Genomic DNA, 55,911 nt, shown 5'->3' with positions numbered 1-55,911 from the left:
TAGCCTGCCGCCCGGTTCAAAACGCCGCGGCGGATCTGATCCTCTTCGATCGATTCAAATAGCGCCCGGAAATTCCCTTCGCCGAAGCCTTCATCGCCCTTGCGCTGGATGAATTCGAAGAAGATGGGGCCAATGACCGTCTTGGAGAAAATCTGCAGCAACAGACGTCGGGCGCCCGCCGTGAGTCCGTCGATCAGAATGCCGAGCTCCTTGAGCCGCTGCGTCGGCTCTCCGTGCCCCGGCAGCCTTTGCTCGAGGGCTTCGTAATAGGCGTCCGGCGGCGCCGGCATGAAATCGAGCCCGTTGTTGCGCATCGCGACAACGGTCTCATAAATATCCCGGCACGCGCAGGCGATATGCTGAATGCCTTCCCCTTTATATGCGTCCAGAAATTCCTCGATCTGGCTCTTTTCGTCGGAGCTTTCATTGATCGGGATGCGAATCTTGCCGCAGGGGCTCGTCATGGCGCGAGAGCGCAAACCTGTCATCTTGCCTTCTATGTCGAAGTAACGAATTTCACGGAAATTGAAGATCCGCTCATACCATGCCGCGAGCGCGTCCATGCGGCCGCGCCGAACATTGTGCGTCAGATGGTCGATGTTGGTCAGTCCCACGCCTGGGGGATTCGGATCGCGCTCTCCGATCCATCGAAAGTCGATGTCCCAAATCGAACCCTGATCGCCATATCGGTCGACAAGATAGATGAGTGAACCTCCGACGCCCTCGATGGCGGGAATGTTCAGCTCCATCGGGCCAACGCCGCAGGCGACAGGCTTGGCGCCCAGCGAGACGGCGCGGCGCATCGCTTTTGCGGCGTCGATGACGCGGAAGCCGATGCAGCACACCGACGGCCCGTGCGCTTTCTGGAATTCGGCGGCGAAGCTTTGAGGCTCCGCATTCAGCACATAATTCACTTCCCCCTGCCGATACAGCGTCACATCCTTGGAGCGATGACGCGCAACGGCGACGAAGCCCATCTTCTCGAACAGCGAGGCGAGTTGCGCGGGATCGGGGTGAGCGAATTCGACAAATTCGAATCCGTCTGTTCCCATCGGGTTTTCGGCGGGCGTTTCAGCGCCGCCAGGCGTCGGGTCCATGGGTAAGGGCCTATATACAGCTTTGGCTGACCTGCTATTTAAATATTGCGTTCCCGATCCGGTTAAAGGCCCATGATCCTTTACGACTATTACCGCTCGTCGGCCGCCTATCGCGTGCGGATCGCCATCGCGCTCAAAGGGCTCGTCGTGGAACGCCGCCGCGTCCATCTATTGCACGGCGAACAGCGTGATCCCGGCTATCGCGCCAAAAGCCCGCTGGCCATCGTGCCGACCCTTGAACTTGACGACGGTCGACTCATTACCCAGTCGTTGGCGATCATCGGTTATCTTGACGCGCTGAAGCCTGAGCCGCTGCTCTTGCCAAGAGACGCCGTTCTGGCGGCGCAGGCGCGGGCGGCGGCGTTGACGATCGCCTGCGAGATTCATCCGCTCGCCAATTTGCGGGTGATAGAGGCGCTGCAGCGACAGTTCGGCGCCAAGGACGATCAGATCGCCACCTGGCGCAGGCGCTGGATTGCCGAAGGGCTGAGCGCGGTCGAGGCGCTTATCGCGCCGCCTGCCCCTTTCGCCTTTGGCGCCGAGCCGTCGCTTGCCGACATATGCCTCATTCCGCAGGTCTATAACGCGCGACGCTTCGACGTTTCACTCGCGGCCTGCCCGCGCATCCTTGCCGTGGAGGCGGCTTGCGCCGCGCACCCTGCTTTCATCGAAGCGCGTCCAGAGGCGCAGCCGGACGCCGAATGAGATTTTAGGACGCGAGCGTCAGATCGGCGATCACAGCCCCCAGGAAGCGGCCTGCTTCGCCGCCGGTGACGACGCGGTGATCGAAGGTCAGGCTCAGAGGCAAAATCCGATGCACGGCGGGCGCGCCATCGACAGCGACAACCTCGTCTCTGATCCGGCCGGCGCCCAGGATCGCGACCGTGGGCGGCAGCACGATCGGAGCGGCGTAGCGCCCGGCGATCATGCCGAAATTCGAAAGCGTGATGGTCGCGCCGCGCAGTTCCTCGGGCGGGATTCGCCGCGCCGCCGCGTCCTGCCGCATACGGTCGAGGCCCTTGCGCAAGTCCTGCGCGTGGCGATTGCCCACGTCCCGCAAGACAGGCACGAACAGGCCCTCTTCCGACAGATCCACGGCGACGCCAAGGTCGATCTTCTTCATCACGCGGCGCGCAAAAGCGTGAGGCTCGAACCAGGCGTTGAGCGCGGGCTCCGCCTTGCAGGCCTGGGCAAGCGCGCGGATCAGGCGGACAGTCGTATCGCTTCCAGGACTCCAGGCATTGATATCGGCGTCGTCAACGATCGTGGCCGCCGCGACTTCCGCCTGCGCCTGCGCCATATTGTGGGCCATGGCGCGGCGCATGCCCCGCAGCGGCTCGGCGGCTTCCGTCTCGCTGAGAATGCGCGCGACGCGCTCGATGTCCTGCGTCGTAATCACCCCGTCCGCGCCGGAGGGCGTCACCATGGCGAGATCGACGTTCAGCTTGCGCGCCAGCGCTCTTACGGCAGGCGTCGCCCGCACCGCTCCGCCGACGTGGCCGACTGAGATCGGCTGGTCGCGGACGATCCCGGAACCCTGCTGAACGGCGCCGACCACTGACCCGGTGTCCTCTCCCGTGCCCTCGAAACCCACCAGCGGCGCGCCGATGCGGATCACGTCGCCCGCGGAGGCGAACAGCCGCTCGATGCGGCCTCCCTGAGGCGATGGAATTTCGACGACCGCCTTGGCGGTTTCAACGGCCACGAGCGGCTGATCGACTTTAACGTCCTCGCCGGCGGCGACGCGCCATTCGACGAGTTCGGCCTCCTGCAAACCCTCTCCGAGATCGGGAAGACGAAAGATGTTCATGACGCCTCCATCACTTGCCGAACGCCGTCGATGATGCGGTCCACGCTCGGAATATATTGCTTCTCCAACTTCGCCAGCGGCACGACCACGTCGTAGCCGGTGACCCGCTTGATGGGCGCCAACAGCGAATAAAGGGCGCGCTCAGCGATTTCGGCGGCGACCTCGGCGCCAAAGCCCGCCGTGCGCGGCGCCTCGTGAACGATGACGCAGCGTCCGGTCTTTTCGACGGAGCGCAGGATCGTTTCCACGTCGAGCGGCTTCAAGGTCGCGACGTCGATCACTTCGATCATCACGCCCTCTTCTTCGAGCTTTTCGGCGGCGGCAAGCGTTTCGGGCACCATCGCGCCCCAGGTGACGACCGTCGCGTCGGCGCCTTCGCGCAGGATGAAGCAGGCGTCGAGCGGCAACTCCACGCCGTCGTCCTCGACCTCCTGGCGGAAGAGCCGATAGAGGCGCGTGGGCTCGAGAAAGATCACCGGATCGGGATCGCGCACAGACGCCAGAAGCAGCCCGTAGGCTCGGGCGGGGGATGAGGGCGCGACGACGCGAAGCCCCGGCATGTGGGCGAACATCGCCTCCGGACTTTCGGAATGATGCTCGGGCGCGTGAATGCCGGCGCCGCAGGGCGAGCGAAGAACCATTGGACATGCCAGCCGCCCGCGCGTGCGATTGCGCATGCGAGACGCGTGATTGATGATTTGGTCGATCGCCGGATAGATGAAACCGGAAAACTGGATTTCGGCGACGGGCTTCAGCCCCATCGCCGCCATGCCGACCGCAACGCCGGCGATTCCGCCTTCGGCCAAGGGCGTGTCGATGACCCGCTCACGTCCGAAGCGCGCCTGCAGGCCGTTCGTGGCGCGAAACACGCCGCCATTGACGCCGATGTCCTCGCCCAGCAGGAGGACATCCTTGTCTTCGCTCATTGCGCGCGCGAGCGCGAGATTGACCGCTTCGACAAGAGTGATTTCAGCCATGACCGTTTCCGTTGCCGTTTGCGCTGCGCTGGGCGAATCGGCGCGCTTCTTCGCGCTGCCACTGCAGGGTATCCGGGAGCTTTGCGTAGAGATGCTCGAACATGGCGTCGCAGTTCAGCGGCGAGGCGTTCAAATAGGCCGCAACCTCGCGATCGACCTCTTCCGCACATTCTTTGTGAAGCTCCGCCTCTTGCTCTTTCGACCAGGCGCCTTCGCTCACAAGATAGGCGCGCAGCCGAGAGATCGGCTCGCGCGTCCACTGCGCGCGCACGACTTCGGGATCGCGATAGCGCGATGCGTCGTCGGCGGTGGTGTGATCGCCGAGCCGATAGGTGAGCGCTTCGATCAGCGTCGGTCCGCCGCCAGATCGCGCCTTGTCGATCGCCCGGCGTACCACTTCATGAACCGCAATGACGTCATTGCCATCGACCTGGCGCCCCTCAACGCCGGCGGCGACACCCTTTTGCGCGAGAGTCTCCGCCGCGCTCTCCAGTTCGCGCGGCGTCGATATCGCCCAGCCGTTATTGTTGATGATAAAAACAACAGGCGTCTTCCAGACTCCCGCCATGTTCAACGCTTCGTAAAAGGCGCCATTGGAGGTGCCGCCGTCGCCAATGAACGTGACGACGACGCGATCCTCCTTCCGCGCCATCAACGCGTAAGCCGCGCCGACCGCCTGGGGGGCCTGCGTGGCGACGGGGACGCAGTTTGGAAAGTCGCCGCGCGCATTTTTGAAGTCGCTGCCGCGCTCGTCGCCGCCCCAATAGAGCAGACATTCGGACATCGCCATGCCGCGATAGAATTGCGCCGCATGATCTCGATAGGACGGCACGAGCACGTCGCGTTCTTCCATCGCCGCGGCCGCCCCGACGCCAATCGCTTCCTGGCCGAGCGCCGAAGCGAACGTTCCCAGCTGACCGGTGCGTTGAAGACTGATCGCCTTGTTGTCGAAGATCCTGGTTCGCGTCATCGCGCGATAGAATCTGACCAGTCGCTCGATGTCCTTCGCCGATTTGCTGGCCGCCTTGCTGATCTCGCCGCTCGGCGACAACAGCTGAACAAGATCCATATGGAGATCGAAGCCCATTTCAATGTTTCCCATCGCCCCGCTCCTGATGAGCGAAGTAGCGCGGCGATACGCGAGGTCACGGCTCCGCAGCATTTTTTTTGGCGATTTCCCGGCGCCGCAGCGCGGGAAAATGGCCCCCAGCTGTGGGTTTGATTGATTCCGCGCGCCTCGACGGGCTGCGCGCGGACAATGTCGACATGCTCCAATGCAAATTGACGCAGGGCGCGAATCGTGAACGCCGGCGATACCTTCGACCGACCGGCTGCGGACGTCACTGAGGCGCTGGCGCTAGCCCAGCCGCTCGATCGCCATCGCGGTCGCTTCTCCGCCGCCGATGCAGAGCGCCGCCACGCCCCTTCTTAGACCCTTAGCCTCCAGAGCGGCGAGAAGCGTGACGATGATTCGTGCGCCCGACGCGCCGATCGGATGGCCAAGGGCGCAGGCGCCGCCACGGACATTGACCTTCTCATGCGGCAAATCGAGTTCACGCATCGCCGCCATAGCGACGACGGCGAATGCCTCATTGATCTCAAAGAGGTCGACGTCTTTCACCCCCCAGCCCACCCGGTCCATCAGTCTGCGGATCGCTTCGATCGGCATGACGGAAAAGCGGCTCGGAGCGCCCGCGACCGTGACATAGCCGCGAATGACGGCGAGCGGCGTCGCGCCGGCGCGCTCGGCTTCGTCGAGGCGCATCAGGGCGAGCGCCGCCGCGCCGTCCGATATCGCGCTGGCGTTGGCGGCGGTGATCGTGCCGTCCTCCCTGAAGGCGGGTTTGAGGCGGGCGATATCCTCCGCCTTGGCCTTGCCGGGCAGCTCGTCGCTGGCGATGGCGCGCGCATTGGCGCCTTTGCCGAGCGTTATGGGCGCGATCTCCTGCGCGAAAGATTGGTCGCTCGTTGCGCGTTGCGCGCGCGCCAGCGACGTCGACGCATATTGGTCCTGCATCTCGCGGGTAAATTGATACTCCGTCGCGCAATCCTCCGCGAAGGAGCCCATCAGCCGACCCTTTTCGTAGGCGTCCTCGAGACCATCCAGAAACATGTGATCGAGGACCTTGCGGTGTCCCATCCGGTAACCGGTGCGCGCGCGATCGAGCAGATAAGGCGCGTTGCTCATGCTCTCCATACCGCCCGCGACCGCGACCCGCGCGCCGCCAACGGCGAGTTGGTCGCTCGCGAGCATCACCGCCTTCATTCCAGAGCCGCACATTTTATTGATGGTGACGGCGCCCGTCGTCTCCGGCAGCCCGGCGCCGAGCGCCGCCTGCCGCGCCGGGGCCTGCCCAAGGCCAGCGGAGAGGACACAGCCCATGACGACTTCATCTATGTCGTTCGGCCCCAGGCCGGCGCGGGTCACGGCCGCCTCGATGGCGTGCGCGCCCAGCTGCGGCGCGGAGACGTCCTTCAACTCTCCCAGAAACGCGCCGATTGGGGTGCGCGCGGCGCCGACGATGGCGACCGGTGCGGCAGCGCTCATGACAATCTCCTCATCGGCTGGCGGCTAGCCCCTCCAAGCAGGATATGGCGTCTGATCCCAGCTTTTGAACGCTGGGAGCGGCGTCCCTTCGCCCGCGAGAATGTCTTCGACGGTTTCGTCGCTCACAGCGTCAAGCTTATCCGGCGACCATCTCGGGCGCCGGTCCTTGTCGATGATCGCGGCGCGGATGCCTTCATAAAGATCGTGGGTCGCCAGCATGCGGCACGCCGCCTTGAATTCATTCGTCAGACACGTCTCGACGTCAGCCGCGCGCGCGGCGCGCAGCAGCAATGCGCGCGTCACTTTCAGCGCCGTCGGCGACTTCGCCCTGATGTCCTCCGCCGCGCGCAAGGAGAATTCCGACCCCTCGCGCTCGAAGGCGGCGACCACGTCTGCGACGTTCTCATGCGCCGTCGCTGCAGCGAGCAATGGCCTATGCAGCGAGAGCCGGCCGCTCCCTGGGTGGCGGGCGAAGCGCCGCAGTGCAACCTCGACGTCTTCGGCGGCTCCTATCGTCGAGAGCCCGCCGATCAGCGGCAGAATGTCCTCCGCGTGAATGAGAACATCCGCAAGACCGGCCTCTATCGCGTCGGCGGCCGCCACCGACGTCGCGGAAAGCGCCAGATAGGCGCCGATTTCACGCGCTCTCGAAAGAAGCCAAGTCGCGCCCACATCAGGAAAGAATCCGATGCCGACCTCCGGCATCGCGACGCGGCTTCGCTCCGTGACCACTCTCCGATTGCCATGCGCAGATATGCCCACGCCGCCGCCCATCACGACGCCATCCATGATCGCGACATAGGGTTTGGGAAAGGAGGCGATGCGGGCGTTCAGCTCATATTCCTCACGCCAAAAGTCGGCGAACAGCCGCTTTTGCGAGGGCTCCAGTTCGTAGAGAATCCTCACGTCGCCGCCGGCGCACAAACCGCGATCGCCGGCGCCCGTGACGAGCACGGCGCTGACGGCGGGATCGGTCCCGAAGTCGTCAAGCGCGCGCCGGAACTCACGCACCATCGGCAGCGTCAGCGTGTTGAGCACCTGTGGTCTGTTGAGGAGGATGCGTCCGAGACGGCCCTCGCGCGAAGCGATGAGATCCATCAGCTCACTTCAGTAATGAGCGCGCGATGATGACGCGCATGATTTCATTCGTTCCTTCGAGAATCTGATGAACGCGCAGATCGCGAACGATCTTTTCGACTCCATATTCGCTTAAATATCCATAGCCGCCATGCAATTGCAGCGCCTCATTGGCGACCGCGAAGCCGGCGTCGGTCACGACGCGCTTGGCCATCGCGCATAGCGTCGTGGCGCCGGGCGCCTTAGCGTCAAGCGCCGCCGCCGCGCGCCAAAGGAATGTGCGCGAGACTTCAAGCTGCGTAGCCATATCCGCGAGCCGAAATTGCAGCGCCTGGAATTCGTCAAGCGCGCGCCCGAACGCCTTGCGGCTGCGCATGTAACGCAGCGTGTGGTCGAAGGCCGACTGGGCGCCGCCAAGCGAACAGGCCGCGATGTTGAGCCGCCCGCCGTCGAGCGCCGCCATGGCGATCTTGAATCCGTCGCCCTCGCGTCCGATGAGATTTTCGGCCGGCACGCGGCAGTCATCGAAGATGACGGCCCGCGTCGGCTGGGCGTTCCATCCCATTTTTCGCTCAAGCGCGCCGAAACTTAGGCCCGGCGCGCCACCTTCGACGACGAAGGCCGATATGCCCCGCGGCCCCGGCTCGCCGGTGCGCGCCATGACCACATAAAGATGGTCGGCGCCGCCCGCGCCGGCGCCCGAGATAAACTGTTTCGCGCCATTCAAGACATAGTGATCGCCGCTGCGCCGCGCCTGCGTGCGTAGCGCCGCGGCGTCCGAACCGCTGCCCGATTCCGTCAGGCAGTAGCTCGAGAGAACCTCCATCGTCGCGAGCTTTGGCAGCCATGCGTCGATCTGGCGCTCGGTTCCGAAAGCGTCGATCAGGCCCGCGCACATATTGTGAATCGAGAGATAGGCGGCGATCGTTGGACAGCCCATCGCGAGCGCCTCGAAGATCAGCACGCCGTCAAAGCGCGTCAGCCCGGCGCCGCCTGAAGCCTCTCGCACAAAGATCGCGGCCATGCCGAGCGCCGCCGCGTCGCGCAGCGTGTCTACCGGGAAGACATGCTCGCGGTCCCAATCGAGAGCAAACGCCGCAAGCCGATCGCGCCCGAAGTCTCGCGCCATTTCACGAATGGCTTCTTGCTCGGCGCTCAATTCGAAATAGGACGACATTCGGCCATTCACCGCAATTGTTGACGTTAATCTGTCGCGGCGAAGCTTTTTGGCAAGTCAGCGTCGCGAAGGGGCTTCGATCGGATTGCTGCACCTTGCGGCATAGGCCTGCGCCACGCGGCTCGCCGGCGCGCGCTTCAACTCGCTGCAGGCGAAGGCCCCCGCCTCCAAAAGGCGATCGAGCGACACGCCGGTTTCGACGTCCATTCGCTGAAGCATATAAACGACGTCCTCGGTCGCGACATTTCCCGCGGCGCCCGGCGCGAAAGGGCATCCGCCAAGGCCGGCGACCGAACTGTCAACGACGCTGACGCCGACTTCGAGGCAAGCGAAAATATTGGCGAGCGCCTGTCCGTATGTATCGTGAAAATGCACCGCGATTTTTTCGAGCGGCGCGACACGCGCCACCCGTTCGACCAATCGACGGGCTTGCAGCGGCGCGCCAACGCCGATCGTATCGCCGAGCGAGACTTCGAAGCAGCCCATATCGAGGAGCGCGCCGGCGACTGATGCGACTCGGTTGCTATCGACATCTCCTTCGTACGGACAGCCCAAGACGCATGAAATATAGCCCCGGGCGATGACCCCATGGCGCTGTGCTTCTACGACGACTTCCGCATATCGCGCGAGACTTTCCTCGATCGAGCAATTGATATTTCGCTTTGAAAACGTCTCCGACGCCGCAGCGAAGACTGCAATCTCGTCCGCCCCGGCCGCGAGCGCCGCCGCGAGCCCGCGAAGATTGGGAACGAGGACGCTCAGCCGGACATTGTGCTTTGGCGCCAGCGCAAGGGTCTCGTCCGTATGCGCCATTTGCGGCACGGCCGCTGGCGAAACGAAACTTCCCGCTTCGATGCGCGAAAGCCCCGCGGCCGCAAGACGGCCGATAAGTTCGGCCCGGATCTGCGGCGACAACGTCAATTTCTCATTCTGCAGGCCGTCGCGAGGACCCACTTCAACGATGCTGACGCGCGCAGGAAGGTTCATGCCACGTCCTTTCGCAGGACCGTGACGAGTTCGGCGCCCTCGATCGCCATGTCGCCCACTTCGCAGGCGACGCTCTCCACCACGCCGTCATGCGGCGCGGCAAGAGCGATCTCCATTTTCATCGCCTCCAGAACCAAGAGGGTCTCGCCCTTGCTGACGGCGTCGCCCGCCTTTACGGCGACTCGTGTGACGGTCGCCGGCATCGGCGCCAGCACGCGCTCGTTCAATGGTCCTTCGCTTTGCGGGGAGCTCGCCGCTTCCACCCAGGTGATGACATGGTTCCTACCGCCGAGAATGACGACGACGCCGTCATCCAGGGCGACTGTTGAGACCTCGTGCTTAACCCCGTCCACAAGCAGCGAGAGGCGGTCGCCGACGCTTTGAACTTCCACCGCCGTGACGGCGTCGCCAACGCTCAGCAGGAAGCCCCCGTCCTGCGGACGCATGATCTGCGCCTCAAGCGTCCGGCCCGCTTGCGTAACCCTGAGCTCATGACCGGCGCGCTCATAGAGCCGCCACGCGTCCGTTCCGGCCCAGGGCGACCAATCGTCGCCGACCGCTTTGCTCGCTTCAAGCGCCGCGCGCCGAGCGTTGGCCAGGAAGACCACGCTCGCGGCCGCAAGAAGGACGCGATCCGAATCCATGCTCGGAGCCGCGGGGCTAGTCAGCATAGCGATATTGTTCCCGACGTATTCCGTGTCGTAATCTCCGCCCGCCATCCGGTCGCTCTTGGAGATCGCCCGCAGCAGATCGAGGTTTGTGGCGACGCCAACGACCTCGACCTCTTCCAGCCCCGCCTGCAAGCAACGCAACGCCTGCTCGCGGCTGTCGCCGTAGACGATGAGTTTCGCCAGAAGCGAATCATAGTAAGGCGTGACGCGATCGCCGGCGCGAACGCCCGAGTCGATACGCAAGAATGGCCCCTTCCGCGGCCCACGAAAATGGACGATCTCGCCGACCGAAGGCATAAACCCGCGAGCGGGATCTTCCGCGCAAATCCGCGCTTCGATGGCGCAGCCGCTCATCCTCAGATCTTTCTGCGTCAAGGGGAGCGGCCCGCCACAGGCGACGCGCAGCTGCCATTCGACGAGGTCCTGCTTCGAGACCATCTCAGTGACGGGATGTTCGACCTGAAGCCGCGTGTTCATCTCGAGAAAATAGAAGTGGTCTTCTCCGACGAGAAATTCGACCGTGCCGGCGCCGGTGTAGCCCGCCGCATGTGCGGCGCGGATCGCCGCGTCGCTCATCTGCTCTCGCAACCAAGGCGTTAGACCGGGCGCAGGCGTCTCTTCAATGATCTTTTGGTGGCGGCGCTGCATCGAACAGTCGCGCTCAAGGAAAGATACGACGCCGCCGAGCGAATCCGCGAATATCTGGATTTCGACGTGCTTATAACCGGAGAAATATTTCTCGATGAACAGCGTGTCATCGCCGAAGGCGGCGCCCGCTTCTCGCCGCGCGCTTTCGATCGCCGATAATAATTCTTCCGGCGCGCGCACGATGCGCATGCCTCTTCCGCCGCCGCCGGCGGACGCCTTCACGAGCACTGGAAGGCCGATGGCGCGCGCCGCTTCGAACAATTCAGAGTCTTCCCCCCCGGATGAACCCGGCGCCACAGGCACCCCCGCCCGCACCATCGCGGCCTTGGCCTCGCTCTTGGAGCCAAGAAGCCGCATTGCGTGGGGCGGAGGCCCGACGAAGATCAATCCATTCGCCGCGCAGGCTTCGGCGAAGTCCGCGTTCTCCGCCAGGAAACCGTAGCCTGGATGTATGGCGTCCGAACCGGAACGATGCGCAATTTCGATGATCTTTCCGATCGACAGATAGCTGTCGCGCGCCGGCGCAGGACCGAGAAGATAGGCTTCATCCGCCAGTTCGACATGCAGCGCGTGCGCGTCGACTTCGGAGTAGACGGCGACTGACGTGACGCCCAATCTTTTCGCGGTTCGCATGATTCGGCAAGCGATCTCGCCGCGGTTCGCGATGAGGAGCTTGCGCATCATCTCAATCGGCCGCGATCCAGTGTGGCGCTCGTTTTTCAAGAAAGGCCGAAAGACCTTCCTGCGCCTCCGCGCTCGATCGTCTTGCGGCGAGACGATGCGCGGCCTCGCGCAAGAGTTCAGCGTCCACGCCGTGGCCGTGGCATTCCGCGAAGAAACTCTTCACATCCGCTTGCGCGCCTGGCGCGCCGCGCAACACGTCCGCGACAATCGCCGCATGCGCCAAATTGACCTCCAACCTTGGCGCCACACGGTGGACGAGACCCAATTTCTGCGCCTCGGCGGCGGAAAATCGTTCCGCCGTCAAAGCATATCGGCGCAGCTGCCGCAGGCCTATGGCCCGGATGAGAAAAGGCGCGACGATCGCCGGTAGCAGTCCCAGCCGCACCTCATTGAGCGAGAATGACGCGTCGTCTGCGGCGACCACGATATCGCAACACGCGAGCAGACCGACGCCACCGCCGACGACGACGCCCTTGGCCAAGGCGATCGTTGGCTTCGACGCGGTGTCCAGAGCGTGCAGCATTCGGGCGAGCGCCAAAGCGTCCTGTTCATTGGCGCTCGATGAACGCTGCGCGACGCGGATCATCGAGCTGATGTCGCCGCCGGCGCAAAAATAGTCTCCCGCGCCCTCTAGCGTAATGATGCGGACGTCGGCTCGCGCATCCAGTCCTTCGAGCGCTTCCTTCAAAGCGCCAATGAGCTCATGGTCGAGCGCGTTGCGCTTGTCTGGACGGTTCAGCGTCAAAGTCGCGACGCCATTTGCGTCAACCGATTGCAGCAAAGTCGTCATAGAACATGACTCACATGCGAAACAGGCCAAAGCGCGTTTCTTCGATCGGCGCCTTCAGCGCGAAGGATAGCGCCAAACCGACCATCCGTCTCGTGTCGAGCGGGTCGATGACGCCGTCGTCCCAGAGTCGGGCGCTGGAATAGAGCGGCAGGCTCTGGCGCTCATATTGTTCACGAATCGCGCGCGCGAAGTCTGCTTCCTCTTCTTCCGAGAAGGCCTTCTGCTGCTTTTCCATGGCCTCGCGCTTGACGCGTGTCAGCACGCTCCCTGCCTGCTCCCCGCCCATGACGCCGAGGCGCGCGCTCGGCCACATCCACAAAAATCGCGGCGAATAGGCGCGTCCACACATGGCGTAGTTGCCGGCGCCAAAACTGCCGCCGACGATGATCGAGAGCTTCGGCACCGCGGCCGTCGCGACGGCCGTCACCATCTTCGCCCCTTCCTTGGCGACGCCGGCGCTTTCGTACTTCGCCCCGACCATGAAGCCCGTCGTATTGTGCAAAAAGAGCAGCGGTATTTTTCGTCGCGCGCAAAGCTCGATGAAATGCGCGCCCTTTTGCGCGCTCTCAGGAAACAAGACGCCATTGTTGGCCACGATCCCGACAGGATAGCCGTAGATATGAGCGAAACCTGTCACCAGCGTCGGGCCATAGAGCTTGCGGAATTCTTCGAATTCGCTGGCGTCGACGAGGCGCGCGATCACCTCCCGTATGTCGAACTGCTTGCGGGGATCCTGCGGCAGCAGACCGTAGATCTCAGCCGGATCGTAGCAAGGCTCGGCAGGCTCTCTCACCGGAACCGTGATGGCGCCGCAAGGTCCGAGATTGCCGACGATATCCCGCGCGATTTGCAAGGCATGCGCGTCATTTTCAGCGCAATGATCCGCAACGCCTGAGCGGCGGCAGTGAACGTCGGCGCCGCCGAGCTCCTCAGCGGTAACAACCTCGCCCGTCGCCGCTTTGACGAGAGGCGGGCCTGCCAAGAATATCGCGCCTTCGTTGCGCACGATAATCGTTTCATCGCTCATCGCCGGAACATAGGCGCCTCCGGCTGTACACGAACCCATGACGACGGCGATCTGCGCAATGCCGCGCGAGGACATCGCGGCCTGATTGTAAAAGATCCGGCCGAAATGATCCCGATCCGGAAAGACATCCTCCTGGCTCGTCAGATTGGCGCCGCCTGAGTCGACGAGATAGAGACAGGGCAAGTTGTTCTGAGCGGCGATCTCTTGCGCGCGAAGATGCTTCTTCACGGTCAGAGGAAAATAGACGCCGCCTTTGACCGTCGCGTCATTGGCCACGATCATACATTCGCGGCCGCGCACCCGCCCTATCCCGGCGACGACCCCGGCCGCTGCGACATACCCGTCATACATGCCGTGGGCGGCAAATGGCGCGATTTCGAGAAAGGGCGAGAAGGGATCAACAAGCGCGTCGATGCGCTGACGCGCGAGCATTTTACCGCGCGCGAGGTGCCGCTTACGCGCCTGCGCGCCGCCACCTGCTCGAATATCCGCCGCAATCCGCTTCAGCTCGGCGACGCGATCGGCCATCGCTTGTTGATTATTTCTGTAATCGGCGTCTTTCGGATTAACAAGGCTATCGATGCGGGGCATATCTCTAATCCAAAGTCAGGCAGTCTCCTGAAAGAGTTCGCGCCCGATCAACATGCGGCGGATTTCGCTTGTTCCTGCGCCGATCTCGTAAAGCTTGGCGTCGCGCAATAATCTTCCCGTCGGATATTCGTTCATATAGCCGTTGCCGCCGAGGCACTGAATGGATTCAAGCGCCATCCATGTCGCGCGTTCAGCGGCGAAAAGTATCGCGCTCGCGGCGTCTTTCCTCGTCACGCGGCCGCGATCGCACGCCTTGGCGAGCGCATAGACATAGGCGCGCGTGGCCGTAACCGCCGTGTACATGTCGGCGAGCTTGCCCTGCATGAGCTCGAACTCGCCGATCGGCTGTCCAAATTGCTTGCGCTCATGCACATAGGGAAGCACGACATCCATGCAGGCTTGCATGATTCCAAGCGGACCGCCCGCGAGCACCGCGCGCTCGTAGTCCAGGCCGCTCATCAGCACATTGACGCCGCGCTCGGGGAGACCGAGCACGTTTTCTTCGGGAACCTCGCAGTCCTCGAATATGAGTTCGCAGGTGTTGGAGCCGCGCATGCCAAGCTTGTCGAGCTTCGCGCTTGATGAAAATCCGGCAAAGACGCGCTCGACGATGAAGGCGGTTATGCCATGCGGGCCGGCGCCGGGATCCGTTTTGGCGTAAACGATCACGACATCGGCGTCGGGACCATTCGTCACCCACATCTTGCTTCCATTCAGAACATACCGATCTCCGCGCTTCACCGCGCTAAGCCTCATGTCCGTGACGTCTGATCCGGCGCCAGGCTCCGACATCGCAAGCGCGCCGACATGCCGACCAGAGACGAGGTTCGGCAGATACCGCCGCTTCTGTTCGTCCGAGCCGTTACGATGGATCTGATTGACGCAGAGATTGGAATGGGCGCCATAGGACAATCCGACCGACGCTGAGGCGCGGCTGATTTCCTCCATCGCCAGCACATGTTCCAGATACCCCATGCCCGCGCCGCCATATTGCTCATGCACGGTCAGACCGAGCGCGCCGAGCGCGCCGAGCTTGGGCCAAAGGTCAGGGGGAAAAGCGTTTTGGGCATCGATCCGCTGCGCCTGCGGGGCGATTTCCGCCGTCGCGAAGGCTTCGGTCGCGCTGCGCACACGATCGGCGACGTCGCCGAGATCGAAGTCGAAAGTAGGCGTCCAATGGCGCATGCGCTTCCTCCGACGGCGCACCACGATAGAGCCTATATTTCTCCGATCAGCGAAGTTTCAAGTTGGCGCGCGCTTGCGCGGCCCCGTTTGGCGCGAGGCGCTTGCTGGCTATCGGGCGACGCCCGGCTGGGCGTCGAGCACCTGCTGGTCGACGAAGGGGACAAACCGGCTGAAGTTCGCCTCGAACATGCCGATCAGCCTTTTCGCCATCTGGTTAAAATCGTCGCGCGAGGACCACGTCTGAACAGGATCCAGCATTTTCGAGTCGACGCCCAGGGCGGACGTCGGCACGCACAGACCAAAGGATGGATCCATCCGGAAGTGGGCTTGCGCGAGGGAGCCGTCGAGAGCGCCCTGGAGCAAGGCGCGGGTCGCCGCGATCGGCATTCGACGTCCGATCCCATAGGGTCCGCCCGACCAACCGGTGTTCACCAGCCAGCAGTTCGCTTGACTGGAGCAGATAAATTCCCGCAGCAGGTCGGCGTATTCCGTCGGACGGCGTGGCATGAAGGGCGCGCCAAAGCAGGCCGAGAACGTCGCCTGGGGTTCTTTGACGCCACGCTCGGTCCCCGCGACTTTGGCGGTGTAGCCGGACAGAAAATGATACATCGCCTGCGCGGGCGTGAGACGCGCGATCGGCGGCAGCACGCCAAATGCGTCACACGTCAGCATCACGATGTTCCGGGGATGGCTGGCGCGACGCGTCTTCGATGCATTGGAGATGAAGTCGAGCGGATAAGCGATCCGGGTGTTTTCGGTTTTCGAATCATCGTCGAAGTCGAACCGACCGGCGCCGTGATCGTACGACACGTTCTCGAGGATTGCGCCCCGACGATGAGAGGCGGCATAAATGTCCGGCTCAGAGTGTTGCGCGAGCCGGATTGCCTTGGCGTAGCAGCCGCCTTCGAAGTTGAAGAGACCGCTCTCGTCCCACCCATGCTCGTCATCGCCAATCAGGCTGCGCGTCGGATCAGCGGAAAGCGTCGTCTTGCCTGTCCCAGAAAGCCCGAAGAACACCGCCGATCCGCCCTCGCCGTCATTGACGGCGCAATGCATCGGCAGCACGCCTTTCGCGGGCAGAACATAGTTGAGATAGGTGAAGATCGACTTCTTGATCTCTCCCGCATATTGGGTGCCGCCGATGAGCACGACGCTACTCGACAAGTCCATAGCGATCACCGTGCTGGAACGGCAACCGTGGCGTGAGGGGTCAGCCTGGAACGAAGGCAAGTCCAGAACCGTTAGTTGCGGTTCGAAATTGCTCGCGCGCTCAACCGGCGTGAAGAGATGCCGCGCAAAGAGCGAGTGCCAAGCGTATTCCGTCAAAACGCGAATATTTAACCGATGCGCCGGCGCTGCGCAGGCATAAAGATCCTGAGCGAAGAGCTTCATTCGACGCGCGTGCGCCAGCATGTCTTGACGCAGCCGAATAAATTGCTCTGGCGTCATCGAGAGATTGTTGTCCCACCAGATCGTCGGTTCGGTCAATGCGTTGCAGACGATAAACTTATCATTCGGCGATCGCCCGGTGTGAGCGCCGGTTTCCACGACCAGACCGCCCGTCGAGGACGCGACTCCCTCCCCGCGTCGGATCGCTTCGCCGTAGAGCTCGCTCGTCCCGCAATTCCGGCGCGCCTGTGTGGAGAGGTCTAAGTCTTCGATCGCATAATCGCCGACGTCGTCTACGCGCCACATCGTCGTGTTCGCCATCCCGAGATTTTCCTCACCGACTCGCTGACATGCGACGCGCAATGCGTATGACGCGCCAGCTAAACGCGAGCACGTTTTTGGAAATAAAGCGTAAATCATTCAAATCAAGCCGCCGTAAAAGTTCCGCTGCAAGGCATGCGGACAGCGACGCTCAAGGCTCAACAAACGATGTCCTGGCTTTTTCGCGATTGGAACAACGACGACGTCAGCGGGTTAGGGCGAGGCTCGAACTATTTCGAGGATGGAGGCAAGAATGGCGACGCCAGAACTGGAGCGCATCCGACAATCGGACCGCCCGATCAGCGAAACTGCAGCGGTCATGGGCGACAAAGCAATGGCGGCGGCCGACAGAGTCGGGCAACGCATCAATCAGACAATGGAGCAAGCCGGATCGGCGATGACAACGGTGCAGGAGAAGGGCAGCGAAGTTGTCGGACGCGCCGGCGATGTGCTCGGCAACTTTCGGCAGGCCATTGAGACGTCGGCGCGCAATCAGCCAACGACGACTGTGCTCATGGCGGTGGCTGCGGGATTCATGCTGGGCGCGCTGTGGAATTCGGGCGGCAGCTATCCGCGCGACTGAGGTTTGGCGGATGAATGATGGCCGGCGCATGAGCGTCGGCCATATTCAGTTTCGATCCAATGCGCCGGATGCGCCGGCGTTCGGTCGCCGCCCCTGAGGCGGCAAGGCGCTGGGCCAATCGTCAGCTTGAAGCGCCGGTAGAGCGTCGAGTTCCCCCGTTGACATTTTACTGCGCGCGAAACCGCCGGTGAACTCTATGCGCGTCGGATCGACGGCGCGTAGCGTCTCGCCGACGCCGCCCAGTCCATATTGCGCGATGACCACATAGGCGAGTTCGCGCTGATCGCGTTTCAGCATCAAATCGACGATGACGCCGAGTTTGTCGCCGTTCGCGTCTATGACGTTCGCGCCAACGGCGCCCGAGGCGGAAAAAAGCTTGGGCGCGTTGCCCGCCTGGCTGCTCTTGCGCACGGCCTTGCTACTTCCGTCCTCATGCCGCGCCTGCCTGCCCAACCAGCGCCACACCCCAATCAGATTGACCACCGTAAGGAAAAGACTGGTGAGCAGGAGATTGTGCTGATCAGTGTAGGTCGCGGTCAAGCTCCAGGCGACGGAGCCGATGGCAAACACGACGAAGCCCCAGCCCGTGACGCGCGCGCCGGCGTTCGCGGCCGTCATCAACGCGGCGGTCATTGTTGCGACTGGAGCGAGCCAGCCTAACGCCCATTCCCACATAACTGACCGCCAGGAAGCTCGCGTCAGTCGCCGCTTGTAACGTCTGCCTAAACGCGCCGGTCGCAGGCGCTGTTCCGGCAGATTTAATGGCCTTGCCGAAGATCGACAGGCGCGGCCCCGCCCCCCGCCGTCCCCCCGCCAACCTGTCCAATTGTTCATAATGCCGGAACAAAGTTGCTGAACGCGAGTTTGTTCGGGGCACTCGAAAAGCAACGAAATCGGCAAGGCTTGAGGTGGGACATGATGTCAGTTCCAGGTCATCTGTTTTGCTTCTCTCATCTTCGTTGGAACTTCGTTTATCAGCGACCACAACATCTCCTTAGTCGAGCAGCTAGAAATCTCGAGGTCTTTTACGTCGAAGAGCCGGTCTTTTCGCAAGATGACGCAGGCGTAAAAATCCAAAGGGATGAAGCCTGCGGCGTTGTTGTCGTGACGCCAGTTCTTCCAGAAGGCCTCTCAACAAACGACATCACTGACGCGCAACATCGCGTCGTGAACGAATTGCTCGCAGAGGTGCGGCCTTCACAATGGGTCGGTTGGTATTATACGCCCATGGCGCTTCAGTTTACCCGGCATCTCTCTCCCAACCTGCGCGTCTATGACAATATGGATGAGCTTTCCGCGTTCGCTGGAGCGCCGCAAGGGATTCTCGAACTCGAACGAGAGCTGATGGCCAAATGCGATCTCATGTTCGTCGGCGGACAGAGCCTGTACGAATCCAAACGTAAACGACACGACAACATTCACGTTTTTCCGAGCAGCGTCGACACCGCTCACTTCAAGAGCGCGCGAGAGCGCAACGTTGACCCCGATGATCAAAGGGCGATTCCGCATCCCCGCATCGGATTCTTTGGCGTGATCGATGAACGCATGGATATGGATATCGTCGCCGGCATCTCCGCGCTGCGGCCGCAGTGGCAATTGGTGATGATCGGCCCCACCGCCAAGATCAGCCCGCAATCTCTGCCGCGCGCCGAAAACATCCATTGGCTGGGCTGCAAGCAGTACCAGGAGCTTCCGAACTATCTTTCGGGATGGGACGTCGGAATCATGCCATTCGCGTTGAATGAAGCGACGCGTTTTATCAGCCCGACGAAAACGCCCGAGTTTCTTGCTGCAGGCGTGCCGGTCGTTTCAACGCCCATCGCCGATGTCGTTAACCCCTACGGCGCGGCCGGGCATGTGGAAATCGCATCGAACGCGGAAGAGTTCGTCGCCAAGATCGATCTGCTGCTATCGCGGCCGAAGGCGCGCTGGCTCAGTGCGGTCGATGCGCATCTTGCGGAAATGTCGTGGGACAAGACCTGGGCAAGAATGATGCTGCACATCGCGAGCGTCGGCGCCGATTCCAAAGCAGCGCGGGAGGGGCAACTTGTTTGACTGGCTTATCGTCGGGGCAGGCTTCGCGGGAAGCGTGCTGGCCGAGCGGCTCGCGTCGCAGCGCGACGAGCGTGTCCTTCTGATCGATCGTCGGCCGCACATCGGCGGGAACGCCTATGACCGCTACGACGACGCCGGCGTGCTTATCCATCAGTACGGCCCGCATATCTTTCATACGAATTCCGAAGCGGTCTTCGAGCATCTTTCTCAATTCACGCGTTGGCGCCCTTACGAGCACCGTGTATTGGCGAATGTGGACGGCATGCTCGTGCCGATCCCAATCAATTTGGACACGGTGAATCGGCTCTATGGTCTCTCCTTAAATTCCGACCAACTTGCGGAGTGGTTCGCGAGCCGCGCGGAACATTGCGAGGAGATCAAAACGTCCGAGGATGTCGTCGTCAGCACGGTAGGGCGAGAACTCTACGAGAAATTCTTTCGCGGCTACACCAAAAAGCAGTGGGGCGTGGAGCCGTCGCAGCTGGACAAGTCCGTTACGGCGCGGGTGCCCACGCGCCTCAATCACGACGACCGCTATTTCGGCGATGAATACCAGTTCATGCCGCTTTACGGCTATACGCGCATGTTCGAACGAATGTTGGACCACCCCAACATCAATGTCATGCTGCAGACCGATTTCGAGGAGCTGCGCAACGAAGTTTTCTATCGGCGACTGATCTTCACCGGGCCGATCGACGAATATTTCAACTTCCGCTTCGGCAAGCTGCCCTATCGGTCTCTGCGCTTCGAACATGTCACGCTCGATAAGCGCCAGCATCAACCCGTGGCCGTCGTCAATTATCCGCAGACTGAAGCCTATACGCGGGTGACGGAATATAAGCATCTCACCGGTCAGGAACATCCCAAGACAAGCTTGACCTATGAGTTCCCCAGCGACGCAGGCGATCCCTATTATCCCGTGCCGCGCGCGGAAAATGCGGAAATTTACAAGCGCTACGAAAAGCTTGCGATCGCGCAGCGGAATGTGTGGTTTGTCGGCCGGCTCGCGACCTATCGCTACTACAATATGGATCAGGTGGTCGGACAGGCGCTCGCGACATTCCGGCGGATCAATAAGGAGATCCCGGCGCGCAACAGCGCGGCCTTCGCTACTGCGTCAGTCGCCGCTGAATAGCCCACATTCAAATGCGAGCTAAGCTTTGCGGCGCTGTGCAGTCCGGCTAAGCTTGCGTCGTGAATAAAAATACTGCGGGTTTTGGCTTTCGCCGTGTAGAAATTCGTACGTGGATCGCTCATTGTTATATCGATCAACGCATCGATGCTTCGGCGCCGGCGCTCGTGGTCGAGGTGAGGTTTGGTGAGCGCAACGCGCATATCTCTAGACGGGTTGTGGGACTTTAAATATCTCGGCTATGGCGCCAAGCCGGCCGAGAGCAGGACGATTCTTGTCCCGAGCCCCTGGCAAGCCCAGTTCGCCGATCTGCGCATGCGCGGCGGCGTCGCTGTCTATCGCCGAGACGTCGAGATTCCGGAAGAATGGCTGGAACAGCGGGTCTTTCTGCACTTCGGCGCGGTGTTCCATATCACCCATGTGTTTGTTAACGGCGCATTCGTCGGCAGCCATGTGGGCGGCTTCCTGCCGTTTCATTTCGACATCACAGATCGCATCGTCAACGGAAAGGCCGAGATAAAGGTAAAGGTGGAGAGCCCCACCGACGATCCGTTCGAATTCCCCTCGACGCCATTCGCCGAAATGCCGTTCGGCAAGCAGAGCTGGTACGGCCCCCTCTCTGGCATTTGGCAGTCCGTGTATCTCGAACGGCGGATCGCGGATCACGTAACGACGGTGCGGGTGCGTTCATCGCAGACGAGCGGAGAGATCTCGGCGCATGTGCGCTTCGAGAGTCCGCTCACCGACGCCGCCGACGTGACGATTGCGGTCGTCGACGCAGAAGACAACGTCGTGGCGCGGTCATGCGCCAAACTGGCGGCCGGGGTTGAAAACGCCCTGCTGTATTCGTTTGTGCCTGCGCCGCACTGCTGGTCGCCTGACAGCCCCTATCTCTATCGTCTGCAAGTCTCGATGATGCGCAAAGACGTCATCGTCGACAAAATCGAAACGACATTCGGCTTTCGTAGCGTCGAAACCCGCGACGGAAAATTGTATCTCAACGGCAAGCCGTTCTATCTGCGCGCTGCTCTCGACCAGGACTATTATCCCGACACGATCTGCACCCTGCCCTCTGTCGAATTTCTCGAGGACAGATTTTACAAGGCGAAGCAGCTCGGGCTGAACGCCCTGCGCTGTCACATTAAAGTGCCGGATCCGCGCTACTATGAGGTTGCCGATCGCATCGGTCTGCTGATTTGGGCGGAGCTGCCGAATGCGGGGGATTCGACCGAACTCTCGCGAGAGCGCAAGGAGCTCACGCTGAAGGGCCTCATCGATCGCGACGGAAACCATCCGTCGATCTTTTGCTGGACGCTGATCAACGAGAACTGGGGCGTCGACCTTGTCCATGACCCCTATCACCGCGCATGGCTGAAGAAGCTGTACCTGTGGCTGAAAGCCTACGATCCATCCCGGCTTGTCGTCGACAACTCCCCTCTGGCGCCAAGCTTTCACGTGCAGACCGATCTCGCGGATTTCCATTTCTATGCCGCCATTCCCGATAGTCGGGAGGACTGGGATCAATTCGTCGAGGAACTCGCCGGACGGGCCGAATGGCTCTTCAGCCCCGAGGGCGACGCCGTCATTACGGGACAAGAGCCGCTGCTATGCTCGGAATTTGGCAACTGGGGACTGCCTGACCCCGAGAAATTGAGAGACGCGGCCGGCGCCGAGGCCTGGTGGTTCGAGACCGGCCACGACTGGAGCGAAGGCGTCATGTATGCACATGGCGTTCGCAACCGATTTCAAGACTGGAGTCTCGATCGCGTATTCGGAACTTTCGAAAGCTTCGTCGAAGCGACGCAGTGGCAACAGTTTCGGGCGCTGAAATATCAGATCGAGGCCATGCGCCGAAAGCCTCAGATCGCCGGCTACGTGATCACCGAGCTTACCGATTGTCACTGGGAGGCGAACGGCCTTCTCGACATGCGCTCGAACCCGCGCGTTTTTCACAATCTGTTCCACTCGATCAATGCGGATACGGTTGTTCTGCCCACACTCGATCGACCCGCCTATTGGTCGGGCGACGCCGTTCGCCTCTCGCTCTGCGTGGCGCATGGTGGACCAGACCCGCTGGAGCCGGCGGCTCTCGACATAATGCTCGCCGAGCCGACGATGATGGAGACCCCCTCCATCGCGCCCGGCGCTGTGGCTGACCTCGGCATGATTTCGGTGAAACTGCCGGTCGTCGAGCACTCCTGCCTGCGCCGTCTCAGCCTGCGGTTGCGCTCTCTCGATGGACGACTCCTCGCGAGCAATGACGTCGATATCGCCGTGCATGCGAAGCTTCGACCGCCGGTTCTTTCGCTGTGGTCGTCACACGGCGACATTCGGGATCGGTTGCAGGCGCTTGGCTATGGACTGGCGGAAGGGGCCGAGACGGCGGACGTCGTTGTAGAGACGCAAGCTTCGACCGCACTCGCGGCCTATGTGCGCGCCGGCGGCCGAGCTGTTCTCTTGACCGAAACACCTGGATCGCTCACGCCATTTTTTCCGCATTGGCAAAATGTCAAGGTCGTGGCGCGCGACGGCACGCTCTGGCGCGGCGACTGGGCGTCCTCCTTCGCCTGGCTTCGACGGCAGGGTCCCTTCGCCGCAATTCCCGGCGGGCCTTTGCTCGATCACGCGTTTGATTGTGTGATCCCGACGCATGTCATCTCCGGCTGCAATCTCCTTGACTTTCAGGCGCGCGTTCACGCGGCGCTGGTCGTCGGATGGATTCATCGTCCGGCTGCAATTGCGGTCGGACGCAATTACGGCACAGGCCGCATCGTGATCGCGACCTTCAAACTGTTCCGTGATCCTCCGGGAGAAGATCCAACCGCCGCGGCTTTGCTTGGCGGTCTGATCGAGGCTGCGGCGCGAAGCGCCGGCCCGGCGCCTGCGATCTCCAAGCTCGAACCCGTGGGCTGGGAAGACCTTTAGGCGAGCTGGCGCGTTATAGCGCCATGCATTCTACGCAAGACATGACAGACGTCGCGGTTTATCGCCGGGCGCTGACATACTTCCTACCAGATCGGGTGCGGATCGCGGCGCTTGTCGCGATGATCGCGGTCTCCGTCAGCGTCGGCCTCCTGGAGGCGTGGCCACTGGCGGTGCTTGTCGACTCCGTGCTTTCCAGCGAGCCGAAAGGCAACTGGATACACAGCTACTTCCTCGCCGTATTGCCGAAGGACAAGCCCGGGCAGATCGCAGGGCTGGTCGCGATCGGACTGGGACTGCAACTCGTCGGATATACGGCCTGGATGGGCCGCATGATGATCAATTATTACCTCAATTATCGCGGCACGACGCGGGTGCGGTTTGATCTTTTCACCAAGCTTCAAAATCTTGGCCTCACGTATCACCGCAGCCGACCGCAGGGCGATTCGATCTATCGTCTGACGACAGACGCCTTCGGCCCCTGGGGCATCGTCGATGTCGTGATTGGAACCTCGGTTGCGGCCGTCACGCTCACTGTGATGACCATTATTCTTTTCTCTCGAAACGTCAGTTTGACGCTGGCGGCATTTACCGTCGCCCCCTTCATGATATGGAGCAACTGGCGCTTTGGCGTCAAAATCCACAAACGCGCGCTTGACTCGAAGCAGATCGACGCCGATCTGACCGCGCATATTCAGCAGGCGATGGCGCGCATACCTTTGGCGCAGGCGTTTCGTCGCGAGGCTTTCGAATTCAGACGCTTCTCCGGCGCGGTCGGCAGAAGCGTCGAGGCGCTGCTGAGCTTGAACTGGCAGGAACAGCTCTATCCTCTCGCGCGCGACGGCATCCTCTCCGTGGGCGGCGCGATCATCCTCGGCTATGGAGGCTGGCTCGTTTACCGAGACCAGTTTCTCGCGCCCGTCGCCGACGGGATGACCGTCGGGACGCTGCTCATTTTCATCGACTACTTACGCAAGCTTTGGGACCCGCTGAAATGGCTCAGCGAGTTCTTCGCCAAAGTGCGCATCTTCGAGGCCGCTTCTCGACGGGTTTTTCGTGTGCTCGACGAACCGGAAGCCGTTGTCGATACGCCGACGGCGCGTTGGATTTCCAGTAAGCCGCGAACTCTGACGCTCGAGCGCGTGAGTTTTGACTATGGCGGCGGCAAGCAAATTCTCACCGACGTTTCGGCGACGATACGGCCGCGCCAGATGGTGGCCTTCGTCGGCGCGAGCGGCACCGGCAAAAGCACGCTCTTAAGTCTCATGCTTCGGTTCTACGATCCAACGAGCGGGGCGCTCCGCCTGGATGGCGTCGACTTCAGGGATGTACGGCTCGAGTCGCTAAGAGCGCATTTCGCGCTCGTCGCGCAAGACAGCCTCGTGCTCCCGGCGACCATCGCGGAAAATCTCGCCTATGGGCGGCAGAATGCAACGCGAGCGGAGATCGAACGAGCGGCCGAGGACGCGGGCGCCGCCGAATTCATTCACCCTCTGCCTCATGGTTATGAGACCGTGCTCGCCGAAGGCGGCGCGAATCTCTCGGGCGGTCAGCGGCAGCGGATCGCCATCGCGCGCGCGCTGCTGTCCGACGCGCCGTTCCTTGTCCTCGACGAGCCAACGAGCGCGCTCGATCCTGAACAAGAGCGGCGGCTGATCGGTACGCTGCACCGGCTGAAAGGATCGCGCACGATTATTCTCGTGACGCATCGGCTGGAGTCGGTTGTCGATTGTGATTGCATCTTCGTCATGAGCAAAGGACAAATTGTCGAGCGCGGCGCGCATGACGCGCTCATCTCTTCAGGTGGTGTTTTCTCAAAAGCGCGACGACGTGCTGAAGCGGCGGAGTGACGCCTTGCATGCAGGGCGGCATTCATCTCAAGGTCGCGTAGCGCTTCGCTTTGCTCGTCAGCAAATCGATCCGCGGCTCGCCGCGATGTTCAGCCTTCTTCGCCTGATGAAGCGCTTGGAGCGGCGCTGCGCCTTGAAGCGCCTCAGCCATCGGCTCGCACAGAAGCCGGCCGGCGCCGGGATCGCGGTGACAGAGCGGATCCCACAGGCCCATGGGCGTCCACAGATCACGATCATGCCACTCTGGCATTCCCAAGATCGGATAAAGACAAGCGCCGCGTAACGGGACGTTCTGCAACAAGAGCGCGTGGCAGGCGCTGACCACTTCGCACAGCCACGGTCCACGATTGTCCCCGACGTGGCTGGTCTCCGTGATCATGACCTCGCGGCCGTAACGCTTCCAGACGGAGAGAATGAGCTCCGGGAGCGGCGCGCGGCGCGGATCATCGTCGTCAAGCGGCGGCAGGTTTCCGTCATCGTTCGGCGTGTCGTTCAACTCCCACTGATTGGTCCAGTAGTAATTGATTCCCACCACGTCCAAATGTTCAGGACTGCCGCCGAGTTCGGGCAGCAGCCTGCCGCACAACATGTCCCAGCTTTGAAAAACAAGCCTGTTATTGAAATCATGCGCCTGAGGCGCAAGGTCCGGCCTGTCCTTGGGACAGACGACGCGGCATAAGGGATCGACATTCACAATGCGCGCGTCGGGACAGGCGGCGCGTATCGCGTTGATGCCCGCAATTGCGCCGCGCGCGAGCGCGACCTTCAGCTCCCAGCCGCGTCCCGACCCATATGGCGCGAACAGCGCCTTCTCGCCGCCAGCATAGGCCATGAACGAAGGCTCGTTGATCGGCGTGAAGACGCACGGACTATCCATGCGCCCAGCCACGAAACGCGCCACCGCATAGCAGTAGTCGGCGAAACGCCGCGGGAACGCCTCGGCCCAAAGATCGACGTCCTGAGGAAAGCCGTAGTGAAAGAGATCCCATATCACCCCAACGCCGTGGCGGTTTGCAGCCTCGATGAATGGTTCGAGCGAAGAGAAATCGTATCGACTGCGGCAGTCGACGAGCGGCCAACGAACGGTCTCACGCGCGGCGTGCAAGCCCAGTCGCGCGATATCGGCATAGTCCGCGTCGACGTTGGCGTCGTGACCTGTCGCGACGACCTGATCGAACCACTCGCCATGCCGGTTGAAGCCTGTCGATCCTTCAAAACCCGCGAGAAAGAAGCTCTGAAACATGCCTTCACTCCTCGATTGCTCGTGGAGACTGCGCTACGGCAGCCGTGGCGTTGGCGCGAGCGGACCTACCGCATCCGCGCCACCGGACGTCAGTCGACGAAAGGCGTCGACAAGGGGCGTCTCAACACGGTCCAGCCGCCCCAATGGATCAGGATCGAGATTCCATAGCCCCATTTGCAAAAGATGATCGTGGAGGGGCCGCAGCCCCTGACGATAGGCCCAAGTAACGAGCGCGAACATCGGCCACCATGTATAGCCCACCATCGGAACGCCCTTCGCGCGCAGCGTCTTCACCGCATCGACCGAGTCGGTGAGCCAGGCCTGCCGCTGTTTCACCGAACCCTTGGTCGCGGTTTCCGAGATCATGAGAGGCGCGCCGTAACGTTCAAAATACATCTCGCCGATCTTCGTCACGAGCGCCCCCGAAGCGTTAGGCATTCGAATGCGCAGCCGCCCGAAACGGTCGCGCGACATCCGCTTGAGCGTGAAGATCGGGTAAAGGTTCACGCCAATGACAGAGAGTTCAAGCGGGCGCTCGCGAAAGGCGTTCAGCGCGGGTTCCGCGGCGCCCTGCCCGAGAAGCCAGGTCCACAGCGGATGACACGCATCGACGCGCCCGCTGATGAGATCGAGCGCAAGGAACACAATCGCTTGACGCCGCGCCGCCTCCTCGGCCAACGCCGGGTCGCTCGACTCGAAAACATCGGTGGCGTCGACATGAAAGGCGATGATATCGGGGTCGACTTCGTGCAGCGCGCGGGTCGTTTCAACGATGCCGCGACAGATCGACAGCATCACCGCAACGAAACTCGACCAACTACGTCCGTAGGGCGGCCACCAGCCCAAACGTCCACAATACCATGCGGTGATCCGAGGCTCATTCAGCGGCGTGTACCATCTGATCCTCCCCCGGAAGCGTTCGGCGAGTCGCGCCGCGAACTCCGCGACGCGGCTTGGATAGTCCGCGTTGAGAAAGGCCTGCTCCATCCACTGCGGCAAACCGTAATGTACGAGATCGACGATCGGATCGATGTTAAGTTCGAGCATGCGCTCGAGCGCGGCGTCGACGAAGCTGAAATCCCAGACCCTGGGCTCAGGTTGCACGCGATGCCAGGGCACGCCATAGCGCGCGCAAGGAACCCCCAACCGCGCCATCAGCGCGATATCCGCCTCCCACCGCCCGTAATGATCCGTCAGCTCATATTCGTCGAGCATGCGCCCGGTTCTCGGATGCGGAGCGGTGATGAACGTGTCTTCAACGCCGGTCGCCCACAGAAAGGCGCCAGGCGCAGTGAGCTGGTCGAGTTCTCTTGCGCTCGGAAGCATCATGCGCAGATCATCGACGCGGCGGCGGCGAATGGCTCGCCGGCCCGAGGGGTGCAGCGGTGTGGAACAATCGGCAGCGCTGGCGCGAATCCGGTGGCGCAGGAGCGTCGTTCATCGAAGGCTTCCTCCGTCCGCACTTCGCCGTGTGTCGTTCGTGAGCTCCGCAGTCGCGCGCTCACGCACGAGCCTGCAGCGGCGGGCCGGCCCCTACCTTAACCCTAAAGAGCGGCGTCGGTTCCGGGGCGCCGGCGCATCACGTTCTGTGCTGCAAAGAGAGCCGGAAGCGGCAGACTGCCGCGCTGGAGCTGTGAGCAATGAAATTCATAAAGAAATGTGCAAAGCGCACGGCCGACTCCTGGCCGTGCGCTCCGTTCGGGTCAGCGGGCGTTCTTCTGGATCGCATCCATGAGGGAAGAATTGGGCTTCTTCTTGCAGTAACGCGTGATTTTATCCGTATTGCGTTTCACGTAGCGCGAATCGATCACGGTGATGTTGTTCTTGGAGCTGAAATAGCCCCTCATCCAGTTAGCGACGAAGTCCTGGGTGTCCGCGTCATATTCGGCGAACTGCTTGCAGGTGATTTCCGACATCTCGATCGTGACCTGCGCGTTGGCCGGAACGGCGAAGGCGACCGCGGCGAGAGCGCCTGCGAAAATAAGTTTACGATTCATGTGGTTCCCCGTTCCCGTTACTTCTGCTCGAAAGCGCGCTGCAGACCCGCCATGACCGACTCATTCGGATTGGAAGCGCACCAGCTCTTCACGCTGGCGGAATTTTTCCGGAACAAGTTCAGGTCGATAAAGGTTCGGCCGCTCTTCTGCGCGAACCACCCGCCCATAAAGGCGCCGAAGTCTGCTTGGTCGTCGGCCGGCATCGCCAACAATTCGCCGCAGGTGATGCGGGTCATATCGATCTTGACCTGCGCGTTGGACAGCGAAGGCGCGAGCGCTCCCGCCGCGGCAAGCGCAAATATCAGCTTCCTCATAAGATTTCCTCCGATAAACGATTTCCGAAGAGCCGCCTGACCCTGCGGCTTTCGCCCGGCAAACGGCGCGCCAAGGCAGGCGGTTCCGCTGAACTGCCTATCGCCCACGCCTAACGCCCCAGCCCGGGCGCACTTGAACTAAACATTAAAAAAATGAAAGTCCATCGGCGTTATTTGACGATCTTTTAGCCACTCCCGGAGACTTTCCGACTTTTCCCGCCAGACATTTAAGCTTTTCAGACAGTTCGCCTCGTGAGCAGTTTCACATTAAAAACAGAGTTGGGCGAAGCGGTCCTGCAATTCACCCGAATACAGAGCCTGGATAATTTCGCTAGCCCAGCTCGGCAACGCGCACAAAAAACCAATAAGCGCCAAAGCAGGCGATAATCGCTGAGCAGATCTGAACGAGGAGCGGACTGCGCCGACCATGAGTGAAAATCTTATCTGTCATAAGAAGTAAGGGGAGAACGATGAGCACGACGCCGATCTGCCCGACTTCGACGCCGATGTTGAAGCTCGCCAGCGCCGGCACGATGGCGCGCTGAGGAACGCCGAGTTCGATCAGACCGCTCGCGAATCCAAAGCCATGGATGAAGCCGAATGCGAATGTGTCTCGCCAGCGACCGTCGACCTTGCGCGTGAAGAAGTTCTCGACTGCGACGTAGATGATCGACAGCGCGATTGCGATCTCCACCCAATGGCTCGGCAGATTAACGAGTTCGAGCGCCGCGAGCGACAGCGTCACCGAATGCGACACTGTGAAAGCCGTCACAATCTTGACGACGGGCCAGATGCGCGTCGCCCATAGCATCACGGCGATCAGGAAGCACAGATGATCATAGCCCGTCACGATGTGCTCGACCCCGGCGGAGAAAAATTTCGGCGCAAGCTCCCAAGGCGTCAGCAGCGGCTTGGAGAGATCAATCATCGGGTCGCCGGGATAGATCATGACTTGTCCGGGCGCCGGCTCCCGGCCCAGGCGCTGCGCCTCGGTCAGATTGGATTCATCGCCTTTCTCCCCGATGCTGACGAGTTGTTTGGCGCGCGGTCCCTGCGCATCAAGAAGTCTGAACGGGTTGTAAAAGATCTGCCCTTGAACCGCGCTGCAGTCCATCCGCAGCACGACTTTTGAGTCAGAAGGATTAGTCGGATCATCGCCGACGGAAACGACCGTGCTCGCGCAGGTCTGTCCTTCCGCATTCTGCAGATCGACGCGCGTTTGAATGAACTTGCCGATCATGCCCTCGATCACGCCGGGCTCGGTGAGATCGATCTCGTCGCTCTTCGGTTTGTTCTCGGCGAACATGCGCTCGATGTCACTTCCCAGAAAGCCGACCTCGACGCGGTAAAGACCGTGCCCTGTCGGCACGATTCGGCTGCTGGAAATATTCGCCGTATGGGCGTGCGCCGCCGGCGCACTCGAGAAGAACGCCACAACGACAGCGACCGCGCCGTTCAGCAACCACACCATCGGGCGGACTCCCTTGACGCGCCGCGCGCCTGCGGCGTATGCACTTTGCTAAAAAGATGCATATCGAGGGAGAAGAGCAAGCTCAAGTCCATCAGCGCGGCTGCCCACGGCGCGCTTTTTGCGCGCGAGCGAGCTATGGAAATGATTATTGAATCGGACTTCGCCCCATGACGAAGAGCGGACAGGCAAGAGTCTCCCGTCGAAAACGCGCTTCCTGGATGTCGGCCAACCGGCATGCGCGCCTGCTATCTTTTGCTGCCGCGATCCTTTCCGTCGGCGCGACGCCTGAACCCGCCGCGGCGTACGGAACTGTCTCTGACTCCCCCGGTCGCGATCAACAGCTTAGCCCTGCCCCGGAAATGAAACTCACCGGTCCGTCGCGCCCGCCGCGAGAACCGCAACGCCCGGCGATCATTCTGGCGCATGCGATCGTTGTCCGCACCTCCCCCGCGCAAGGCGGCGTCGGCGCCGAAGACATCGGAAAAGTGGAAGTGTGGTACGACGCCGGCATCCGCGACGCTTTTGCCGCGTTGGCGGTTGTGAGCGCATCGGGCGAAAGGGTCGACAAGCGCGACGCGGCGATTGACAGCGCGGATCCGAGCCATGTGTCGGTGAGCGTGAACCGGTTGAATCCCGGTAAATACACCGTACGCTACAGGGCGCTTTCGGCTGATGGCCATCTCGTCAGCGGCGCTTGGGAGTTCGAGGTGCGTCCTTAAAGGATGTTTCTCAAAGCGTGATCGTTTTGTGCAGGACAAGGAACAACAAACGATGCGTCCGACTGTTCGCCTGAACCTGTTGCTATTCGCGGGCATCGTTCTGATCGCCGGCGTCAATATCGCGATGTTCTCGTACTCATTCTGGGGTCCGGCTTTCAATCAGCATTTGAATGATTTGTGGAAGGCGCATGTCCTTCAACCTGCCGAGAAGGCAGGCGATCGCACGATATCGGAATGTCTCGGGGTTAGCGACTTCTACTCCGCGCATCTCACCACATACTTTCTGCCCGATTCCGAAGAGAGCGCCGGAGGGCCGACGGACGATTTGAGCAAATATGCCGAATATTGCGACCGCGTGCCCGGAACGGGCAAAGTCATTTTTTCCGTCACGCTCATGGAAAAGGAAGCAAGAAACGAATCCGTCGCGCTTTCCTTCTATCAATATGATGCTGATGGCGGCCTTAAGCAGATCAACGCGTTGCCGTCTCGACCCCGCTCAAGCGGCTTTGTGACTTTGGACGCAACTGTCGCTCACAAGGGGAAATACCTGCTCAAGCTCGCCTTTGGCGAGGCGAAGAACGCAGAGGACACCATCGAAATGCCGATCTTCGTCGGGCGATGACTGCAATGAGCGCAGCGAACCGAACGGACTGTCAATCTGCCGCGCGCCTTCGTACGCGACGCTTTTGCCGCCATCGCAGAAAGCCCGTGACATAGAGGACAAAAGGCGTCAGCCCGACCACCAGAACGATCGATCGGCCGATCGCGCCAAAAGCCTCGCCGGTATGCAGCGGGAAGAGCCATTCGAGAAATTTCTCGCCCGCGCTGAATGCCTCGCGATCTTGCACGTATAGAACCTTTCCGCTGTACTGATCGACGCCGACATTTCGGAAGGTTTTGGTTCTGTTGGGCTCGTTGCTTGACTGCTTGCCGACGACATAGACCCCGCTCGGCGCGCTTGGCAGGAGAATCCAGTGAAGTCTTCCAGCAGGGAAAACTTTGTCCGCGATTGCGACGGTTTCATCAAGGCCGATTGGCGTTCCGCCGGGAGCCGGCGTCGACTTTCCAAAATCCGGATCGGCGCGCACTTCGGAAAAAATTCCCGCCACGGAGCGCGTCGCCGGTTTGAAAATCATAGCGACTCCGGTGAACAGCGTAATTAACAAGAAAACGATGAAGTAGGCGCCGACGCTCCTATGCGCGTCGTAAACGACTCTCTCTGGGCTTGCGCCCCATTTGATTTTAAAGCCCAGCCGCCAATCGCCATATCGCGGCCACCACAGATAAAAACCGACAAGGATAGAGAAAAGAATAAGCACGGCTATTGAGCCGAGTATATAGGCGTTGTTGACTCCAAGCAGCAGGGTCCAATGGAAGGCCATGATGATTGGGACAAGGGGCTGTGACAGCGTCTTGTCTCCATGCAGATAAAGGCGCTGCCCTTTGACTTTCGCGGTGTAAGGATCGACGAACATCTCGTAGACATCGGTATTAAGGTCGTCGGTCTCGACCATGTATGTGATCGCCATAGCCGATGCGGAATGGCGCGGCATTGTGACTCTCTCCGCCTGGCCATCGGCAGGCATCGCTTTGATAGCGGCTGCGAGAATTTCATCGAGCGGACGACGAACCGGCGGCGCCGGTATTTCAACGCGCATGATTGAAGCGTTCAGCCATTCGTCGATGTCCTCGCGAAATGCGAGAATGCTGCCGCTGAGCCCGACGAGAACGAACACCGCCCCGGCGAAAAGTCCGACGGTGCGATGAATTTGCAGAAGGACTTGGCGAGTGAATTCGCGTCGACGCAGGACGCGTGACGGCGATGCGACTTCTTTTCCAACGTCGGCTTCGACCGTCCGATCGGACATTGCACAAGACTCGGTCTACTGGTTCATCTGCGCTCAAATCGCGTTTGATCGGACCGATTTCTGGCGATCTTGTCAACGGAAACGAGGCTTCCGGCTCCGCCAACGACCGCATCAGCCACGTGTCGAGTCAATCCGCGCCGGCCTGTATGACGAATATACTGCAGTTGCACACCATCTGCATCAACATGCCACCTGCAATACTGTCGCCAAGACGTTGGCATTTTTTGCTTTACCATCCAGGATAGGTAAACCATGGTGGCATCGTCTTGGGGCAATGCGGACAGGATGAGACGAAAAAATGAAAACGGATAGTTGCAAGGGAGCAACGCTCGCTGTTGCTGCGATTTCAATCATTCTCGCTGGCGCTGCGCCGCCCGCAAAGGCGGCGTCGACGGGCAAAGTGCATTGCCTCGGCGTCAATAGCTGTAAGGGCAAGGCCGACTGTCACTCGCCCAAAAACGCCTGCAAAGGCATGAACTCTTGCAAGGGCCAGGGCTGGGTTTTTAAGGAGACGGCCGCGGCCTGCGAACAGGCAGGCGGTAAGGCTCTCGACTGACCCTCGCCTCATAGGTCAGCGCGCGACTTCGGGTCGGCGCGAGTCTTCCACGAAATTGCCGCGCACGCCGAGCGCGCTCGCCTCTTGACCTGGGGCGGACGTTCGGCGTGCTGCCGCGTCATTGCTTTGCAACGCGGTCACTGATTGAGCGACAGCTTGATCGCGACGGGCGCAGTCCAAAACATTAGCTCAGCCCCGACGCGGAAGCCTCGCGTTTTGCGCTCCGCAATGCCAATCCCCTCGGCGCTTTTATTTTCTTCCAAACTCCAGCGTCGGCCAGGTGGAGCGCGCGGTCAGCGCCGAGAGCAAAGTTTGGCGCGCGGCGGGCATCTTTGCTAGCGGCAAACGGCCGCTAATTAGATCTTGTCTTTTGGGGGCATCGATGTTGAGAGGCAGACATGTCGATGACGGTCGGCGAATCCACTTTTCCCGAGCGCGCCAGGCAGGGCGGCTTGATCGATGATGTTGGCGGCGTCGCCACCGTCATCCTCGCTATTTTCGGACTCATCGGCCTCAACGCGCCGATCATGGCCGTGATCGCGACAATTGTGTTCGGCATCGCGCTCTTGATCCAGGGCAACGGCATGATGTCTGAACTTGCCAGATTTTCTGTTCTGCGCGCAGGCAAGTCTTCGATCAACGGTTTTGCCGCCGGCAGCCGTTCGGCGGTTATTTTGCTTGGAGCCGGCGGCATCGCTCTGGGCGTGCTGTCGCTGCTGGACTTCAACTCGGCAGTGCTGACGCCGATTGCATCAATCCTGTTCGGGAGTGCGCTGGTCTTGAGCAGCGTCTCTGTGTGGCATCTTAATGTCGTCAGACGCGCGTCAAAGGGCGAGGAGTCGTCGAGAGACATTCTCGCAAATCAAATGGCTTTTGATTGCGCCAGCATTCAGATCTTTGGCGGCTTCGCCGCAGTCATGCTCGGCGTTCTTGCCGCGTCCGGAACGAGGAATGACCTGACGTTTAACCTCGTCGCGCTGCTCATTCTCGGCTCCGCGCTCGTGCTGAAGGGAGGCAGCCTGAACGCCATCCTTCTCAGCTTTATGCGCTCCACTGCGCGACGGCCGCCGACTCCGCGCGTGTGAAACGCAAGGACCTTGCATGGGCTGCGACCTGGCTTGCGGCATTTAAGCTCGAGCGGCGTAACGCGCTGTAGATCTTGACGGGGTGAATCCAACGCTATGTGGAATCACGCGCTCTTGCTCGTGTGAAGATATCGCAAGTCTGGAGACACTGTCATGTCCATTACCTCTCGAGAGTCGACATTTCGCGAAACTGCGGCGTATGGGGGTCTGATCGACGCAATCGGCGGTCTGGCCACCGTCGTTATCGCCATCGTTGGATTGTCGGGCGTGAAAGCGCCGATGATGGCGTCAATCGCCACGATCGTCTTTGGCGCCGCCTTGTTGATCCAAGGCGGAGCGATGCTGTCGGAATACGCCCAGATTATCTTTCCGGTAGGCTCGAGAGCCATGAACGTCGAGGGGTTCGGCGGCAGCAGCCTGTCCGTCGTCTTTCTTGTCGGCGCGGCCGGCATCGTTCTTGGCGTGCTTTCGCTGCTCGGCATTGAGCCTGCAACGCTAACGCCGATCGCCGCGATCGCGTTCGGGTCCGCCCTGCTTCTGAGTAGCAATGCCGTGTGGCAACTGCATGTGCTCAGCCAAGAGTCGCTAAGGAGCAGAGGTCAAGTTGGCGCTGGCGCCAGTGAAATTCTTGCGAGCGAGATGGCCTTTGGCTCAGCAGGCATTCAGGCGCTTTCTGGTTTGGCCGTGATCGTGCTCGGGATTCTCGCGATAGCGGGCGTGGCGAATGATCTGACCCTCAACCTTGTCGCGTTGCTTGCCCTTGGCGCGACGATTGTGTTCACGGGCGGCAGCCTGAGCGCCACCCTGCTGAATTTTATGCGCACGCCTTAAAAAGTCGCGCGAGCGCCGCCTGACGGAGCGAGGATCGCAAACTCGCATCGTCTTCTCCGGGGCCGCCGCAGTCTGAACCGGCGGCCTCGGCGTGTTGTTGTTGTTCCAGTTTTCTTGCACCTGTTCCGGCTGGGAACGGTGTTGCATTTTTCCATGTCGATGACTTCGGCCTCGTAGGCGGACCGACTGCGCCTTGTATTCCGATGATCGGATCCCCAAATATTAAAGGCGATTCCTGCGGCATCGCGGCGTTATCTCGAAATATTGTCAGCCGATCGTCTCCGCCGTGCTAATACTCCGTAGACACTGAATTGGCAGAGAGACGCTTGGCGCCGAGTCGTCCCCACGGGCGATAACAATACACCTGCCGCTCCAGCGCCCGCAGTCCGAACCTCGAAGGATAGACTCAATGGCCAAAGCTGAACTTGGCGTGAAGCGCCGATGCCTGACTTGTGCAACGCCCTTTTACGATCTCAATCGCTCGCCGATCGTCTGCCCAAAGTGCGCCGCGGCCTTTCAAGTCGTGGAGGTCTTGCGTTCGGCGGCAAGGCGACCGGCTTACCATTCGGCGACTTTCGCCAGGTCTGCGCCAGTCGCGCCGGTCATCGAACCGATCGTTGATGATGTTCTCTTGTCAACGGCTGATGAGGAGGAAGACGCAACGGCCGATGAGGAAGAAGACAGAATCGAAGCGGTGCTGGAAGAAGTAGAAGTGGAGGTCGTCGAAACCGCTACCGAATAGCTGCTGACGTTCTGACGCCGCTTAATCGAGGCTTGGATCGATCCCTGCCAAGGACAAAGCGAAGACGACGATGCACAGGGCGAGCGCAACTGTGACGCCGACAAGCGGCGCGGCAATGCTTGGGAGATTTTTGAAGAAGCGCATGAACCCGTTCGCCTGAGAAAGATCGCGATCTAAATGGCGAGCCGTTAAGAGTAGGTTTATTGACCGCTGTCAAGTAAAAAAGCGATGCTCGGCGACCCTCCCTCGATAATTCGCCGTATAAACCTCGCCCCATCAACCGTTTATTTGCGCCGTGTTCGACGCCAGGCGTTGAAGATCCAGGCCCCGACGAGCAGCACTAAAAGATAGACGATCGCCGCCAGAGCCAATTCCGGGAGCTGATCGGCCACGGCAGGCCAAAAAAGGAAGGCGAGGAGAGTGACGACTCCTGCGACAAGGGCAGCCAAGACCGCGTCGTAATGCATCGTCCGCGAAGCCTCCGAGCTGAACGCCAGTCCGATGAACTCGGTTCTGGCCCGACGTAGAGCGGAGCAAATCCCCTTGAAGGAAACGTCGCGGCTGAAACCATGCTTGGCGCGCCAAAACATAGCGGCAATGGCGCTGAAGAGCGAGCGCAATCCTCTTTTGAACATCGTGGCGTTCGGTCGCCGTGGTTAGACCCAGAGCCTATGCGCCGCGCTCATCAAAGTTCAGCTCGTGCCTTATCCGATCTTTTGCCGGCGCATGTCGAAGGCGCGAGGCAATGTTCGGCGTCGAGCCTTGGCGACCAATTTTGGAAATTCTTGGCTGGGGGACCTGGATTCGAACCAAGATTAACGGAGTCAGAGTCCGCTGTTCTACCGTTGAACTATCCCCCATAAGGCGCCGCGCCAACACAACGCGACGACCTGGTCGATGGCGCTTTACTTCGTCGCCGCCGACTTCAGTTTGGAGAGCGGCCGGATTTTGACGCGCACGCTTGCGGGCTTGGCGGCGGCTTTGACCATCTCGCCCGTCGCAGGATTGCGAACCAAAGTCCCCGCCTTGCGCGCCGGCACCTTGCGAAGGGTCGCTTTCAGAAGGCCCGGCAGGGTGAATTCGCCCACGCCGCGCGGGTGAACTGACCCGAGAAAAACACTCTCCAACGTGGCGTAGACGCCCACCGCGGTCTTGCGAGGAATGTCATTTTCCTCGGCTATCCGGTTGATGAGAGCCGATTTTGTAAATGTCTCTTTGATAGGCCGAATGGCGGCAGGCTCAGCCTTGCTCACCTTCCTGCTCGCGGCCTTCACCGGTTTTCCTCTAGCCATAAGATGTCCTTTACTAGATAAGCGCCTGCATTATTGCTCACCCGCACACATGCGATTGCTAACGATTTCATTGGTGATTCGCAAATTTCTGCGCAGCAATTGCTTGCGGCGGAAGATGTCGGGCTTCAACAACAATACTGAAGCCGTCGCCAAGAAGGAGATTGTGGCGACGATCTTCGACAAAGGCCCAGGCCTCGTCGAAGGAAACATCGCTCATTGGCGCTCGGGGGCCAAACAGACGCAGCGCTGACGGCCACGCCCTTGATCGTCCAAAGCTCTAAGGTGAGCGCGCATGGGGTGCACTGTTGAACGCCCGGCGAGCGAGAACCCTCAGTGCGCGACTCGCCCCGATCGACGATCCCGGGGCTGAAAATCAGCTTCCCGTCCGAAATGCTTGAGCGATTGGCTGGGGGACCTGGATTCGAACCAAGATTAACGGAGTCAGAGTCCGCTGTTCTACCGTTGAACTATCCCCCAACGGCGCCGCGCAGCGCGCGCGCGAACGGCTGGTGACTTAGAGAGCGCGGCCGACAGTGTCAACCTTCCGGCCGCCAACGCCGCCGGGTTGCGCCCTTATGCTCGCAGTAAACGCCCTTGCGGGCGGCGCGCCGATCCTGCATGTAAGAAATTTACGCCGGCCTCGTGGCGTTACGATGATCGCCGCTCCGCTTCTGTCGATGCGGCGCAGAGGCGGGACGGAGCGGCTCCGCGGAAGGGATCGAGTGAGGGAAACCGGTCTACCGTCTACGGCGTCGGCCTCGGCGCAGGCCGCGCCCGAGCTTCACATAAACCCCGGCGTCGCTTCCGGCGCGCTCGACTCGCGCCATATCTATGCCGCGCTCGACCTCGGCACCAACAACTGCCGGCTGCTGATCGCCCGGCCCGAGCACAGGCCGCGGCGGCGCAACAATGATTTTTTGCGCATCATCGACGCCTTCTCGCGCATCGTGCGGCTGGGGGAAGGCCTCGGCAAGGCTGGCCGGATCAGCGAGGAAGCGATCGAGCGCACCATCGCGGCGCTCGAAATCTGCCGCGAAAAGATGGATGCGCGCGGCGTCACCCGCGCCCGCCTAGTCGCGACCCAGGCGTGCCGCAGCGCGGCGAACGGCGACGAATTCGTCGAGCGCGTCCGCGAACGCACCGGGCTGCAGCTCGAGGTCATTGACCGCGAAACCGAGGCGCGCTTCGCCGCCCGCGGCTGCGGGTCGCTCGCCGATCCGGCTGCGGAAAGCGTGCTGCTGTTCGACATCGGCGGCGGGTCCACCGAGCTCGTGTGGCTGACGCGCGAGCGGCGCAGCGAAAATGGCGCTTACGCTTTTCGCGCGTGGACGTCGCTCGAACTCGGCGTCGTGACCCTCGCAGAGCATTTCGGCGGCCGCTGCGTTTCGGCCGAGACGTTCGCGGCCATGACGCAGCAGGTGCGCGAGACTCTCGCCCCCTTCGCGGGGCGCATGGCCTCGGAGCGCCGCTGTCCGCGCTTCCATCTTTTGGGCACTTCGGGAACCGTCACCACCCTGGCCGGCGTCCATCTTGGGCTCGAGCGCTACGACCGCTGGCGCGTCGACGGCTTGTGGATGAGCGACGATGACGCAACGCGGGCGATCCTGCGGCTGCGAGACATGGATTTCGATGAACGCGTCGCCAACGGCTGCATCGGACCGCAACGCGCCGATCTCGTTCTTGCCGGCTGCGCGATTTTCGAGGCGATTCGCGCGCTTTTTCCGGCGCAGCGGACGCGCATCGCCGACCGGGGGTTGCGGGAAGGCATGCTGCTGGAGCTGATGGAGGCCGACGGCGCGTTGACGCGGCGCGTCTAGCAGCTCGACGGCGAGCGCGCGGACGGGCAGAAGTATCCGCGCCAAAATGCGAACGCTTGGGGAGAGCGGATGACAGATGCAATCGATGGAGCGCGCCAGCATGGGCCGCGCCGCGAGACGGGGCGATGAGCGGCCGCGGATTGTATCGGCCCTGCGTCGGCGTCTTGTTGCTCAATGCGCAAGGCCTCGCCTTTATCGGGCGCCGGCGCGCTAAGGGCGCCCACGACCAGACCCGCCCGCCCTATCTCTGGCAGATGCCCCAGGGGGGCATCGACGAGGGCGAGACGCCCTATGAGGCGGCGCTGCGCGAGCTTTACGAAGAGACCAATGTGTCGAGCGTCGCCCTTCTCGGCGAGGCTCCTGACTGGCTTTGCTATGATCTGCCCAGAAACAACAACAACCGCTGGAGCGGCAAATATGTCGGCCAAACCCAGCGCTGGTTCGCGTTGCGCTTCACCGGCGACGAAAGCGAAATCGATATTCACGCGCCGGGCCACGGCGCGCACAAACCTGAATTTGACGCCTGGCGCTGGGAGGCGCTTTCGGCGCTGCCGGATCTCATCGTGCCGTTCAAGCGGCTCGTCTATGAGCAGGTGGTGAAGGAGTTCACGCCCCTCACCGCGGCGCGGGCCTAGAACTAGGCCGACCGCAGGAGCCGCGCGGCGAAAAATCCGTCGATGCCGGCAAGGCGCGGATCTTCGTTCGGCCAGTAGTGCGGCAAGGTGCGCAGATCGCCGTCTCGGTTGATGAACGCCTCCGGGACGCCCTCGCTCGGATCGATCGGCATTCGGCGGAAATCCGGATTGCGGCGCAAAAACGCGGCGATCTGCTGTTCGCCTTCCTCAGGCTCCAGCGAGCAGGTGCAATAGACGATGCGCCCCCCGGCCCGCGTCAGGAGCGCCGCGCGATTGAGCAGCTTTGTTTGCAAACTCGCGAGCGTTTCGATGTCGCCCGGCTTCTTGGTCCAGGGCACGTCAGGATGGCGGCGGATCGTTCCCGTCGCCGAACAGGGCGCATCGATCAAAATCGCGTCGAAAGGCTGCGCCTGATAGGCGGCGGCGTCGCCGACCGCAACTTCCGCGTGTAACTGCAGCCGGGCGAGATTGGCGGCGAGCAGCTTCAGGCGCTCCGCCGAACGGTCCAAAGCGACCACCTGCGCGCGGGCAAGCGCCATTTGCGCCGTCTTGCCGCCAGGCGCGGCGCACATGTCGAGCACGCGCTCATCCGGCTTCGGCGCGAGCAGGCGCGCCGGCAGCGCGGCGGCGGCGTCCTGCACCCACCACTCGCCATCCTCATAGCCCGGCAGCTCGCTGATCGGCGCGTGGCTGCGCAGCCGCACCGAGCCCGTCGGCAACACGACCCCGTCCAGCCGCTCCGCCCAGCCCTCAGGGTCGTCCTTGACTGATACGTCGAGCGGCGGCTCGAGCATGTGCATCGCCGCGATGGCGCGCCCAGCGTCTTCCCCATAATGTTTGCGCCAACGCTGCGCCAGCCATGGCGGCGCGTCGTACTCGCCGCTTGCGGCGACGTCTAAGAATTCCTGCCGCCGGCGCGCGAGATTGCGCAACACGCCGTTGACGAGCCCGCTAAAGCCGGCGGTTTTCGGTTCAAGGCGCGCCGCGCGCACCGCGAGATCGACGGCAGCGTGATCGGCCGCGTCGAGAAACAGAATTTGCGCGGCGGCGGCGATCAGCGAGAACTCAAGCCGCGCGGCCTGACGCGGCAGCCCCTTTTCGAGGAGTTCGGCGAGAGCGTGGCGGATCAGGCCGAGCCGACGCACCGCAACCGTGACGATCGAGCGCGTGAGCGACACGTCGCGGGCGTCGAGCCCGGAGAGGCGCGAAGGAACCGCGTTCGGGGCGAAACACTCATCGAGACGATGTCCGCCTTGCACGATGTCGCCGATGATGTTGGCTGCGGCGAGGCGCGCCGGCAACCCGGGAATCTTCGCCGCTTCGGCCTCCCGCACCGCTTCGGCGGGCACGAACCCTTGCCGGGACCCTTGACGCGCCGATTTGGTCCGGGCGGAAATTGATCTACTGTCGCTGTTCGCCAAACGGCTTCTCCCTCCGCGACCGAACCGAATCATAGCATAATTGGCGCGGCGGCGGGCGATGAATGCACACAGGAACGGACCGTGTCGAAGACAGGAGACGCAGCAAGTTCGACAGAGCGGCCCACGCAGCCGCCGCCGGCCGCGCAGCGCGCATTGGCCGAAGCCGCGGCGCGTCGCCGCGAAGCGGCCCAAGCTCCGGCCCCGCCGCAAGAACTTGGCGGCCGCGGCGGACCTGACCCGGCGCGCTACGGCGACTGGGAAGTCAAAGGAATTGCTAGCGATTTTTGATCAGCTGCGCGCGAGCGCGTTTCTGGAGAGCGTCCCGATATGAAAAAACGAATGGCGTTCGGCGGTCTGTTTCTCTGTTTGACGTTCTCCGCCGCCCGTCTCGAATTGGCGCAAGCTCAGAGCCTCGATCTCTCGTCGAGCAAGGTCGTCGACCTCACTCACGCCTTCAACGCCGAAACCGTCTATTGGCCGACCTCGCCGTCGGGTTTCGAGCTCAAAGTGCTGCACAAGGGACCGACCAAGGCAGGCTTCTTCTATTTCGCCAACGCCTTTTGTTCGCCCGAGCATGGCGGCACCCATCTCGACGCGCCGATGCACTTCGCCGAAGGCCGCTGGACAAACGCCGAGATCCCGGTCGAGCGCTTCGTCGGCCCTGCGATCGTCATTGATGTCGCCGCCAAGGCCGCGGCGAACCCGGACTATCTGCTGACGATCGAAGACATCGCCGCCTGGGAAGCGGCGCATGGCCGCATACCCGACAAAGCGATCGTGCTGCTGCGCACCGGATGGAGCGCGCGCTGGCCCGACAAGAAGGCCTATCTTGGCGACGACACGCCGGGCGACGCCGCACATCTCCATTTCCCGTCTTTCGGGCCTGAAGCGGCGGCCTGGCTCGCGAAAGAGCGCCGCCCCAATCTCATCGGCGTCGACACGGCGAGCGTCGACAACGGGCCGTCACAGGATTTTTTGGTGCACAGGATCATTGGCGCCGCAAATATCGGCGGGCTTGAGAACCTCACCGCCCTCGACCAGCTGCCGCCAACGGGCGCGATTCTCGTCGCCTTGCCGATGAAGATCGAAAAAGGCTCGGGCGGCCCCGCCCGCATCATCGCGCTCGTCCCGCGGTAAACGCGGTTACCCGACGCCCTTCGCGCGCAGGAAGGCCAGCGCCTTTTGCCACGCGTCCCTGGCGACGTCTGGCCGATAGCTGTCGCGATAGTCGGCAAAGAACGCATGCGGCGCGTCGGGGTAGACGATGATCTCGGCGGGCGCCTGCGCCTGCTTCAGGCGCTCGCGCATGGTCTCGATGAGTTCGGCGGGAATGCTCGGATCAGCGCCGCCGTAAAGCCCCAGCGTCGGCGTTTTCAGCTCCCCCGCGATGTCTATCGGCCAGCGTGGCTGCGCCGGCGTATGCGGCCCATCAAGCCGCCCGTACCAGGGAATGCAGGCGAGGAGCCGGGGATGATGCGCCGCATAGAGCCAGGCGATGCGCCCGCCCCAGCAAAACCCGGTGATCGCCGCGCGTTTGGCGTCGCCGCCTTTCGTCGCGGCGTAAGCGAGCGCCTGATCGAATATCTCCATTGTCTCGGCGTCGGGAACCTTGGCGACGATGGCGCGAATCGCCTCTATGTCTGGCGCTTCTTGCGGGTCCCCGTAGCGAATGAGGAAGTCGGGCGCAATGGCGAGAAACCCGAGCTTCGCGAACCGCCGCACAATGTCGCGGATATGTTCGTGCAGGCCAAAGATTTCCTGCGCCACGAGGATAATCGGGAAATCGCCGCCGGTCCGGGGGCGGGCGATATAGGCCGGCGCGCCGCCTGGCAGCGTCGTCATGCCCGCCTCAAGTCCCGTGACGTCCGTGGCGATGGCGCTTGGCGCGGGCGCGCCCGCCGCTGGGGCGAACCGGGCTGGGGTGTTCGAAGGCAAGGTCACGAGGCCTCCTACAGAGCTGACGTCAGGGATTAGCTATGAAAAGGACGGGCCGTGTCCAGCCGGCCGACCACGACGCCGTCGCGTCTACGTCAAAGTTCCGACCGCCGCGAACGCTATAAAGTCTGGCGCGCCAATATCGCGCCGCAACCGCGACTTCTCTTTGTGCGCGAAACCGCGTATATCGCCGCACCGTATCGGCGGACCCACGCCGAAGGAGAGGAAGCCTTGGTCGCCCTCGTTCTCGTCCCGGGCGAGCGCCCGCTTCCGAGCGTGTCGATAAAAGGCGCGGCGGGTCCCATCGAAGGAAACTTCCCATGACGCAGCGATCCGACGCCGGTCCCGCCTCCGGCGGCGATGGGACGCAAGCTCATGCGCATCTAGGGGACGAGCGTACGAAGGGCGGGGTCGTCGGCCTCATCATCGGCTCGATCGGCGTCGTCTATGGCGACATTGGCACCAGCCCGCTGTATGCGCTGCGCGAGTCGCTCGCCCATCAGGTGGAGCATGACGCGCTGACGGAGGAATCCGTCATTGGCGCCATCTCGCTGCTCATATTTGCGCTGATTTTCACGGTGACGATCAAATACATCATCTTCGTCATGCGCGCGGACAACCGCGGCGAAGGCGGCATACTTTCGCTGATGGCCCTGGCGCAGACCGCAATGGGCCGGCGCACGAGAGTCGCCTTTCTGCTCGGCGTCGCGGGCGCGGCGCTCTTCGCTGGCGAGGCGATCATTACGCCGGCCATCTCGGTGATGTCCGCCATTGAAGGCCTGGAGCTCGTCACTCACCGCTTCAGCGAATTCGTCCTGCCCATCACCATTTTCATTCTGGTCACGCTATTCTGGGTGCAAAGTCACGGAACGGCGCGGGTGGCGGCTTTTTTTGGGCCGATCATGATCGTCTTTTTTCTGACGATCGGCGTGTTGGGCGCGATGCATATTCCCGAAGCGCCGCAGGTATTGCGCAGTTTCGACCCGCGGCAAGGCATCGCCTTTCTGGTGGCCCACGGCTGGCTCGGCTTCGCCGTCCTCGGCTCGGTTTTCCTCGCGGTCACCGGCGTCGAAGCGCTTTACGCCGACATGGGCCATTTCGGCCGTGGGCCGATCCGCACGGCCTGGCTCGGATTCGTGTTGCCGGCGCTGCTGCTCAATTACCTCGGCCAGGGCGCGCTCGTGCTGTCGCGCCCAGAAGCCGTCGGCAATCCGTTCTTTCTGCTGGCGCCGGACTGGGCGCTTTTGCCGCTTGTCGTCCTTTCGACGCTGGCCACGACAATCGCCGCGCAAGCGGTGATTACCGGAGCCTTCTCGCTGACGCGGCAAGCCATTCAGCTCGGACTCATTCCGCGCCTCGAAGTCACGCATACGTCGGCGTCGCAGGAAGGCCAAATCTATATTGGCCGCATCAACCGGCTGCTGCTCATCGGCGTGCTGCTGCTCGTCATCGCCTTTAAGAGCTCATCGGCGCTTGCGTCCGCCTATGGCATCGCGGTCACTGGCACCATGGTGCTTTCGACGTCGCTGCTGTTCATCGTCGCTTGGCGCAAATGGGGCTGGCCGCTGTTCGTGTCGATCCTCTTCGCGGCCTCTTTCCTGGTCGTCGAACTCGCCTTTCTGGCCGCCAATCTGATGAAGGTCAAAGACGGCGGCTGGGTTCCGCTCGCGCTCGGCGGCTGCGTCATGATCATCATGTGGACCTGGACGCGCGGCACGCGGCTTCTCGCCGAGAAAACCCATCGCGACTCCATTCCGATGATGGAACTCATCGCGATGCTGCAGAAGTCGAAGCCGACGCGCGTGCCCGGCACGGCGATCTTTCTGACGAGCGATCCGGCCGTCGCCCCGACCGCGCTGATGCACAATCTCAAGCACAATAAGGTCCTGCACGAGCGCGTGCTGGTGATCTGCGTGAAGACCGAAGACCGGCCGCGCGTCGCGCCAGGCAAGCGCTTTGAAATCGACAAGCTCAGCGACGACTTCTACCGCGCGACGCTGCACTATGGCTTTATGGAAAGTCCTCGCGTTCCGGCCGCACTCGCCGCCATGCGCAAGGCCGGGTTCAAATACGACATCATGACCACGAGCTTCTTCCTCGGGCGGCGTTCGATCAAGGAAAGTCCCTCCTCCGAAATGCCGGTGTGGCAGGACAAGCTCTATGTCGCGCTTACCCGCCAGGCCGCCAATGCGACGGACTTCTTCTCAATCCCCTCCGACCGCGTCGTGGAATTGGGCGCGCAAGTGACGATTTAGCGCGCGCGAAAACAGTGGACGGGACGGCGCCCAGGCACTAAGCAACGGCGGCCCGCGCGGCTCGCGTAAGAGCCGAAAAGGGCCTGGCGGAGCCCGGTCGAGAGGGCTTTTTTGAAGATTTCGCCGCCTTACGAAGGACGTCTGTCGCTTATGCCCACCCGCATCGATGATCGCTTCGCCGCCCTCAAGAAGGAAGGGCGCGCCGCCCTCGTGACCTTTGTGATGGCCGGCGACCCGGATCTCGCGACGTCGCTCGACATTTTGCGTGGCCTGCCCGGCGCCGGCGCGGACGTCATCGAGGTCGGCATGCCTTTCACCGATCCGATGGCGGATGGGCCAGCGATCCAAGCGGCGGGCCTGCGGGCGCTCAAGGCGGGGACCACGCTCAAGAAGACCTTGAAGCTCGTCGCGGACTTTCGCGCCGGAGACAACGCCACCCCCATCGTGCTGATGGGCTATTACAACCCGATCTATGTCTACGGCGTCGACGCTTTCCTGCGCGACGCTCGGGACGCCGGCGTCGATGGCCTGATCGTCGTGGACCTGCCGCCGGAGGAAGATGCGGAACTCTGCACCCCCGCGCGCGACGCCGGGCTGAACTTCATCCGCCTCGCAACGCCGACGACCGATGACAAGCGGCTTCCCAAGGTGCTCGAAAATACAAGCGGCTTCGTCTACTATGTGTCGCTGACCGGCATCACCGGCGCGGCGCTTGCCGACTACGCCGGCGTCAGTCAGGCGGTTGCGCGCATCAAGCGGCACACGGCGCTGCCGATCGCCGTCGGATTTGGCGTCAAAAATGCGGAGAACGCCGCCGAGCTTGCCCGTAACGCCGATGGCGTCGTCGTCGGCACGGCGCTGGTCCAAGCGCTTAAGGCCTCGCTCGACGCCGAGGGCCGCGCCGGACCTTCGAGCGTTGGCGCTGTGACGGGGCTCGTCGCGTCCATCGCCGAAGGCGTGCGCGACGCCAGGCCTAAGGGCGGCGTGTTGAGTTGGCTGACGAGGCTCGTGTCATGAATTGGTATTCGAACGTCGTCCCGCCGAAGATCAAGGCGCTGATCAAACGCGAAGCGCCGGAAAATCTCTGGGTGAAATGTCCCGAGAGCGGCCAACTCGTCTTCCACAAGGACATCGAGGCCAATCTCTATGTCGTGCCCGGCTCGGGCTACCACATGCGCTGCCCGGTCGAGACGCGGCTCGCCAGTCTTTTTGACGACGCCGAATGCGAACTGCTTCCGACGCCAGAAGCGCCTTTGGATCCTCTCAAGTTTCGCGACATCAAGCGTTACGTCGACAAGCTGAAGGAATATCGAGTCAAAACCGGCATGGCGGACGCCGTGACGATTGCCTACGGAAATCTCGAAGGCTCGCCGGTCACCGTCGCCATTCAGGATTTCGAATTCCTGGGCGGCTCGCTTGGCATGGCGGCCGGCGAGGCGATCATCGCCGGCTGCGAATATGCGCTCGCCAAGCGCACGCCTTTTGTGATCTTCACGGCGTCGGGCGGCGCGCGCATGCAGGAGGGCATGTTCTCGCTCATGCAGATGCCGCGCACGACCATTGCCGTGCAGCGCCTGCGCGAGGCGCGCCTGCCCTATATCGTCGTGCTGACCAATCCGACGACGGGCGGCGTCACCGCGTCCTACGCGATGCTCGGCGACGTCCAGATCGCCGAGCCCGGCGCGATCATCGGCTTCGCTGGCGCCCGCGTCATTGAGCAGACGATCCGCGAGAAGCTTCCCGAAGGCTTCCAGCGCGCCGAATATTTACGCGATCACGGCATGGTCGATATGGTGGTGCCGCGTCAGGAGCTGCGCGAGACGCTGGCGCGCCTGTGCGGTCTCCTGACCAAGTCGCCGCCGCGCCGCGCCGCCGCCTGATATCGCGAGGCGCAGCCGCAATGGATCAGCATGACGCGATCCTGTCGCGACTGCTCACCCTTCATCCAAAGAAGATAGATCTGTCGCTGGGGCGCACGGAGCGGCTGCTGGCCGCGCTCGGACGACCGGAGCTCAGACTGCCGCCCGTCATTCACGTCGCCGGAACCAACGGCAAAGGCTCGACGCTCGCCTTTCTGCGCGCGATGCTCGAAGCCGCCGGCAAGCGCGTGCATGTCTATACGTCCCCTCACCTCCTGCGCTTCAATGAACGGATTCGTCTCGGCGCCGACGGCGGCGGAACGCTTGTCGACGACGAGCGTCTGAACGCGGCGCTCGAACGCTGCGAACAGGCGAATGCGGGGCAGCCGATCACCTTCTTCGAGATCACGACGGCGGCGGCCTTTTTGCTCTTCGCCGAAGCGCCGGCCGACTGGCTGCTGCTGGAGACGGGCCTCGGCGGGCGCTATGACGCGACCAATGTCATCTCGCAGCCCAAATGCGCCATCATCACCTCGATCTCCCTCGACCATCTCGAGTTCCTTGGCGATACGGTCGAAAAGATCGCTCATGAGAAGGCCGGGATATTGAAGAAGGGCGCGCCGGCCGTGATCGGCTTCCAGTCGGAGCCCGTGGCGCGGGCGCTGGAGCGAGAAGCGCGACGCGTCGGCGCGCAGCCGATCATCGCCGGGCGGGACTTCCACATCTGCAACGAAAACGGGCGCCTCGTTTATGAGGACGAGCGCGGTTTGCTCGATCTGCCGCTGCCGCGGCTCGCCGGACGCCACCAGCATGAAAACGCCGCCGGCGCGATCGCCGCCCTGCGCGCTGTCGCCCCTGAGATTCCGTCCGCGGCGATCGAGGCGGGGCTGACGCGCGCCGAATGGCCGGCGCGGCTGCAACGGCTCATACGCGGGCGCATCGTCGATCTCGCCCCGCCCGGCGCCGAGGTGTGGCTCGACGGCGGCCATAATGAGGACGGCGGCCGCGTTCTGGCCGAGGCGATGGCGGAGTTCCACGACAAGGCGCCGCGCCCGCTGGCGCTGATCTGCGGCGCGCAGACGACCAAGGACATTCGCGCGCTGCTCAAGCATTTCGTCGGACTGGCGCGCGAGGTCGTCGCGGTGCCGGTCGAGGGCGAGCATAAGAGCTGGCCGCCTGAAGAGGTGGCGAGCCTCGCCAGGGCTGAGGGAATGCCCGGCGCCGCAGCGGGCGGCGTCGAGGAAGCGCTCGCGATCCTTTCGACACGCAGCTTCGACGCGCCGCCGCGCGTGCTCATTGCCGGTTCGCTTTATCTCGCCGCCTCGGTGCTGGCGGCCAACGGCTCGGTGGTGGAATGAGCCGCGCCGCGTTTCGCCCGCGCTGCGACATCGCCGAGAGAGCTGGGTCTCACGCTTTTGTAAGCGCCTCCACAAGCTTGCGGGCCGCCGGACCGGAGGAAGCCGGGTTCTGGCCCGTGATCAACTGGCCGTCCCGGACGACATACGGGGCCCAGTCCGCCGCCTTCGAGAAGCGCCCGCCCTTCGCCTGAAGCTCGTCCTCGACAAGGAACGGAACGACGTGGGTGAGACCAACCGCCTCCTCCTCGCCATTGGTGAACCCGGTCACCGTTTTGCCCGCGACCAGCGGCCGGCCATCGGGACCTTCGACATGGCGCAGCACGCCCGGCGCGTGGCACACGAGCGCGATGGGTTTGCCGGCGCTGATGAAGGATTCGATCAGCCTGATCGAATCCCGGTCCTCGGCGAGGTCCCACATCGGCCCATGGCCGCCCGGATAGAAGACCGAGTCGAAATCGTCCTGACGGACGCTGTCGAGCCGCTCCGTGTCGGCGAGGAGCGCCTTGGCCGCCTCGTCCGCTTGGAACCGGCGGGTGAGATCGGTCTGAAATTCGGGTTCATTGCTCTTTGGGTCCAACGGCGGCTGGCCGCCCTTGGGCGAGGCAAGCGTGATCTCGGCTCCGGCGTCGAGAAAGACGTAATAGGGCGCAGCGAGCTCTTCCAGCCAGAAGCCTGTCTTTCGGCCTGTGTCGCCGAGCCTGTCGTGCGAGGTGAGGACGATGAGGATTTTCACGGATTTTCTCCTGTTTCGGGGAGCATGCTCGCATGCTTGGGGTTGCGAAAAAATGACGCAATGGTCCGGCGGCGCCCAGCGCGAGCAGGAGGGTAGGCGCGCGAGCCCACTTGGATTCGGGAAAAATTTGCTCCACAAGCGCGCAGACGCGCGTTGCGCAACGACTGGAGCCAAGAACTCATGACCCTGATGTTGGCGAGCGTTCTTTCCCGCGAAGAGGCGGAGATCGCCCTCTCGCGCGGCGCCGACATCATTGACTGCAAGGCGCCCTCACGCGGCGCGCTGGGCGCCCTACCCCTGGACACCGTCGCTGAGATCGTCGCGTTCGTCGACGGCCGCCGCCCGGTCAGCGCCGTCGTCGAGCTGCCGCACGACGTCGCGCATGCGCTGCGCGACTTTGAAGAGGTCGTCGCGGCAGGCGTCGATTATGTAAAATTCGCCCTGCCGGCGACGCCCGACGCCGTCGAGATCATCGAGGCGCTGGCGCCGCTGACCACAAAAACTCGGCTCGTCGCCGTGCTCTTCGCCGATCTCGGCCCCGAGTTCGACAATCTCGAGCCGCTGGCCGGCGCCGGCTTTCATGGCGCGATGCTGGACACCGCGCATAAAGGCAAAGGCCGACTGCTCGACTTTATGAGCGTCGGCGCGTTGTCCGAATTCGTGGCGCGCTGCCACGAACTCGGGCTCGCCTCCGGACTCGCCGGCGCATTGGAGTCGCCGGACGTGCCGCGCCTGCTCGTCACCGGAGCGGACGTGCTTGGCTTTCGCGGCGCGCTCTGCGCGCATGGCGAGCGGCGCGCCGCCATCGACGCCCACGCCACGACGCTGATCCGCGATTTGATCCCTTCGACACGAGGCGCGCACGCCGATTTTCACGCCCACTGGTCGTTCCTCGGCCGCGGCTATATCGAGCCCGCCGGCGCGAACGACACTGATTGCGTGTTTCTCAAGGATTATGTCGCGCCCGTCGAGATCGGCGCCTACGCCCACGAACACGGCCATACGCAGCGTGTGCGTTTCAACGTCGAGGCTGAAGTCACCCGCATCAACGGCTCCGACGACATGCGCTCGATCTTCTCCTACGACGTGATCATGGACGCGATCAAAATGATCCTCGCCGGCGGCCATATCGAGCTGGTCGAAACGATCGCCGAGCGCCTCGCCGAAAGCGTGCTGCTGCATGAACGCGTGCGCACCGTCACCGTCCAGGTCGAAAAGCTCGATGTCGCGCCGGGCGCCGTCGGCGTGAAAATCCGCCGCGCGCGCGCCCATGAGGAGGCGCGTCGCCTGCAGCCGGCGCCGATGCGCATCGATGCCGTCAAGTAGCGCGCCCCTCGTCGTCAAATTGGGCGGCAGCCTGCATGCGTCGCCGACGCTCGCCGATTGGCTTGCGGCGCTGAAGCGCTACCCGCGGCCGCTGACGATCGTTCCCGGCGGCGGACCCTTCGCCGACGCCGTGCGCGCCGCGCAGCCGGCGATGCGCTACGACGAAGCGACCGCGCACGCCATGGCGGTTCTGGCGATGGAGCAATATGCGCTGGCGCTCGCGAACCGTGACGATTCGCTGGAGCTCGCGGCCTCTCGTGACGCAATCGCCGCGGCGCACGCTCGAGGACAAATCGCACTTTGGCGGCCGAGCGCCATGGTCGCCGCGGCGGACGACATCGCGCCCTCCTGGGACGTCACCTCCGACAGTCTCGCGGCCTGGCTTGCCAAAAAAACGGGCGCTTGCGCGCTGGCGCTGATCAAGAGCGTCGATGTCGGCGATGGCGCCGCACTCACCGAGATTGTGCGCAAGGGCGTTGTCGATCCGGCGCTTCCGGACTATCTCGATGGGACGCCGCTCTTCCTCGCCGGCCCTTCGTCTCTCCCGCGCGTCGCCGCGCTTCTAGCCGACGGCGTCCCGCCGGGCGCAGCCATCGCAAATTTTCCAACGCGGAAGTTCGCCTGATGACAAAAAAGAAAGTAGTCACGCCGCGCTGGGGTTGGGCGCTCACCGGATCGGGGCATTTCTTCACCGAATGTCTCGAGATGATCCGCTCGCTCGATCACGTCGATCTTTTCGTCAGCAAGGCGGCGGCGGAAGTCGTGCGCATGTACAAGCACGATCTCAATCTGCCGGAGACGGTTCGCATCTTTAAGGACACCACCGCGAGCGCCGCGCCGGTCGGGAATTTCTACTACAATTTTTATCACACGCTGGTTCTCGCGCCGGCGACCTCGAACACCGTCGCGAAATGCGTCGCCGGCATTTCCGACAACCTTGCGACCAATGTCTTCGCGCAGGCCGGCAAATGCCGCGTGCCGACGATCGTCTTCGCTTGCGACACCGCGCCCGAACTCGAGACGCGCGCGCCCAAGGGCATGGTGATGGTCTATCCGCGCCGCATCGATTTGCAGAACACCGACGCGCTCAAATCCTTCGAAGCGACGCAAGTCGTCGAAAGCCTCGCGGCGCTGCAGGAGGCGGTGGAGCGCCGCCGTCGTGAAGTCGAGCCGCAACCCTAACGAAAGCTCCGCATGAGCGAGCGCCTGCTGTTCCTCACCGGCCATCTTGCGCTGCCACGGTTGGAGCGCATGGTGGCGAGCTTCGGCGAAGCGGCGCAGGACTGGCGTATCCACGACATTGGCGTGAAGGTCGCGGCGCTCATGACCCAGGAGATCATTCAGCGTCGCCTGCCGCGACCTGTGCAGGCTGACCGCGTCATATTGCCGGGACGCTGTCGCGCCGACCTCGCTGTGCTGACCGAGGATTTCGGCATCGCCTTTGAACGCGGGCCGGAGGAGATCGCCGATCTTCCCGCCTATCTCGGGCGCGGCGGCGCGGCGCCGGATCTCTCGCGCTACGACATGCAGATTTTCGCCGAGATCGTCGACGCATCGAAGATGAGCGTCGCTGATATTTCGTTCAAGGCGCGCGAACTCGCCGGCGGCGGCGCCGACGTCATCGATCTCGGCTGTTTGCCGGACACGCCGTTCAATCATCTCGAGGACACGATCGCGGCGCTCAAGGCCCACGGCCTGAAGGTGAGCGTCGACTCGGCCAATGTCGCCGAGCTGGAACGCGCGGCGAAGGCCGGCGTCGACCACCTCTTGAGTTTGGACGAAGCAACGCTGTCGATCCTTCCCGACAATTCGCCCATTATTCCGATTCTGACGCCGCGGCCGCATGGCGATCTCGACTCGCTGCAGCGCGCCGCGCGCCGCGCCCGCGCGCGCGGAATCAGCGCCATTCTCGATCCGATTCTCGATCCGATTCACTTCGGCCTTGCCGCCTCGATCGCCCGCTACGTCGAACTGCGCGCGCGCGAGCCTGAGGCCGAGATCATGATGGGAACGGGCAATCTCACCGAGCTGACCGACGCCGACTCCGCCGGCGTGACCGCAGCGATGCTCGGCATATGTTCCGAACTCGATATCCGGCATCTGCTCACGGTGCAGGTGTCTCCACATACGCGGCGGACGCTGCAGGAACACGACGCCGCGAGGCGGTTGATGTTTGCGGCGCGCGCCGACCGCGCGCTGCCAAAAGGCTATAGCGACGCCCTGCTGCAGATCCACGACCGCAAACCTTATGCTGCAACGCCGGAAGAGATAGCCGCGCTTGCGCGCGAACTGCGCGATGCTAATTTCCGCATAGATACAACGCAGGACGGCGTGCACATCTACGCCAAGGGGCTCCACCATGTCGCAGCCGACGCGATGGCGCTCTTCCCGCATCTTGCCGTCGAACATGACGGCGCCCACGCTTTTTACCTTGGCGCGGAATTGATGAAGGCCGAGATCGCCTACAAGCTCGGCAAGCGCTATCGTCAGGACGAGCCGCTCGACTTCGGGGTCGCGACGGATAGTAACGAAGAGGATGCGACCCGCTTCAAGGAGATGGGTCACACCATGCGCAAAGCGGGCCAGGGACCTGCGAAAGATGCCTCTGATACATGAATGCGTCGTCACGACGCTGTCGCCTGAGGGTCGACCGCATATCGCGCCGCTCGGATTGATCGAGGAGCACGGCTTCTGGATCGCCGCGCCGTTTCGTCCCTCCTCGACCCTGTTCAATCTCACGCACAATCCAAAAGCGACGGCGAGCTTCACCGACGACGCCAGAATTTTTGCCGGACTCGTCGTCGGTCGACGCAATTGGCCGCTCACCGACATCGAGGGCTGGCCGGCGCCGCGCCTTTCCGCCGCGCTGGCGCACGCCGAACTCATCGTCGCGCGCGTCGAGGAGCACGAATCGCGGCCGCGTTTCTTCTGCAGGGTCAGGCGGATTGAGTCGCATCGCGCCTTTCTTGGCATGAACCGGGCGCGCGCCGCCGTGCTGGAGGCGGCGATTCTCGCGACGCGGCTCGACATGCTGCCACGCGAAAAGATTGAGAGCGAACTCGCCTATCTGCAGATCGCCATCGACAAAACCTCCGGCGACGCCGAGCGCGAAGCCTGGAACATGGTGATGGAGAAAATTGACGCATATAATGAGCGAGCGGAAAAGCGCGCGTCGCGTTAGCGAACCTTGGTTCTTTCGCGATTCGCAGGCATGCCGCATGAAAGAAGCGTGCGATGAACCGAAACGTCTGCGCGATGGCGGCGATCATTGTTCTTTCGACGTCGCAGGCCATTTGCGGCGACGCGTCGACGAAGCCATCGGCGTCGACGCCAAGTTGGCTCGACAGCCTGTCGATCGACGGATTTTTGTCGGGAGGCGTGGCCCTCAACTTCGCGCGTCCTTACAATAAGATAAACTTCGGTCATCTCGAAACGGATCGCGCCAATTGGCCGCAATTCAATCAAGCGATACTGAATGTGGCGCGCCCGCTCGACCAGAAGGCGACCGGCCTGGACTTTGGGCTTGGCTTCATCGGCATGCTCGGCACAGACGCTCGTTACACGCAGTTCCTGGGCCAGACCGAATACCTCATTCACGATCGCACGCAGCTTTCGATCGTCGAGGCGAATCTCCAGGCCCACCTGCCAATTCTGACCAAGGGCGGCGTCGACGTCACTATCGGACAATTCATGAGCTATAATGGCTTCGAAAAGCTGACGTCGAAGGACAATGTTTTTTATACGCGCTCCTATAGCTCGAATTTCGGACCCTTCGTCGACACCGGCGTCATGTCGATCGTCCATGCAACGGACTGGCTCGATCTCTACGCCGGCATTGTCTCCGGCGTAGACACCTCAATCGGCTGGCCCGGCGACAATAATAATTCGCCCTCAATTCATGCCGGCTTTGGTCTCAACCTGCTCGACGGCGACCTTTCGATCCTCGCGATTACGCATTCGGGACCAGAAAATCCGAATGTGAAAGACCCTTTGTTGGTGGGTTGGCCGGATGGCGTCATCGGCGGCGTTCCTGCAGGTTGCGCCTGCAATCCCAACAACGCCTGGCGTCTGTTCAATAATTTGACGGCGACATGGAATGTTACGGAAAATCTGAGCTTCACATCGGACATCAGCTATTTTCGAGAGAGCGGCTGGTACCCGGTATCGGCTTTCGGATCCTCTTTCGACGCGCTTAACGCCCTTCCTAACGGCTTCGGTTTCAATACTTCTCTCTTCCCGCAACATCCTCGCGGAGCCAACGCATATGGGATCGCCCAATATGCGACGTACAAGATCGACGACTCGATCAAACTCGGCGCGCGCGTCGAATTTTGGCGCGACGCCAAAAATTTCTTCGCCGCCGCCTATCCGGGCTACTTCGACAGCGTCAACTCCCAGCACGGTTTCCCTACTCCATCAATGATCGAGCAGCCGCAGGGACATGGGACAAGTTATTTGGCGATCACTGCCGGCGTCACTTTTTCGCAAAAGCTGACGGGGCTTCCATATTTTTCAGGCTTGATCCTGAGACCCGAATTGCGATGGGAGGCTGCGGTGAATGATGCGGCGCCCTTCTTCGGGCCGAACGGCCCAAAGCGCACGCAGGGCCTTTTCTCGATGGATGTGATCGCGCCATTCACAATCCAGTGATCGCTTTGCGCTACCGGACTTCCAGCAGCGCGAGCGCCGAGGCCGGCGCGCAATTCGCCGCCCTCTCGGCCACATCCCGCGGCGCCGCGATCAGATCGGCGAAGTCGATGAATGTTCGGCCTTGCGAATGCGCCAGACGCGCAGCAAGTTTGCGGCCGACGCCGGCGCCGATGATCGGCGCGTCACACGCAACCGCCTCACGCGATTCGAGCAACGCAATCTGATCTTCGATGGCGCGCAATTGCGCGCGCGCAAGATACTGCGCGAAGGCGCGCCATTGCGC

General features: G+C 62.3%; 53 protein-coding genes, 2 tRNA genes and 1 pseudogene (1 of these 56 only partly in view). 27 read left to right on the top strand and 29 right to left on the bottom strand.

What is annotated here, in order from left to right:
* Positions 1–1,097: the 5' portion of a 4-hydroxyphenylpyruvate dioxygenase gene (gene hppD, locus NEI07_RS11530; protein WP_256034697.1), read on the bottom strand. 1 nt of this gene lie to the left of the window's left edge; only the first 1,097 of its 1,098 coding nucleotides appear in the window; its start codon is at positions 1,095–1,097; its stop codon straddles the left edge of the window (only 2 of its three bases are visible, at positions 1–2).
* A gap of 72 nt (positions 1,098–1,169) precedes the next feature.
* Here hppD and maiA point away from each other — a divergent pair, with 72 nt between their 5' ends.
* Positions 1,170–1,802 (top strand): maleylacetoacetate isomerase, encoded by a 633-nt coding sequence (gene maiA / locus NEI07_RS11525; protein WP_256034695.1) that lies wholly within the window; start codon positions 1,170–1,172, stop codon positions 1,800–1,802.
* Between the two features lie 4 nt (positions 1,803–1,806).
* On the opposite strand, the gene NEI07_RS11520 is transcribed toward maiA, so the two are convergent.
* The 12 genes from NEI07_RS11520 to NEI07_RS11465 all read right to left on the bottom strand — a co-directional run bounded on the left by NEI07_RS11520 (position 1,807) and on the right by NEI07_RS11465 (position 16,979).
* Positions 1,807–2,907, bottom strand: a complete 1,101-nt coding sequence (locus NEI07_RS11520; RefSeq protein WP_256034694.1) for a dihydrolipoamide acetyltransferase family protein — start codon at positions 2,905–2,907, stop codon at positions 1,807–1,809.
* Positions 2,904–3,884, bottom strand: a complete 981-nt coding sequence (locus tag NEI07_RS11515) for an alpha-ketoacid dehydrogenase subunit beta (protein WP_256034693.1) — start codon at positions 3,882–3,884, stop codon at positions 2,904–2,906. Before NEI07_RS11515 ends, NEI07_RS11520 begins: the two co-directional genes overlap by 4 nt.
* Positions 3,877–4,986 (bottom strand): pyruvate dehydrogenase (acetyl-transferring) E1 component subunit alpha, encoded by a 1,110-nt coding sequence (pdhA, locus tag NEI07_RS11510; protein ID WP_256034692.1) that lies wholly within the window; start codon positions 4,984–4,986, stop codon positions 3,877–3,879. Before pdhA ends, NEI07_RS11515 begins: the two co-directional genes overlap by 8 nt.
* Before the next feature lie 255 nt (positions 4,987–5,241).
* The gene (locus tag NEI07_RS11505; RefSeq protein ID WP_256034691.1) at positions 5,242–6,432 is read right to left on the bottom strand and encodes an acetyl-CoA C-acyltransferase; all 1,191 of its coding nucleotides are present in this window, start codon (positions 6,430–6,432) and stop codon (positions 5,242–5,244) included.
* A 24-nt stretch (positions 6,433–6,456) separates the two neighbouring features.
* The gene (locus NEI07_RS11500) at positions 6,457–7,530 is read right to left on the bottom strand and encodes a 3-hydroxyisobutyryl-CoA hydrolase (protein ID WP_256034690.1); all 1,074 of its coding nucleotides are present in this window, start codon (positions 7,528–7,530) and stop codon (positions 6,457–6,459) included.
* Between the two features lie 4 nt (positions 7,531–7,534).
* Entirely contained in the window at positions 7,535–8,686 is a 1,152-nt protein-coding gene (locus NEI07_RS11495; RefSeq protein ID WP_256034689.1) for an acyl-CoA dehydrogenase family protein, read from the bottom strand.
* Between the two features lie 57 nt (positions 8,687–8,743).
* Positions 8,744–9,673 carry a hydroxymethylglutaryl-CoA lyase gene (locus NEI07_RS11490; RefSeq protein ID WP_256034688.1) on the bottom strand — a complete coding sequence of 310 codons (930 nt, stop codon included), beginning with the start codon at positions 9,671–9,673 and terminating at the stop codon, positions 8,744–8,746.
* Positions 9,670–11,673, bottom strand: a complete 2,004-nt coding sequence (locus NEI07_RS11485; protein WP_256034687.1) for an acetyl/propionyl/methylcrotonyl-CoA carboxylase subunit alpha — start codon at positions 11,671–11,673, stop codon at positions 9,670–9,672. Before NEI07_RS11485 ends, NEI07_RS11490 begins: the two co-directional genes overlap by 4 nt.
* A gap of 4 nt (positions 11,674–11,677) precedes the next feature.
* A complete protein-coding gene (locus tag NEI07_RS11480) occupies positions 11,678–12,466 on the bottom strand; it encodes an enoyl-CoA hydratase-related protein (protein WP_256034686.1) in 789 nt (262 codons plus the stop codon).
* A gap of 10 nt (positions 12,467–12,476) precedes the next feature.
* Positions 12,477–14,084: a carboxyl transferase domain-containing protein gene (locus NEI07_RS11475; protein WP_256034685.1), complete on the bottom strand. Its 1,608-nt coding sequence runs from the start codon at positions 14,082–14,084 to the stop codon at positions 12,477–12,479.
* Positions 14,085–14,099: 15 nt separating this feature from the next.
* Positions 14,100–15,269, bottom strand: coding sequence for an isovaleryl-CoA dehydrogenase (locus tag NEI07_RS11470; protein WP_256034684.1), 1,170 nt, complete (start codon positions 15,267–15,269; stop codon positions 14,100–14,102).
* 108 nt (positions 15,270–15,377) lie between these two features.
* Entirely contained in the window at positions 15,378–16,979 is a 1,602-nt protein-coding gene (locus NEI07_RS11465; RefSeq protein ID WP_256034683.1) for a phosphoenolpyruvate carboxykinase, read from the bottom strand.
* A 253-nt stretch (positions 16,980–17,232) separates the two neighbouring features.
* Between NEI07_RS11465 and NEI07_RS11460 the strand changes: the two genes are divergently transcribed.
* On the top strand, positions 17,233–17,562 hold the full coding sequence (locus tag NEI07_RS11460; RefSeq protein ID WP_256034682.1) for a hypothetical protein: 330 nt from the start codon (positions 17,233–17,235) through the stop codon (positions 17,560–17,562).
* A gap of 45 nt (positions 17,563–17,607) precedes the next feature.
* On the opposite strand, the gene NEI07_RS11455 is transcribed toward NEI07_RS11460, so the two are convergent.
* Complete coding sequence (locus NEI07_RS11455) at positions 17,608–18,180, bottom strand: PRC-barrel domain-containing protein (RefSeq protein WP_256034681.1); 573 nt, start codon at positions 18,178–18,180, stop codon at positions 17,608–17,610.
* Positions 18,181–18,666: 486 nt separating this feature from the next.
* On the opposite strand from NEI07_RS11455, the gene NEI07_RS11450 reads away from it, so the two are divergent.
* The 4 genes from NEI07_RS11450 (at position 18,667) to NEI07_RS11435 (ending at position 25,521) form a co-directional block, all read left to right on the top strand.
* Complete coding sequence (locus NEI07_RS11450) at positions 18,667–19,617, top strand: glycosyltransferase (RefSeq protein ID WP_256034680.1); 951 nt, start codon at positions 18,667–18,669, stop codon at positions 19,615–19,617.
* Positions 19,610–20,752 (top strand): UDP-galactopyranose mutase, encoded by a 1,143-nt coding sequence (gene glf / locus NEI07_RS11445; protein WP_256034678.1) that lies wholly within the window; start codon positions 19,610–19,612, stop codon positions 20,750–20,752. Before NEI07_RS11450 ends, glf begins: the two co-directional genes overlap by 8 nt.
* 183 nt (positions 20,753–20,935) lie before the next feature.
* A complete protein-coding gene (locus tag NEI07_RS11440; protein ID WP_256034677.1) occupies positions 20,936–23,674 on the top strand; it encodes a glycoside hydrolase family 2 protein in 2,739 nt (912 codons plus the stop codon).
* Positions 23,675–23,697: 23 nt separating this feature from the next.
* Positions 23,698–25,521 carry an ABC transporter ATP-binding protein gene (locus tag NEI07_RS11435; protein WP_256034676.1) on the top strand — a complete coding sequence of 608 codons (1,824 nt, stop codon included), beginning with the start codon at positions 23,698–23,700 and terminating at the stop codon, positions 25,519–25,521.
* Between the two features lie 22 nt (positions 25,522–25,543).
* On the opposite strand, the gene NEI07_RS11430 is transcribed toward NEI07_RS11435, so the two are convergent.
* From NEI07_RS11430 to NEI07_RS11410, 5 genes are all read right to left on the bottom strand, one after another.
* Positions 25,544–26,764 (bottom strand): glycoside hydrolase family 1 protein, encoded by a 1,221-nt coding sequence (locus tag NEI07_RS11430; RefSeq protein ID WP_256034675.1) that lies wholly within the window; start codon positions 26,762–26,764, stop codon positions 25,544–25,546.
* A gap of 33 nt (positions 26,765–26,797) precedes the next feature.
* Complete coding sequence (locus tag NEI07_RS11425) at positions 26,798–28,093, bottom strand: family 1 glycosylhydrolase (RefSeq protein ID WP_256034674.1); 1,296 nt, start codon at positions 28,091–28,093, stop codon at positions 26,798–26,800.
* 374 nt (positions 28,094–28,467) lie between these two features.
* Complete coding sequence (locus tag NEI07_RS11420; protein ID WP_256034673.1) at positions 28,468–28,761, bottom strand: HdeA/HdeB family chaperone; 294 nt, start codon at positions 28,759–28,761, stop codon at positions 28,468–28,470.
* A 17-nt stretch (positions 28,762–28,778) separates the two neighbouring features.
* A complete protein-coding gene (locus tag NEI07_RS11415; protein ID WP_256034672.1) occupies positions 28,779–29,075 on the bottom strand; it encodes an HdeA/HdeB family chaperone in 297 nt (98 codons plus the stop codon).
* 331 nt (positions 29,076–29,406) lie between these two features.
* Entirely contained in the window at positions 29,407–30,546 is a 1,140-nt protein-coding gene (locus NEI07_RS11410) for a HupE/UreJ family protein (protein ID WP_256034671.1), read from the bottom strand.
* Positions 30,547–30,905: 359 nt separating this feature from the next.
* Here NEI07_RS11410 and NEI07_RS11405 point away from each other — a divergent pair, with 359 nt between their 5' ends.
* The gene (locus tag NEI07_RS11405; RefSeq protein WP_154453841.1) at positions 30,906–31,265 is read left to right on the top strand and encodes a copper resistance CopC family protein; all 360 of its coding nucleotides are present in this window, start codon (positions 30,906–30,908) and stop codon (positions 31,263–31,265) included.
* 52 nt (positions 31,266–31,317) lie between these two features.
* A complete protein-coding gene (locus NEI07_RS11400; protein ID WP_256034670.1) occupies positions 31,318–31,887 on the top strand; it encodes a hypothetical protein in 570 nt (189 codons plus the stop codon).
* A gap of 31 nt (positions 31,888–31,918) precedes the next feature.
* On the opposite strand, the gene NEI07_RS11395 is transcribed toward NEI07_RS11400, so the two are convergent.
* Positions 31,919–33,133: a PepSY-associated TM helix domain-containing protein gene (locus tag NEI07_RS11395; protein WP_256034668.1), complete on the bottom strand. Its 1,215-nt coding sequence runs from the start codon at positions 33,131–33,133 to the stop codon at positions 31,919–31,921.
* 298 nt (positions 33,134–33,431) lie between these two features.
* Between NEI07_RS11395 and bufA2 the strand changes: the two genes are divergently transcribed.
* From bufA2 to NEI07_RS11375, 4 genes are all read left to right on the top strand, one after another.
* Positions 33,432–33,689, top strand: a complete 258-nt coding sequence (bufA2, locus tag NEI07_RS19835; RefSeq protein ID WP_256034666.1) for a BufA2 family periplasmic bufferin-type metallophore — start codon at positions 33,432–33,434, stop codon at positions 33,687–33,689.
* 527 nt (positions 33,690–34,216) lie between these two features.
* Entirely contained in the window at positions 34,217–34,774 is a 558-nt protein-coding gene (locus NEI07_RS11385; protein ID WP_407659891.1) for a hypothetical protein, read from the top strand.
* Between the two features lie 339 nt (positions 34,775–35,113).
* Positions 35,114–35,605: a hypothetical protein gene (locus NEI07_RS11380; RefSeq protein WP_328516979.1), complete on the top strand. Its 492-nt coding sequence runs from the start codon at positions 35,114–35,116 to the stop codon at positions 35,603–35,605.
* A gap of 409 nt (positions 35,606–36,014) precedes the next feature.
* Positions 36,015–36,347: a TIGR02300 family protein gene (locus tag NEI07_RS11375; RefSeq protein WP_256034661.1), complete on the top strand. Its 333-nt coding sequence runs from the start codon at positions 36,015–36,017 to the stop codon at positions 36,345–36,347.
* Between the two features lie 21 nt (positions 36,348–36,368).
* Here the strand turns inward: NEI07_RS11375 and NEI07_RS11370 are convergent, their stop codons facing one another.
* The 4 genes from NEI07_RS11370 to NEI07_RS11355 form a co-directional block, all read right to left on the bottom strand.
* Positions 36,369–36,491 (bottom strand): hypothetical protein, encoded by a 123-nt coding sequence (locus NEI07_RS11370; RefSeq protein ID WP_256034659.1) that lies wholly within the window; start codon positions 36,489–36,491, stop codon positions 36,369–36,371.
* A 140-nt stretch (positions 36,492–36,631) separates the two neighbouring features.
* Complete coding sequence (locus NEI07_RS11365) at positions 36,632–36,982, bottom strand: hypothetical protein (protein ID WP_256034657.1); 351 nt, start codon at positions 36,980–36,982, stop codon at positions 36,632–36,634.
* 151 nt (positions 36,983–37,133) lie between these two features.
* Positions 37,134–37,207, bottom strand: a tRNA-Gln gene (locus tag NEI07_RS11360).
* 45 nt (positions 37,208–37,252) lie between these two features.
* Entirely contained in the window at positions 37,253–37,639 is a 387-nt protein-coding gene (locus tag NEI07_RS11355) for an HU family DNA-binding protein (protein WP_123176692.1), read from the bottom strand.
* Between the two features lie 73 nt (positions 37,640–37,712).
* Here NEI07_RS11355 and NEI07_RS11350 point away from each other — a divergent pair, with 73 nt between their 5' ends.
* The gene (locus tag NEI07_RS11350; protein ID WP_256034654.1) at positions 37,713–37,889 is read left to right on the top strand and encodes a hypothetical protein; all 177 of its coding nucleotides are present in this window, start codon (positions 37,713–37,715) and stop codon (positions 37,887–37,889) included.
* 153 nt (positions 37,890–38,042) lie between these two features.
* On the opposite strand, the gene NEI07_RS11345 is transcribed toward NEI07_RS11350, so the two are convergent.
* A tRNA-Gln gene (locus NEI07_RS11345) sits at positions 38,043–38,116 on the bottom strand.
* Between the two features lie 245 nt (positions 38,117–38,361).
* Between NEI07_RS11345 and NEI07_RS11340 the strand changes: the two genes are divergently transcribed.
* Complete coding sequence (locus NEI07_RS11340; RefSeq protein WP_256034653.1) at positions 38,362–39,456, top strand: Ppx/GppA phosphatase family protein; 1,095 nt, start codon at positions 38,362–38,364, stop codon at positions 39,454–39,456.
* Between the two features lie 125 nt (positions 39,457–39,581).
* Positions 39,582–40,091, top strand: a complete 510-nt coding sequence (locus NEI07_RS11335; RefSeq protein ID WP_256034652.1) for an RNA pyrophosphohydrolase — start codon at positions 39,582–39,584, stop codon at positions 40,089–40,091.
* 2 nt (positions 40,092–40,093) lie between these two features.
* Here the strand turns inward: NEI07_RS11335 and NEI07_RS11330 are convergent, their stop codons facing one another.
* Positions 40,094–41,440, bottom strand: a complete 1,347-nt coding sequence (locus NEI07_RS11330) for an RsmB/NOP family class I SAM-dependent RNA methyltransferase (protein ID WP_256034651.1) — start codon at positions 41,438–41,440, stop codon at positions 40,094–40,096.
* Positions 41,441–41,593: 153 nt separating this feature from the next.
* Here NEI07_RS11330 and NEI07_RS11325 point away from each other — a divergent pair, with 153 nt between their 5' ends.
* Positions 41,594–41,800, top strand: a complete 207-nt coding sequence (locus NEI07_RS11325) for a DUF1674 domain-containing protein (protein WP_256034650.1) — start codon at positions 41,594–41,596, stop codon at positions 41,798–41,800.
* Positions 41,801–41,839: 39 nt separating this feature from the next.
* Entirely contained in the window at positions 41,840–42,649 is an 810-nt protein-coding gene (locus NEI07_RS11320) for a cyclase family protein (RefSeq protein WP_256034649.1), read from the top strand.
* 6 nt (positions 42,650–42,655) lie between these two features.
* Here NEI07_RS11320 and NEI07_RS11315 read toward each other — a convergent pair whose 3' ends face one another.
* Positions 42,656–43,453: a dienelactone hydrolase family protein gene (locus tag NEI07_RS11315; RefSeq protein ID WP_256034648.1), complete on the bottom strand. Its 798-nt coding sequence runs from the start codon at positions 43,451–43,453 to the stop codon at positions 42,656–42,658.
* Between the two features lie 314 nt (positions 43,454–43,767).
* Between NEI07_RS11315 and NEI07_RS11310 the strand changes: the two genes are divergently transcribed.
* From NEI07_RS11310 to NEI07_RS11295, 4 genes are all read left to right on the top strand, one after another.
* Positions 43,768–45,702: a potassium transporter Kup gene (locus NEI07_RS11310; protein ID WP_256034647.1), complete on the top strand. Its 1,935-nt coding sequence runs from the start codon at positions 43,768–43,770 to the stop codon at positions 45,700–45,702.
* 150 nt (positions 45,703–45,852) lie between these two features.
* Positions 45,853–46,719, top strand: a complete 867-nt coding sequence (gene trpA, locus NEI07_RS11305) for a tryptophan synthase subunit alpha (RefSeq protein ID WP_256034711.1) — start codon at positions 45,853–45,855, stop codon at positions 46,717–46,719.
* On the top strand, positions 46,716–47,582 hold the full coding sequence (gene accD / locus NEI07_RS11300) for an acetyl-CoA carboxylase, carboxyltransferase subunit beta (protein WP_256034645.1): 867 nt from the start codon (positions 46,716–46,718) through the stop codon (positions 47,580–47,582). Before trpA ends, accD begins: the two co-directional genes overlap by 4 nt.
* Before the next feature lie 20 nt (positions 47,583–47,602).
* A complete protein-coding gene (locus NEI07_RS11295) occupies positions 47,603–48,919 on the top strand; it encodes a bifunctional folylpolyglutamate synthase/dihydrofolate synthase (RefSeq protein WP_256034643.1) in 1,317 nt (438 codons plus the stop codon).
* A 49-nt stretch (positions 48,920–48,968) separates the two neighbouring features.
* On the opposite strand, the gene NEI07_RS11290 is transcribed toward NEI07_RS11295, so the two are convergent.
* Positions 48,969–49,652, bottom strand: a complete 684-nt coding sequence (locus tag NEI07_RS11290; RefSeq protein WP_256034641.1) for a type 1 glutamine amidotransferase domain-containing protein — start codon at positions 49,650–49,652, stop codon at positions 48,969–48,971.
* 180 nt (positions 49,653–49,832) lie between these two features.
* On the opposite strand from NEI07_RS11290, the gene NEI07_RS11285 reads away from it, so the two are divergent.
* From NEI07_RS11285 to NEI07_RS11260, 6 genes are read left to right on the top strand one after another with little or no spacing between them, the layout of a single operon-like run.
* Positions 49,833–50,978 (top strand): (5-formylfuran-3-yl)methyl phosphate synthase, encoded by a 1,146-nt coding sequence (locus NEI07_RS11285; RefSeq protein WP_256034638.1) that lies wholly within the window; start codon positions 49,833–49,835, stop codon positions 50,976–50,978.
* Positions 50,965–51,603, top strand: coding sequence for an amino acid kinase family protein (locus tag NEI07_RS11280; RefSeq protein ID WP_256034637.1), 639 nt, complete (start codon positions 50,965–50,967; stop codon positions 51,601–51,603). Before NEI07_RS11285 ends, NEI07_RS11280 begins: the two co-directional genes overlap by 14 nt.
* Positions 51,603–52,160, top strand: coding sequence for a flavoprotein (locus tag NEI07_RS11275; protein ID WP_256034635.1), 558 nt, complete (start codon positions 51,603–51,605; stop codon positions 52,158–52,160). Before NEI07_RS11280 ends, NEI07_RS11275 begins: the two co-directional genes overlap by 1 nt.
* Before the next feature lie 12 nt (positions 52,161–52,172).
* Positions 52,173–53,594, top strand: coding sequence for a DUF6513 domain-containing protein (locus tag NEI07_RS11270; RefSeq protein WP_256034633.1), 1,422 nt, complete (start codon positions 52,173–52,175; stop codon positions 53,592–53,594).
* The gene (locus NEI07_RS11265; protein WP_256034630.1) at positions 53,578–54,159 is read left to right on the top strand and encodes a DUF447 domain-containing protein; all 582 of its coding nucleotides are present in this window, start codon (positions 53,578–53,580) and stop codon (positions 54,157–54,159) included. Before NEI07_RS11270 ends, NEI07_RS11265 begins: the two co-directional genes overlap by 17 nt.
* A gap of 53 nt (positions 54,160–54,212) precedes the next feature.
* Complete coding sequence (locus NEI07_RS11260; RefSeq protein ID WP_256034628.1) at positions 54,213–55,628, top strand: outer membrane beta-barrel protein; 1,416 nt, start codon at positions 54,213–54,215, stop codon at positions 55,626–55,628.
* A gap of 10 nt (positions 55,629–55,638) precedes the next feature.
* Here the strand turns inward: NEI07_RS11260 and NEI07_RS11255 are convergent.
* Positions 55,639–55,911 (bottom strand): annotated as a pseudogene (locus NEI07_RS11255) (hydantoinase/oxoprolinase family protein); the annotation flags it as partial.

The sequence above is a fragment of the Methylocystis suflitae genome, from assembly GCF_024448135.1.
In the GTDB taxonomy this organism is placed as follows: Bacteria; Pseudomonadota; Alphaproteobacteria; order Rhizobiales; family Beijerinckiaceae; genus Methylocystis; species Methylocystis suflitae.
The sequence above is the reverse complement of the archived record's forward strand: the minus strand, read 5'-3'. Positions and strand labels throughout refer to the sequence as shown.

Excerpts from the sequence above, each read along its gene's own strand:
- NEI07_RS11420 (WP_256034673.1), bottom strand. The coding sequence starts at position 28,761 with ATGAATCGTAAACTTATTTTCGCAGGCGCTCTCGCCGCGGTCGCCTTC.
- NEI07_RS11425 (WP_256034674.1), bottom strand. The coding sequence starts at position 28,093 with ATGATGCTTCCGAGCGCAAGAGAACTCGACCAGCTCACTGCGCCTGGC.
- NEI07_RS11470 (WP_256034684.1), bottom strand. The coding sequence starts at position 15,269 with ATGCGCCATTGGACGCCTACTTTCGACTTCGATCTCGGCGACGTCGCC.
- NEI07_RS11275 (WP_256034635.1), top strand. The coding sequence starts at position 51,603 with ATGACAAAAAAGAAAGTAGTCACGCCGCGCTGGGGTTGGGCGCTCACC.
- NEI07_RS11335 (WP_256034652.1), top strand. The coding sequence starts at position 39,582 with ATGAGCGGCCGCGGATTGTATCGGCCCTGCGTCGGCGTCTTGTTGCTC.
- NEI07_RS11465 (WP_256034683.1), bottom strand. The coding sequence starts at position 16,979 with ATGGCGAACACGACGATGTGGCGCGTAGACGACGTCGGCGATTATGCG.
- NEI07_RS11505 (WP_256034691.1), bottom strand. The coding sequence starts at position 6,432 with ATGAGCGCTGCCGCACCGGTCGCCATCGTCGGCGCCGCGCGCACCCCA.
- NEI07_RS11415 (WP_256034672.1), bottom strand. The coding sequence starts at position 29,075 with ATGAGGAAGCTGATATTTGCGCTTGCCGCGGCGGGAGCGCTCGCGCCT.
- trpA (WP_256034711.1), top strand. The coding sequence starts at position 45,853 with ATGCCCACCCGCATCGATGATCGCTTCGCCGCCCTCAAGAAGGAAGGG.
- NEI07_RS11270 (WP_256034633.1), top strand. The coding sequence starts at position 52,173 with ATGAGCGAGCGCCTGCTGTTCCTCACCGGCCATCTTGCGCTGCCACGG.
- NEI07_RS11280 (WP_256034637.1), top strand. The coding sequence starts at position 50,965 with ATGCCGTCAAGTAGCGCGCCCCTCGTCGTCAAATTGGGCGGCAGCCTG.
- NEI07_RS11285 (WP_256034638.1), top strand. The coding sequence starts at position 49,833 with ATGACCCTGATGTTGGCGAGCGTTCTTTCCCGCGAAGAGGCGGAGATC.
- NEI07_RS11385 (WP_407659891.1), top strand. The coding sequence starts at position 34,217 with ATGGCCGTGATCGCGACAATTGTGTTCGGCATCGCGCTCTTGATCCAG.
- NEI07_RS11430 (WP_256034675.1), bottom strand. The coding sequence starts at position 26,764 with ATGTTTCAGAGCTTCTTTCTCGCGGGTTTTGAAGGATCGACAGGCTTC.
- NEI07_RS11375 (WP_256034661.1), top strand. The coding sequence starts at position 36,015 with ATGGCCAAAGCTGAACTTGGCGTGAAGCGCCGATGCCTGACTTGTGCA.
- NEI07_RS11380 (WP_328516979.1), top strand. The coding sequence starts at position 35,114 with ATGCTGTCGGAATACGCCCAGATTATCTTTCCGGTAGGCTCGAGAGCC.
- NEI07_RS11400 (WP_256034670.1), top strand. The coding sequence starts at position 31,318 with ATGCGTCCGACTGTTCGCCTGAACCTGTTGCTATTCGCGGGCATCGTT.
- NEI07_RS11260 (WP_256034628.1), top strand. The coding sequence starts at position 54,213 with ATGAACCGAAACGTCTGCGCGATGGCGGCGATCATTGTTCTTTCGACG.
- NEI07_RS11485 (WP_256034687.1), bottom strand. The coding sequence starts at position 11,673 with ATGCGCAAGCTCCTCATCGCGAACCGCGGCGAGATCGCTTGCCGAATC.
- NEI07_RS11520 (WP_256034694.1), bottom strand. The coding sequence starts at position 2,907 with ATGAACATCTTTCGTCTTCCCGATCTCGGAGAGGGTTTGCAGGAGGCC.
- NEI07_RS11395 (WP_256034668.1), bottom strand. The coding sequence starts at position 33,133 with ATGTCCGATCGGACGGTCGAAGCCGACGTTGGAAAAGAAGTCGCATCG.
- NEI07_RS11455 (WP_256034681.1), bottom strand. The coding sequence starts at position 18,180 with ATGACGGCCGCGAACGCCGGCGCGCGCGTCACGGGCTGGGGCTTCGTC.
- NEI07_RS11495 (WP_256034689.1), bottom strand. The coding sequence starts at position 8,686 with ATGTCGTCCTATTTCGAATTGAGCGCCGAGCAAGAAGCCATTCGTGAA.
- pdhA (WP_256034692.1), bottom strand. The coding sequence starts at position 4,986 with ATGGGAAACATTGAAATGGGCTTCGATCTCCATATGGATCTTGTTCAG.
- NEI07_RS11475 (WP_256034685.1), bottom strand. The coding sequence starts at position 14,084 with ATGCCCCGCATCGATAGCCTTGTTAATCCGAAAGACGCCGATTACAGA.
- NEI07_RS11500 (WP_256034690.1), bottom strand. The coding sequence starts at position 7,530 with ATGGATCTCATCGCTTCGCGCGAGGGCCGTCTCGGACGCATCCTCCTC.
- NEI07_RS11355 (WP_123176692.1), bottom strand. The coding sequence starts at position 37,639 with ATGGCTAGAGGAAAACCGGTGAAGGCCGCGAGCAGGAAGGTGAGCAAG.
- accD (WP_256034645.1), top strand. The coding sequence starts at position 46,716 with ATGAATTGGTATTCGAACGTCGTCCCGCCGAAGATCAAGGCGCTGATC.
- NEI07_RS11320 (WP_256034649.1), top strand. The coding sequence starts at position 41,840 with ATGAAAAAACGAATGGCGTTCGGCGGTCTGTTTCTCTGTTTGACGTTC.
- NEI07_RS11460 (WP_256034682.1), top strand. The coding sequence starts at position 17,233 with ATGGCGACGCCAGAACTGGAGCGCATCCGACAATCGGACCGCCCGATC.
- NEI07_RS11435 (WP_256034676.1), top strand. The coding sequence starts at position 23,698 with ATGCATTCTACGCAAGACATGACAGACGTCGCGGTTTATCGCCGGGCG.
- NEI07_RS11265 (WP_256034630.1), top strand. The coding sequence starts at position 53,578 with ATGCCTCTGATACATGAATGCGTCGTCACGACGCTGTCGCCTGAGGGT.
- NEI07_RS11370 (WP_256034659.1), bottom strand. The coding sequence starts at position 36,491 with ATGCGCTTCTTCAAAAATCTCCCAAGCATTGCCGCGCCGCTTGTCGGC.
- NEI07_RS11490 (WP_256034688.1), bottom strand. The coding sequence starts at position 9,673 with ATGAACCTTCCTGCGCGCGTCAGCATCGTTGAAGTGGGTCCTCGCGAC.
- bufA2 (WP_256034666.1), top strand. The coding sequence starts at position 33,432 with ATGAAAACGGATAGTTGCAAGGGAGCAACGCTCGCTGTTGCTGCGATT.
- NEI07_RS11405 (WP_154453841.1), top strand. The coding sequence starts at position 30,906 with ATGAAACTCACCGGTCCGTCGCGCCCGCCGCGAGAACCGCAACGCCCG.
- NEI07_RS11480 (WP_256034686.1), bottom strand. The coding sequence starts at position 12,466 with ATGACGACTTTGCTGCAATCGGTTGACGCAAATGGCGTCGCGACTTTG.
- maiA (WP_256034695.1), top strand. The coding sequence starts at position 1,170 with ATGATCCTTTACGACTATTACCGCTCGTCGGCCGCCTATCGCGTGCGG.
- NEI07_RS11295 (WP_256034643.1), top strand. The coding sequence starts at position 47,603 with ATGGATCAGCATGACGCGATCCTGTCGCGACTGCTCACCCTTCATCCA.
- NEI07_RS11410 (WP_256034671.1), bottom strand. The coding sequence starts at position 30,546 with ATGGTGTGGTTGCTGAACGGCGCGGTCGCTGTCGTTGTGGCGTTCTTC.
- NEI07_RS11365 (WP_256034657.1), bottom strand. The coding sequence starts at position 36,982 with ATGTTCAAAAGAGGATTGCGCTCGCTCTTCAGCGCCATTGCCGCTATG.
- NEI07_RS11310 (WP_256034647.1), top strand. The coding sequence starts at position 43,768 with ATGACGCAGCGATCCGACGCCGGTCCCGCCTCCGGCGGCGATGGGACG.
- NEI07_RS11515 (WP_256034693.1), bottom strand. The coding sequence starts at position 3,884 with ATGGCTGAAATCACTCTTGTCGAAGCGGTCAATCTCGCGCTCGCGCGC.